This is a genomic window from Streptococcus sp. 2022WUSS083, from assembly GCF_044427155.1.
Taxonomy (GTDB): Bacteria; Bacillota; Bacilli; order Lactobacillales; family Streptococcaceae; genus Streptococcus; species Streptococcus hashimotonensis.
This window is the reverse complement of sequence record NZ_JAOTGK010000005.1, coordinates 1-57,671: the sequence shown is the minus strand read 5'-3', so window position 1 is coordinate 57,671 and position 57,671 is coordinate 1. Positions and strand designations below refer to the sequence as shown.

The following is a 57,671-nucleotide window of genomic DNA, read 5'->3' as shown; positions in this document are numbered from 1 at the left end:
TGCAGGTGTAGCTGGGGTTGCGATTGGAACGGTATTATCGCGATTGATTGGTTGTAGCCTGCTTTGGTCTCGCTTACCAATTTCTTTAAAACCATGGACCTGGTCCTTTGATAAAGAACTGCTTAGACTTGCCCTGCCAGCAACTGGTGAACGGTTGATGATGCGGGTGGGAGATGTGGTAGTCGTAGCTTTGATTACCAGCTTAGGAACAGCGACGGTAGCTGGAAATGCGATTGGAGAAACCCTGACGCAGTTTAATTATATGCCGGCTTTAGGGATTGCTACCGCGACAATCATCCTTACAGCGAAACACAGACAGGATAAGGCTATGGTCCGACATATTTTTCGAACAAGCTTTGGCCTTTCTTTGCTGTTTATGTTTTTGGTAGCTGGTGTGACTTATTTTGCGGGTCCTTTCCTAATCGATCTTTATACTAAGGATATTCAAGCAGCACAAGCTAGTCAAACAGTATTATTTTATGCCATGTTGGGAGTTCCCTTTACAGCTGGTACTCTTATTTTGACAGCTCTGTGGCAAGGTTTAGGAAATGCTAGATTACCCTTTTATGCCACAACTATCGGTATGTGGCTAGTGCGGATTGGAATAGCTTATTTACTTGTAACATTTTTTAAAATCGGTTTGTCAGCCATTTGGATTGCAACGATTTTAGATAATGCCTTCCGAGCAGGGGTGCTATTTTTTCAGTATAGGTATTCAAAACAAGAATCAATTTAAGATAAGGCTAAGAAAACTTTCAGTTTCTTTTAAGTTAGTAGCCATATACTATATTCAAGCTAGAAATAGCGAACAACTTTACTGAATTTCATTCAGTATCGTCATCCGTAAGAGCTAAAGCTCAAACGGCTGGCATATCTTTTTCATATAATCTCCTAGAGAACAGTCGGCCGTGGTCGGCTGTTTTCGTGTGTTTTATTCTTATGTAAAAGTGGTATAATAGTAGTGATTGTATAAGGAGAAAAGTATGTCGGTAGTAGGAAAAGCAAATGGGAAAATCATTTTGATGGGAGAGCATGCGGTGGTCTATGGGCAACCAGCAATTGCTATGCCTTTTTCTGCTGTTGAAATTATTGCTCAGGTAACTGCTCAAGGGGAAGCGCTGACTGTTGCTTGTGACTTCTATGAAGGGCTGGTTCACAAGATGCCAAAAATCTGGGAAAGTCTCAAGCATGCCATTCGTTTTTCGCTCTATCGTATTGGTGCGCCGACAGACCCAGCGATCCATATTGAGATTAGTTCCACCATTCCTGCCGAGCGAGGCATGGGTTCCAGTGCAGCTGTGGCAGTTGCAGTAGCACGCGCCCTCTTTGCCTACTATAAGAAAGAACTGACCGACAGCGAACTCTGGGACGTCGTCCAATCTTCGGAAAAAATTGCTCACGGCAATCCATCAGGCATAGATGCGGCGACCACCAGCGGCAAGTCCCCCGTCTTCTTTATCAAGCACCAGCCCATCGAACCCTTGGAGCTGAAACTCCGTTCCCACTTGGTAGTGGCTGATACAGGCGTGACGGGAAACACCTTAGAAGCCATTTCAGACGTGGCGGATTTGTTGGAGAAAAAGCCAGAGGCTATCAAGCTAGTAGAAGAACTGGGTAACTTGACCCGACAGGCCAAGGAAGATTTAGCCACAGACCAGGCAGAGCTTCTAGGCAGCAGAATGAACCAAGCTCATGCCCTTCTGCAAAAATTAGGCGTGTCTGATCCTAGCCTGGATAAGCTAGTCAGCCTTGCCCAAGAAAATGGAGCTCTCGGAGCCAAATTAACTGGTGGCGGCCGAGGTGGCTGCATGATTGCCCTGGCAAGAACAGCCCAGGATGCCCAAAATCTTGCACACATCCTTGACCAAGCAGGTGCCCGCCAAACCTGGATACAGTACTTAGGAGAAACCAATGACTAAACAAACAGGCATAGCTCGTGCCCATACCAATATTGCCTTGATTAAATACTGGGGAAAACGAGATAAGGAATTATTCCTACCCATGAATTCCAGTCTATCTCTGACCCTTGACGCATTTTATACTGATACCAAGGTCGTTTTTGACCCAGAATTAACTGCTGATGAGTTCTATCTCAACGGAATCTTACAAAAAGAAAAAGAAATTTTAAAAATTTCTCGATTTTTGGATTTGTTTTGCGAATATATAGGTGAAAGGGCATTTGCCCGAGTGGAAAGTCTAAATTTTGTTCCGACTGCGGCTGGTTTGGCCAGCTCAGCATCAGCCTTCGCAGCACTTGCACTTGCAACCGCAACTGCCTTGGATTTAGATTTGTCACCAGCCACCCTATCAACCCTTGCTCGCAGGGGTTCTGGCTCTAGCACACGTAGCCTATTCGGTGGATTTGTCGAGTGGGATATGGGAACGGGTTCGGAAGATTCTATGGCTCATCCCATTGACGATGCCGATTGGGATATTGCCATGGTCGTCTTAGCCGTCAACACTGGACCGAAAAAGATTGCCAGCCGAGAGGGAATGGACCACACGGTTGCTACCTCGCCATTTTATTCCGCCTGGGTAGAAACCGCCAAACAAGACTTGGTGGACATCAAGGCAGCTATTGCCGGCCGTGATTTTGAAAAACTTGGTCAAATCACAGAACACAACGGCATGAAAATGCATGCAACGACGCTTTCTGCCAATCCGCCATTTACCTACTGGTCAGCGGATAGTCTAGTGGCCCAAGAAGCAGTCCGTCAGGTTCGTGAGGAAAGTGGCTTATCAGCCTACATGACTATGGATGCAGGACCGAATGTCAAGGTCCTCTGCCGGGCAAGTCAAATGGATGAGCTAGTAGCTGAATTGGCCAAAGTCTTCCCAAGAGAGAAAATCATTACCAGCAAGCCTGGTCCTGCTGCCTACGTCCTCAGCGAAGACGAGTGGCAGGCTTCGCAAGCAACGTTTGAGAAGGGCTTGTAGCATGAAAGTACAAGTAAAGATACCTGGAAAACTCTTTCTAGCAGGGGAATACGCAGTTGTCGAGGCAGGCTATCCCGCAGTGATTGCGGCCCTTGACCAATACCTGACTGTCACCATTGAAACAAGTGACCACGGTCTTCTTCACTCCAGCCAGCAAGCAGACCTCTATCTGACCTGGGAGCGTCAGGAAGGTGTCGTTCATGTCCAAGGTGACCATCCTTATGCTCTGATTGAGACAGCCATGCAGGTGACAGAAGCCTATCTGACAGCCAAAGGTCAGTCCTGTCAAGCAACCTACAGCCTAGCGGTCCAATCTGATCTGGATGACCAGACTTCAGGTGCCAAGTATGGCTTGGGGTCGTCAGGGGCAGTGACGGTTGCGACGGTCAAGGCCCTGCTAACCTACTACGGTCACCGACCAGATGCCCTCCTGACCTACAAGCTGGCAGCTTTGGCCCAGACCAAGCTAGGTATGACGGGGTCCTTCGGTGACTTGGCGGCTTCCAGTTTTGGTGGTTTAATCGCCTATCATTCCCTGGACCGTTCTTGGCTTTTAGGGAAAATGGCAGAGCTGTCCCTGCTTGATCTGGTAGAAAGTGATTGGCAGGGTTTGTTCATCAGCTCCATCCAGCTACCTGAAGGCTTAGACCTCTTGGTTGGTTGGACAGGGTCGGCGGCTTCGACAGATCGATTGGTTTCCCAGATGGAAAGCCAAAAAAGTCAGGCAGAAAAAGAGCACATTCATAGCCAGTTTCTAGCCGACTCCAAGACCTGTGTAGAGCAGTTGATAGTAGCTTGTCAGACAAATGACTCAGCGTCAGTAAGACAGGCCATTGCTCAAAACCGCAAGCTCTTACAAGACTTTGCGAGAAGGATGGGCTTGGTCATTGAAACGCCTCGACTGAGCCAACTCTGTGACCTGGTCCAGACTTATGGAGCGGTGGCCAAATCATCTGGTGCAGGCGGTGGTGACTGCGGCATTTGCTTGGTAGACAGTAAGGAACAAAAAGTAGCGATTGAGAAGGCTTGGCAACAAGCCGGCATTCTTCCACTCCAACTAAAGATCACAAGTAGAGAATAAGGAGAACCCTATGTTTTATCTAGGAGAATTTGGTTTAGACCGCAAGGATCAACACGTTGGCTTGGCCAACCAGCAATATAGTGCCACACCGGCCAAGGACTTTACGGAGACCTTGTTTGTCCATCATTCCCTACCTCAAACCAAGGTGGATGAAGTGGATATTTCGACCAGTGTAGCTGGTTTGGACTTTGCCTTTCCTTTCTTCATCAATGCTATGACTGGTGGAAGCAAAAAGACGCGAGAAATCAATCGCCTCTTGGGAATTATGGGGCATTTTGGGAAGATTGCTCTGGCTTCAGGTTCGGTTAGTGCGGCGATCAAGGATCCGTCAGTTGCGGAAACCTTCTCCGTTATGCGTCGGGAAAATCCTTATGGCATTATTTTTGCCAATCTAGGTGCCCACCACAGTGTTGAGAATGCCAAGCGGGCGGTGGATTTGTTGGAGGCCAATGCCATCCAAATCCATGTCAATGCACCCCAGGAGATTGTCATGCCTGAGGGAGACCGTGATTTTACCATGTGGTTGAAGAATATTGAAACCCTAGTGCGGGAGATGGAAGTACCGGTCATCGTCAAGGAAGTTGGTTTTGGCATGAGCCGAGAAACGGTTGCCCAGCTGGCTTCTGTCGGTGTCACGACCATTGATGTGTCTGGGACTGGGGGGACGGATTTCGCCAAGATTGAAAATGCCCGTCGGACCTTCAATGATTATGCCTATTTAGAAGGTTGGGGGCAGTCAACTGTGACATCCTTGGTGGAAGCCATGTCTGTTCCTGAAGAAGTTCGCCCAAGTCTGATTGCATCTGGTGGTATTAAGACACCACTAGATATTGTCAAATCATTGGCCCTCGGTGCAGACCTTGTTGGTATGTCCAATCATTTCCTTCAGTATGTCAAGGATGGTAAGGGGCATCGTTTTGATGACGGCCTGCAGGCTATTAAGACTTATCAATGGCAGATGGCTGAAATCATGACCATGCTGGGTGCTAAGAATATTGCGGAACTCCGTCAGAAAGATTTGGTCTTGGCTCCAAATGTACAAAACTGGTGCGAAGCGCGTGGGATTGACTGGAAAGCCTATGCCCGTCGGTCACAATTAATAAAATAAATAGGTACGTTAGAGGTAGAAACTAGATGATTTCTACCTTTTTCTGCATATTTATGATAAAATAAATGAAAATTTAGAAGAGGTGTTCAGATGAAAGCTATTGTTACAGTTGTCGGTAAGGACAAGTCAGGAATTGTTGCTGGTGTTGCAACTAAGATTGCGGAGTTGGGACTCAATATTGATGATATTTCTCAGACTGTTTTGGATGAGTATTTTACCATGATGGCGGTGGTGTCATCAGATGAGAAGAAAGATTTCACCAAGCTTCGTGCAGAACTAGAAGCCTACGGTCAGGCTTTGAATGTAAAAATCAACATTCAAAGTGCGGCGATTTTTGATGCCATGCACAACTTGTAAGGAGAGATTCCATGGATATTAGACAGGTTAGAGAAACCATTGAAATGATTGAGGAGCAGAATTTCGATATTCGGACCATCACCATGGGAATTTCCCTCTTGGACTGTATTGATGCGGATATTGAAAAAGCTGCGGAGAAAGTGTATACCAAAATTGTCACCAAGGCCAAGAACTTGGTAGCAGTCGGCGATGAGATTGCGGCAGAATTGGGTATTCCCATTGTCAACAAACGGGTATCGGTGACGCCTATTGCTTTGATTGGGGCGGCGACAGATGCCACGGATTATCTTCCCCTGGCTCATGCCTTGGACAAGGCGGCTCATGAGATCGGCATCGATTTTATCGGAGGTTTTTCAGCTCTCGCTCAAAAGGGCTACCAAAAAGGTGATGAAATCCTCATCAACTCCATTCCGCAGGCATTGGCCCAAACCTCTAAGGTCTGCTCGTCAGTCAATATCGGCTCGACCAAGACGGGTATCAATATGACGGCTGTGCGGGACATGGGGCGGATCATCAAGGAGACGGCGGAGGCTTCTGATATGGGGGCGGCCAAGCTGGTGGTCTTTGCCAATGCGGTCGAGGACAATCCTTTCATGGCTGGTGCCTTCCATGGTGTCGGCGAGGCGGATGTGGTTATCAATGTCGGTGTGTCTGGGCCTGGTGTGGTCAAGCGTGCCCTTGAAAAAGTGCGTGGCGAGAGTTTTGATGTGGTGGCAGAAACCGTCAAAAAGACGGCCTTCAAGATTACCCGTATCGGTCAGTTGGTCGGCAATATGGCTAGCGAACGCCTGGGTGTCAAGTTCGGTATCGTGGACCTGTCCCTTGCCCCGACGCCAGCGGTTGGCGACTCAGTGGCACGGGTTTTGGAGGAAATGGGCTTAGAAACTGTAGGTACGCACGGAACGACCGCTGCCCTTGCTCTGCTCAATGACGCAGTGAAAAAGGGTGGAGTTATGGCCTGCAACCAAGTCGGTGGCTTGTCAGGTGCCTTTATCCCTGTGTCTGAGGACGAGGGCATGATTGCAGCGGTGCAAAATGGGTCGCTCAACCTTGAAAAATTGGAAGCTATGACGGCCATCTGTTCTGTAGGTTTGGATATGATTGCCATTCCAGAAACAACGCCTGCTGAAACTATCGCGGCTATGATTGCGGATGAGGCGGCCATTGGGGTTATCAACCAGAAAACCACTGCGGTCCGTATTATTCCACTTGGAAAAGAAGGGGACATGATTGAATTTGGTGGGCTTCTGGGAACAGCCCCTGTCATGAAGGTCAATCAGGCTTCGTCTGTGGATTTTATCAACCGTGGCGGACAAATTCCAGCACCGATTCATAGTTTTAAGAACTAAAAACGTAAACCGATTGCGACAAGCAGTCGGTTTTTTGCTATACTTAATAGTAAGAAAAGACAAGGAGAACACTATGGCAGATGTAAGATTATATATTTCTCGACATGGGAAAACCATGTTTAATACCATCGGGCGCGTGCAGGGCTGGTGTGATACACCGCTGACCAAGGCTGGTGAGGAAGGAATTCATGAATTGGGCTTGGGGCTCAAGGATGCAGGCATTGATTTTAAACTAGCCGTATCCAGTGACCTGGGGCGGACCGTTCAGACCATGACCATTGCCCAGCGTGAGTTGGGAATTTTAGGAAAAATCCCATATTACCAAGACAAGCGTATCCGTGAATGGTGCTTTGGTAGTTTCGAGGGCATGTATGATGCCGAGCTTTTCCAGGGTGTCCTGCCTCGTTTGAAAGGGACTCTTGATGCGACAGGCATGTCCTTTGCGGAAATCGCAGCAGGTATCCAAGAAGCAGATACCGCTGGTTGGGCAGAATCTTGGGAGGTCTTGAGCAATCGTATCCTGACAGGCTTTGAGGCCATCGCCCAAGACTTGGAAAAGCAGGGCGGTGGCAATGCCCTTGTAGTTAGTCACGGTATGACCATTGCAACCCTGGCCCATCTGTTGGAGCCAGAGCGTGGTGCCAATGTCTTCCTGGATAACGGCTCAATCACCGTCCTCAAATACGAAAATGGCAAGCTTTTAATTGAAGCAGTTGGCGACCTATCCTACCGCAAACGTGGAGCAGAATTGATTGCCCAAGGGAAATAAATGTGAAATGAAAACATGTATGTCATACGTTTTTTCTGATGTGTGACATACATGTTTTTTATATATGAAATCTAAGCTACATCATTTTAACTCTTTTCTACTAAAGATAAAGTAACTCAGATAAAGGTAGATGAGGGTAGCCATAAAGCTAACACCCATGGATAACCTTGAAATATGTTCCCCTTGTTGGAGGGAAAGGAATAGAAAATAATCTGTTGGTAATTTCATATGGAGTAGATTACTAGTAATGAGGTTGGAGATATTGTCAAAAAGAAGGCTAATTAAACTAAAGATAAGATAGGCTTGATTGACCTTGTTGGACTTGACAAATATCAGGACGGATAACAAAGAGACACAGATAAATAAAGGAGTTTGAGCAATAAAACTTTGTAGCATTTCTGCAACATCAATACGATCACCTAGAAGCAAGCCAACACTGCTACTCAATAAATAGGCTAGAAGGATATAAGCGAGATCTAGCACAAGGGTTGCTAAGACTTTATAGAAAAACACCCCTTTTCTTGTTTGTTGCTTGATAATAATATGATTGATGGTACGGTAAGTAAAATCTTCTCCAAAGAATAGGTTGGCTGGAACGATAAAAAATAGTGTGATAAATTGAGAAAGCAATTGAATAAGAGAGCTAGTGAAGTCTTCGTTGCCATGCAACAAAAAAGCGGATAAAAAGGACAGTAAAGCCAATATTCCCAATGAAATCGTTAATCTCTGTTCTTTTTGAATCTTAAATAAATCAGCTTTAAAGTAATGTATCATGCTCTTCTCCTTCTTGAATCAATGTCAGGTAATAATCTTCAAATGACATTTGTTGTTTAAAAATTTCTTTGACCTCAATCTCATGGTTTATCAAGAGATGAATGAGGCTCATAACATTCGTATCTGATGACAGACTGATATAATCCTTATCTATTTTGTAAGCGATGCCATGCTCTTCAAGGATAGTCAAGGTCTTAGGATGGTTGTTCGTTTGTAGATAGAGCTGTTCTTCTAGGGTTTGTTCAAGCTCTTGTTTTGAGAATTCTTTGACGATAAGGCCCTTATGCATAATAATGTATCGATCAACCACCATCTCAAGCTCTGATAGGATGTGACTGGAGATAAGGATGGTCATCCCATATTGATTTCGAAGATTTAAAATAATACTTCTCATCTCTTTGATTCCAACAGGGTCAAGACCATTAATCGGTTCGTCTAGGATTAAAAAATCAGGGTCATCTAGGATAGCTAATGCAATGGCTAAACGTTGACGCATTCCCAGTGAAAAATCTTTGGATTTTTTCTTAGGATCCACATCCTCTAAACCGACAATTGCTAATGTCTCTAAGATTTTTTCATCCGCTTGCTTGAGATTTAATTGCAGAGCCATGTAACGAAGATTATCGATCGCAGATAAATTAGGTTGTAGAGCAGGGGATTCAATTAAAGCTCCAATACGACAATCTTTTGAGCTAGTAATGGTACCTGAAGTTTGGGAAATGAGGCCCGATAACATTCTGAGAAGCGTTGTTTTCCCAGCACCATTTTCACCGACTAAGCCACAGATTTCACCTTTATTAATAGTTAAAGAAACCTGCTGAACGGCCTTTTGTTTCCCATATTGCTTTGATAATTCTTGGGTAGATAAGAGAGATGACATAACTACCTGCCTTTCTATAAAAAAATGATAAATCTATGATATACTAGATTCAAAAGTTAGCAAATTTCGTTACATAAATGTAACGCGTGGAGAATATAATGGGAACTTACGGAAAAATTTTTAAACTCATTCGTGAATCAAAAAATATGTCTCTAAAAGAAGTGGCAGGGGATTTCGTGACACCTGCTCAGTTATCACGCTTTGAAAACGGAAAGAGCAATCTTTCTGTAGATACATTTTTTTATTGCTTGAAACGGATGAATGTGGTAGAGGGCGAATTTTCTACCCTCTACCAGTCCTACTTTCAGATAGATAATTTGTTTTCATCAGAGGAATTTGTCCGTGCAGTTTATAGTCACAATGCTCAGTATATGGATAATAAAATTTTGTTCCATCAAGCAGAGTATGATAGAGATGGTCGTCCGTTTGATAGGGTAATGGTCGCGGCCTTTCATATCTTCAAGCAGCAATGGTGCGATCCTGATTATGATGTTTCTGAGGACGAAAAAGCTATTCTATCGGACTATTTAATGTCCATAGATGATTGGGGGAAATTCGAACTCTGGATTTTCGGAAATTGTAGCAGAGGTCTTCCTAGCAAGATGTTAGAAGTTCTGGGAATGGAAGTTCTCAATCGAACTAAGTTTTATATGGATATTACAGAAAACAGAGATAATGTCTATAAGGTGCTCATCAATATTTCGAGTAGCTTGTTAGATAGGGGAGAGGAGCTTGCTGCTATTCGCTTTCTCAAAATTCTTGACTCTGTCAATATCATGGAAAAGAATATGCGGGATCGCTTGCTGCTTAAACTCCTAAAAGCACGCTTGTCCTACATGAATGGAAATGATAATGGCCTAGAAATAATGAAGGAATGCCTACATATTGCCAAATTTTTAGATTGCTATGATTTAATCCACCAAATCAATAAGGAAATTGAGAAAGTTACAGATATGTAATGAATTTTAAGTGGCTCGCCATTTCCTGTAAGATAGTACTTGTAAGTTTTACAACTTTACAAAACGATGTTTATTTATCTTGGAGGAAATAATGATGAAGAAATTACTTGTTTTAGGTGCTCTTGCAATGCTAGGTTTTGTAACTTTTGGGCTTCTAACAACTAATAGCAGTTCAGCAAGTGCTGAAACGGAGGGCAAGGTAGTTCTGTTTGGGAAAGTCGATTTTTCAGATGATGAAGAACAGGACACGGATGAGGAAAGGGAAGAAGTAGCGACAGAGAGCGATGATGCTAGCTGGCTTGAAAACTTTATCACGACACATAAAACACCATTTTCTAAAACAATCAAGAAATGAAATCAGGGAGTTTTCTCTGATTTTTTTGATTGAAGGAAAAACGCTCTCGGTCCTCAGACTGATTTTTAGCACTCTAGGTGAAAGAGTGCTAATTTTTTGTCTTTTCCTCTTGACAATCCATTTTTTCGGCGTATAATGGGAGTATAAAGTTTAGCACTCATCGTTATAGAGTGCTAAAAATATAAAAATCAACAGTGTTCATGAAAGGAGCGGAGATGATTACCCAACGTCAAAATGATATTTTGAATCTGATTGTTGAATTGTTTACGCGTCATCATGAGCCAGTTGGTTCTAAAGCCTTACAGGAGATGATTGCTTCTAGTTCGGCTACCATTCGCAATGATATGGCTAAGCTAGAGCAACTGGGCTTGCTAGAAAAGGCCCACACGTCAAGTGGTCGGATGCCCAGTCGGGCTGGTTTTCAATACTTTGTCAACCACTCGCTCAACTTGGAACACATCAATGAAGAAGATGTTTATCAGGTAGTCAAGGCCTTCGATTTTGAAGCCTTCAAGTTGGAAGACATCTTGGAGCGGGCCAGTACAGTCCTAGCGGATTTGACAGGCTACACTTCGGTCATCTTAGATGTGGAGCCGACCAGTCAGCAGTTGACTTCCTTTGACATCGTGCAACTCAGTAGCCACGATGCTCTGGCAGTCTTGACCTTGGATCAGTCCAAACCTGTTACCGTCCAGTTTGCCATTCCCAAGAACTTTTTGACCAGGGACTTGGAAGTGCTCAAACGCCTGGTGGATGAACGCTTCGTTGACCAGACGGTCTTGGCAATCCACTACAAGCTGCGGACGGAGATTCCCCAAGTGGTGCAGCGTTACTTTACCACGACGGACAATGTCTTGGATCTGATGGACTACATCTTTTCCAACCTCTTCCAAGAATCAGTCTTTATCAGTGGAAAGGTCGCTTCGCTGACCTATGGCAATCTCGCCACCTATCAGCTCTTGGATAGCCCACAGTTCTTAGCGCCAGAGTTGCGGCAGGGTTTGGGACCAAACCAGCAGACCAGCATTTCTGTGGCGGAACATAGGGATCCTGCCCTAGCTGATGTGACAGTCATTCATCATCGCTTTCCAATCCCCTATCGGGGTATGGCCCAGATGAGTTTGCTTGGTCCTGTTGACATGGACTATCGTAGGCAGATGAGCTTAATCAACATCATCAGCCGCGTCCTATTTATGAAATTAACCGATTACTACAGATATTTAAGTAGTAATCATTATGAAGTCAATTAGAAGGAGAATGCTTTGTCAGAAGAAATCAAAAACGAAGAAATCGTAGAAGAGGTTGAAACAACAGAAGAAGTTGTCGAAGCTCCTGAAAAATCAGAATTGGACTTGGCAAATGAGCGTGCAGAGGAATTTGAAAACAAGTACCTCCGTGCCCATGCTGAAATGCAAAATATCCAACGCCGTGCCAACGAGGAACGCCAAACCATTCAGCGTTACCGTTCGCAAGACTTGGCTAAGAAAATCTTGCCGAGCTTGGATAACTTGGAGCGTGCCCTTCAAGTCGAAGGTTTGACAGAAGATGTCAAAAAAGGCTTGGAAATGGTACAGGAAAGCTTGATTCAAGCCCTCAAAGAAGAAGGGGTAGAAGAAGTCGCAACAGATGTCTTTGACCCAAATCTTCACATGGCTATTCAAACTGTTCCAGCCACAGACGACTGCCCAGCAGAACACATCGCTCAAGTCTTCCAAAAAGGCTACAAGTTGCATGAACGCTTACTGAGACCTGCTATGGTAGTCGTATCAGAATAGTCGCTCTGCTATTTCCCAAAAAAGAAACTTGACCGAAATGTCGTTAAACTACTTGAAAAGAAAGTAAATTAAAAAGAGGTAAAACATATGTCTAAAATTATCGGTATTGACTTAGGTACAACAAACTCAGCAGTTGCAGTTCTTGAAGGAACTGAATCAAAAATCATCGCAAACCCAGAAGGAAACCGCACAACACCGTCTGTTGTGTCTTTCAAAAATGGTGAAATCATCGTTGGTGACGCGGCAAAACGCCAAGCAGTGACTAACCCAGATACCATTATCTCTATCAAATCAAAAATGGGAACTTCTGAAAAAGTTTCAGCAAACGGCAAAGAATACACTCCACAAGAAATCTCAGCAATGATCCTTCAATACTTGAAAGGCTACGCTGAAGAATACCTTGGTGAAAAAGTAACCAAAGCGGTTATCACTGTTCCAGCTTACTTCAACGATGCCCAACGTCAAGCAACAAAAGACGCTGGTAAAATCGCGGGTCTTGAAGTAGAACGTATTGTCAACGAGCCAACTGCAGCAGCCCTTGCTTACGGTTTGGATAAGACTGACAAAGACGAGAAAATCTTGGTATTCGACCTTGGTGGTGGTACTTTCGACGTATCTATCCTTGAACTCGGTGACGGTGTCTTTGACGTACTTGCAACAGCAGGTGACAATAAGCTCGGTGGTGACGATTTTGACCAAAAGATTATCGACCACATGGTAGCAGAATTCAAGAAAGAAAATGGCATCGACTTGTCAGCTGACAAGATGGCCCTTCAACGTTTGAAAGATGCGGCTGAAAAAGCGAAGAAAGACTTGTCAGGTGTAACATCAACTCAAATCAGCTTGCCGTTCATCACTGCAGGTGCAGCAGGTCCGCTTCACTTGGAAATGACATTGACTCGTGCGAAATTTGACGAATTGACTTACGACCTTGTAGAACGTACAAAAATTCCTGTTCGTCAAGCTCTTTCAGATGCTGGACTCAGCTTGTCAGAAATCGACGAAGTTATCCTTGTCGGTGGTTCAACTCGTATCCCAGCCGTTGTAGAAGCTGTTAAGGCTGAGACTGGTAAAGAGCCAAACAAATCTGTGAACCCTGATGAAGTTGTTGCTATGGGTGCGGCAATCCAAGGTGGTGTCATCACTGGTGATGTCAAAGACGTTGTTCTTCTTGACGTAACACCATTGTCACTTGGTATCGAAACAATGGGTGGTGTATTTACAAAACTTATCGACCGCAACACAACTATCCCAACTTCTAAATCACAAGTCTTCTCAACTGCGGCAGACAACCAGCCAGCTGTTGATATCCACGTGCTTCAAGGTGAGCGTCCAATGGCAGCAGACAACAAGACTCTTGGTCGCTTCCAATTGACTGACATCCCTGCAGCACCTCGTGGTATTCCACAAATCGAAGTAACATTTGACATCGACAAGAACGGTATTGTTTCTGTAAAAGCCAAAGACCTTGGTACGCAAAAAGAGCAAACCATCGTTATCCAGTCTAACTCAGGTTTGACAGATGAAGAAATCGACCGCATGATGAAAGATGCAGAAGCAAACGCTGAAGCAGATAAGAAACGTAAGGAAGAAGTTGACCTTCGTAACGATGTTGACCAAGCAATCTTTGCGACTGAGAAAACTCTGAAAGAAACTGAAGGCAAAGGCTTCGACGCAGAACGTGACCAAGCTCAAGCAGCTCTTGACGAGTTGAAAGCAGCTCAAGAGGCTAACAACTTGGACGACATGAAAGCGAAACTTGAAAACCTCAATGAAAAAGCTCAAGCTCTTGCAGTGAAACTCTACGAGCAAGCCGCAGCAGCACAACAAGCAGCCGCAGGCCAAGAAGGCGCCCAAACAGCTAACAACGCAGGCGATGATGTCGTAGACGGCGAGTTTACTGAAAAGTAACACACCAAAACTGATGGCTACTAAAAGTAGCTCATCAGTTAACGGTTACCGCTATTGCGGCTAACCTAGGTGTCTTACTAGCTCGAAAACAAAGTATTATCGACTTTGTTTTCTCACGTCGTAAATGGTTCAGGAGACCTTTTTATCCCGAGCTTCGAAATTCTTCACTAGGCTTTGTTAACTCTCCTCGATGAACTCTAGTTCAATCTTCGTCCAGTTGCCTAGCCTAGTCTTGAATTTCTTTGAGTATCTAGGGTTTGGAAAATCATTTTTTCCGAAGTTCTTAGCTCGAACTCAATTCTCATCTTCTCGAGAATAGAAATCATTCGTCAATAAAATTTCCAATCACAGAGGTTGCAACCCAGCCTCTGTTTTTGGGTAAATACCCTTCTAACTTTTACAGAATTGAATACGCCTACGACTCTATGAAAAAGTCAAAAAGTCTGGGGATAGACTTTTTGAGGAATACCTGTCGCTTATTATTTTTGTGCGACAGGGCTGAAAGTGTTCCACCGGACACTTTCACTCCTTATTTTTCTTTGAGTCGCTTAACGGCTTAATATCTTCATAGAAAGGAAAGTGTTCGTAATCGAACACGGGCTACTTTCAACATTTCAAAGAAAGGAATACAAGTTCGGTAATTCGAACACGGGCTACGGACTGTACCAAAAAGATAGTTTTTCCTAGGACGGTGGCGTCCTGCGTCAAAACTCCTATTTTGGCTGTGTCCGCTTAACGCCTTTTGTATCATAAACTATGAACAATACAGAATATTACGATCGTCTGGGCGTTTCTAAGAGCGCTTCTCAGGACGAGATTAAGAAGGCTTATCGGAAGCTTTCAAAGAAATACCATCCAGATATTAACAAGGATCCGGGTGCGGAGGATAAATACAAGGAGGTCCAAGAGGCTTATGAAACCTTGAGCGATCCGCAAAAACGGTCTGCCTATGACCAGTATGGTCCTGCTGGAGCAAACGGTGGCTTCGGCGGAGGAGCAGGAGGCTTTGGTGGTTTCGACGGAGCAGGTTTCGGTGGCTTTGAAGACATTTTCTCTAGCTTCTTTGGTGGAGGTGGTGCGACGCGCAATCCTAATGCACCTCGTCAAGGGGATGACTTGCAGTATGCGGTCAACTTGAAGTTTGAAGAAGCGATTTTTGGTGTGGAACGTGAAGTTTCCTATAACCGTGAGGCAACTTGTCGAACCTGTACAGGTTCAGGTGCCAAACCTGGAACAAGTCCAGTAACCTGTGGGCGTTGTCATGGTTCTGGAGTGATCAATGTGGACACCCAAACTCCACTTGGAACCATGCGCCGTCAAATGACCTGTGATGTCTGTCATGGTCGCGGAAAACAAATCAAAGACCCATGTACAACCTGTCATGGAACTGGTCATGAAAAACAAGCCCATACTGTGACGGTTAAGGTGCCAGCTGGTGTGGAAACTGGTCAACGTATTCGCTTGGCAGGTCAAGGTGAAGCTGGTTTCAATGGAGGTCCTTACGGAGATCTCTACGTTGTCATTCAGGTCCAACCTTCAGACAAGTTTGAACGTGAAGGGACCACTATTCACTATAAACTGAACCTCAACTTTGTCCAAGCAGCACTTGGAGATACAGTTCATGTGCCAACGGTTCACGGTGATGTGGATATGGTCATTCCTGAAGGTACCCAGACTGGTAAGACCTTCCGACTCAAAGGAAAAGGTGCCCCAAGTGTTCGTGGTGGAGCTATTGGTGATCAATATGTCACAGTAAATATCGTCACTCCGACAGGTTTGAATGACCGCCAAAAAGCAGCTCTTAAAGAATTCGCGGCAGCAGGAAATATTGATGTCAAGCCCCATAAAAAAGGATTTTTTGACAAGGTAAAAGATGCCTTTGAGGAATTGTAATTTGTTTTGAACAAACATTCAAAATCAGTAAGCCCAGCTTGCTGATTTTTTAGGCTCTATAATAGAAGTGCTAGTAGTGGGGTTGAAATTTACAGGGAAATATGTCAGAATAGCTATAATAAGGAGTTTATATGAAAAGGAGATATTATGGCTGGTTCAAAAATATTAAAGGCAATCGAGCTATTTAGGGAAGAACAAGGGATTAAGCTAGCTACAAAGAATTTTCTAGAGCAAGTTTATAAGGGGACAAATGTTACCATGGATCAGATATCTGGCTTGGTTGATGATGAAGACTTGGAGAACTTTGTTGAGCTAAAAATAGTGAATGAGGCTAGCTCCAGTTATGAGCAGATGAAGCAGAATTTATCAGAAGTATTTCAATTGTCGGAACTGGATGTTGAACATTATTTCCAATCGTATATGAAAGCTTATTATCTGAAGATAGCTAAGTTTTTTAACGAGTTAATTTTGGTGATTTTGAGTTTGATCATTCCAACGGTTGTTCAACTGTATTTTATTGATAAGTTTTCTGTACTTAGTGCAGTCTGGTTAACGATTCCTATTACTATTTTTAGCTTGATTCGTGAAAGTAATATCATGGATTTTTTAGCTTTGAAAAACAATCATAAAGGGATTGTAATCAAAGATTATTTCCGACACATTTTTAAAGGGAATTCCAAAAATAAAGCGTTAAACATTCTTCTAACACCTTTTTACTTGATACGATGGTTGCTGACAATTCTGCACTCTTTTATCTTTCAATACAAATTCCAACTCTTGTTTTATAGTGCTTTGCTCATCTTGCTGACCATAGGCTATAGACAGGTTTCTGGTATATTTACCCAACAAAAAGAAGTTCCTTCTCAAGCTGTACAATCTTCATCTACGATTGAAGAGGTTGAGTCCAAGAAAGAAGCTAAAAGTTTAGTTGTTGCTCCCGTTGCTGCGGGAGAAACGATTGAGATTGAGACAGCACAGGAAGTTTCTTTCCCAGCAGAAGGTCGGGATACAGTAACTGAGTCTGAAAATCTAAAAGAATATTCTTATACAGCACCTATTACAGGAAATTACTATCTTGAATTGGTTGGTTTAAAAGAAGGAAGTTACGTCAGTGTAGAAGTGCTGGATGAAGCGAATCAACAACTAGAAAGTTTTAGTTCAGGAGGCACAGTTGTAGAGTTGGATGCTGGAAAAGTGTACACCATCAAAACCAAACGTCAGTATTCAGATGTGACTTACAGTTTAAAATTAACTCTGGCTAAGGAAACAAGGGATATTTCTAAGGCAACCCTTGTAAAAGACTCGGTGACCTTTGCTGGTCAAACGAATGTCTATTCTTATATTGCTCCAAGAGAGGGTCTGTACCATCTGGGTCTAACAGAAGTTTTAGCTGATGCTGGTTTTTCTATCTATGTGTTGGATTCATATGGAAAAAAATTAGAGGCAAGTGGAAATTCCTATTCGGCATTTTATTTAAAGGAATCAGAGAACTATACAATTGGGGTTCGGCACCAAACCTATTCCTCCTTAAGTAGCTACACATTAAATATTGGGGTGCAGAAACCCTTGGAGAATATTACAAATTACACGCTGGTGAAGGATAGTATAGAATTTACAGATCAGGTCAATCACTATACTTTTACAGCACCGCGTAGCGGAGTATATGGCTTTGAATTGACTGATAAAATGGCGGATGCAGTCATGTCAGTAGTGATTAAAAATAGACTGAAGGAAAAAATAGGAGAAATCTCTTCTTATGAGTCAGCGATGGCAGTTACCTTAGAAAAAGATGAGGAATACTCAATCTTTGTTTACCAGGAGAAGGAAGTCAGTGATTATAGCCTTAAAATTGGCTATGCTAGTGATATGCGTAAGATTTCGCTAGACACTCTTTTATCAGCTGAAATGACCTTTACTAATGAGGTACATACCTATCAATTTATCCCAGATGCTACTGGTAGCTACTCTGTATCGGTGACAAATGACGTAGCTAGCCTACTTATTTTGGATGAATACCATAATCAGATTAGTGGTGACTATCAGGGCACGTTTGAGTTGGAAAAAGGAAAAAAATACACTATTCAACTGACGCAAGATGGGGATTTTGGAGAGTATGATATTGAGATTGTTGAAAAAGTGAATACGGATAACTAGGTTATAGTGAGGGTTGAAGGTATGAAAATCAGCAGGAAAAATGAACTTCTTGCTGATTTTTTACTTTCATGATAAGCTAATAAAAAATACAAGGAGATGCCTATGTGGAAAGATGCGACAGCCATGGCTCAGGCTGTCAATCAAAAACAAGTTTCTGCCAAGGAATTGGTGCAAGAAACCATTGACAGGATTGAAAAGCTCAATCCCGCCCTCAATGCGGTTGTCAGCAAGCAATATGAGGAAGCCCTGAAAGAAGCGGAGAAAGAAGACTACCTGGGCAAGCCATTTGCAGGAGTTCCTTTCTTGCTGAAGGATTTGGGGCAAAATGAAAAGGGGCAGCCATCTTCTGCAGGCTCTCGCCTGCTTGCTGGTCGGCCAGCAGGCCATACCGATACCTATGTTCAACGATTGAAGGACTTGGGCTTCATCATTGTCGGTCGGACCAACACGCCAGAATTCGGCTTCAAAAATATCTCAGATGCCAGCCTGCATGGTCCTGTCAATCTTCCCTTGGACCCCAGTCGCAATGCTGGTGGATCAAGTGGTGGTGCAGCCGCAGCACTGGCTTCAGGCATGGTTTCTATTGCTGCTGCATCGGATGGTGGTGGCTCAATTCGCATCCCAGCCTCCTTCAATGGCTTGATCGGACTCAAAACCAGTCGTGGTCGGATTCCAGTTGGTCCCAAGTCTTATCGTGGCTGGCAGGGGGCATCTGTCAATTTTGCCCTGACCAAGTCTGTCCGCGATACCCAGCGCCTACTTTACCATTTCCAGGACTATCAGCTGGAAGCCCCCTTTCCCCTTGCCAAGCTGAGCGAGGCGGAGGTGTTTGGAAAATTGTCTCGTCCCCTTAAAATAGCCTACTATAGCAAGTCTCCAGTAGGGAGCAAGGTCAGTCCTGAAGCGGTAGAAGCGGTTCAAAAAGCCTGTCATCACTTGGCTGACTTAGGGCATGAGCTGGTGGAGTTGTCAGAATATCCTCTGGATGGAGTGGCCCTGATGAAATCCTTCTACCTGATGAACAGCGTGGACACAGCCCAGATGTTTGACGATATCGAGGCAGCTTTTGGGCGCCAGATGACCTTGGATGACATGGAAGTCATGTCCTGGGCTATTTACCAAAGCGGGCAAACCATTCCAGCCAAATTGCACTCCAAGGCCCTCTTGGACTGGGACCAGTTTGGAGCCAGCATGGCGCGTTTCCATGAGGAATACGACTTGCTTCTGACACCGACGGTGGCTGATGTAGCGCCCAAGCATGGGCAATTTGGCCTGCCAGCAGATTTGCTGGACCGCCTCAAGCACACTCAGAATTATTCCATGGAAGAGCAGCAGGCCCTGATCTGGCAAATGTTCGAGGACAGCCTAGCCCTAACTCCCTTTACGCAGCAGGCCAATATTTGTGGTCAGCCAGCCATTTCTCTGCCAACTTATGTGCGGGCTGACGGCTTGCCAATCGGCATCCAATTGACAGCAGCCAAGGGACGAGAGGATTTACTCTTGCAGTTGGCAGACCAAATGGAGGCAGCAGGTTTACTCAACTTGTAAGGGAATTCATTTTTTCAGTTCAATTATTTGCCAAAACGTTTTCAAAATGTTAACCTGTAAAAGTTGGTGGGTTAACACCGAAAAAGTAAAAGGGAAGCTATGGCTTCCAAAGGAGATTGTTTTATGTTGAAAAAAGTTTTGGCCTCAGCTCTCTTGGTTTCTACTTTGACCTTGGCAGCATGTTCTAGCTCAAGTTCTAATACTAGCAGTTCTTCTGCTGAACAGACTCAATGGGAAAAAGTACAAGAAGCAGGTGTCTTGAAAGTTGCAACACCAGGTACCCTTTTCCCAACTTCTTACTACAACGATGCTAAAGAATTGGTCGGTTATGAAATTGACATGATCAATGAAATTGGTAAACGTTTGAAATTGGAAATCGAATACCAAGAAATCGGTGTGGCAGAAGCCTTTACAGCTGTTGACAGTGGCAAGGTTGATATTTCTGTTAACAACTTTGACATGACGGAAGCGCGTAAGGAAAAGTACAACTTCTCTATCCCTTACAAGTATTCAGTTGGTGGCTACATTGTCCGTGAAGATGGTTCATCAGGAATCGAAGCAGCTGACTTGAGCGACTGGACTGGTAAAAAAGCTGGTGGTGGTGCAGGTACTCAGTACATGAAAATTGCTGAAAAGCAAGGTGCAGAGCCAGTTATCTATGACAACGTAACCAACGATGTTTATTTGCGTGATGTATCAACAGGTCGTACAGACTTCATTCCAAACGACTACTACACACAAGTCATGGCCATCAAATGGGCAAATGCCAACTTCCCAGACATCAAAGTGAAGATGGGTGATGCAAAATACAATCCAACTGAACAAGGGATTGTCATGAGCAAGGCTGACACAAGCTTGAAAGAAAAAATTGACGAAGCTCTTGAAGCAATGAAAGCTGACGGAACTTTGAAGGCAATTTCTGAGAAATACTATGCAGGACAAGATTTGACAATCCCTGTTGAAAATGCTGATAAATTGCCAGTTATCGAAGTTGAATAAGAATTAGTATCAAATTATAGTCTTTTAGTTTACTTTTAGTACTCGCTCCAAAGGTTCGGGGAACCTTTGAAGGCTGGGGATAGGGCGAAGCAATTTCGCCTCAATAGCCGCAGGCATATCTCAATGCTTTCTTGTTTCTTGGCATTGACTTGAAACAGTCCCCCAGACTGTTTCAATCAGGCAAGGTGAGTTAACGAAGTAATAAAAGAAAAACTAAATGACGATAAATGCATCTTGTATAGACTTTGTCAGTCCCAGACTGGCAAGGTCTATCTGGTTTTTAGGAAAGAGGAGAAGATATGGATATTAACTGGCAGGCAGTTTTTAATGCAGCTATTGCAAGAGAGGCTATTCCACAGATTTTGGAGGGACTTCCCTACACTCTATCCCTATCCCTAATTGGTTTTGCCTTGGGGACTTTCTGTGGATTTTTTGTAGCCCTCATGCGGATGTCTAAGTTTGGACCCTTGCGTTGGTTGGCTATGGCCCATATTTCTCTCATGCGTGGCATTCCCCTCATGGTTCTTCTTTTCTTCATCTATTTTGGTCTGCCCTTTATGGGCTTGCAGTTAGATGCCATAACAGCCTCTATCATCGCCTTTACCTCCATGTCCAGTGCCTACATTTCTGAAATTATTCGTGCATCTCTTTCAGCCATTGATAAGGGGCAATGGGAAGCGGCGCGTTCCCTGGGTTTGCGGACCAATGTGATTTACCGAAAAATCATCATTCCCCAAGCCTTTCGCATTGCCCTTCCACCCCTTAGCAACGTCCTCTTAGACATGGTCAAAAGTACCTCTCTGACAGCCATGATTACTGTACCAGAGATTTTCAATAAGGCAAAAATAGTCGGCGGAGCCAAGTCGGACTACATGACCGTTTACATCTGTGTAGCCCTTATTTATTGGGCTATCTGTACCCTTTATGCATTTGGTCAATTACAACTAGAAAAACGCTTGGCGACTTATTAAAAACAGGATGGGTAAGACTAAAACTTTAGCCTTTCGATTAAAATTTGAACAATCAAAAATAGCTTAGAATTAACGTCTCGAATGGCGCGGTTCTAAGCTATTTTTTTATATTAAAGCCTTTTTGCTTCATCTCTTTTTATGTATCTACCCCTCACTCACATATTCCAAAATATCTCCTGGTTGGCAGTCTAGGATTCGGCAGATGCTCATCAGGGTGTTGAAACGAATGCCTTTTGCCTTGCCTGTCTTGAGAATGGATAGGTTGGCTTCGGTGATGCCGACTTGCTCCGCCAAGTCCTTGGAAGTCATTTGTCGGTCTTTGAGGACCTTGTCTAAGTTTACGCGAATCATTTCCATATCAGATAAACTCGCTGTTCTCGGTTTCAAGTTGTTGCCCCTTTTGTACTAAGGTCCAGACAAAATAAGTCAGGAAGATAAAGAGAGCATTGAGGGTAAAATCTGACCAACGCAGATTGAGGAAGTTGTTTGGGCCAGCAGCATTTGTCAGGGCAATCAAGCTGGTTAGTCCGAATTGACCAGCTGTCAAGACCAGCAAACTGATGAAGAGTTTCTGATACAGTTTCAGACTCGCTGAAGCGAAATAATCTTCTTCCAAAAGCAATTTACATAACTTTTGAATCAAGTAGGCAATATGACTGAGTGCCGCCAAGACGAGTAAGATTAATCCACTTGATAAAAGGATGAGCCAGATACCAATCTGGTCAATGGGTTTGTTAAAGGTATACTCCCAAGAGCCTAGCACAAAGGAGTCGCCTCCAAGACCAGCCAATGTGAAAAAGATATAGCAAGCAATCAAAAAATAGAAGAAAAAGCGAACACATGCAGCAACCAATCCTGCTGTTTTGAGTAGATTGTTTTTCATAGTAAACCTCCGATTATTATTGTTTTATGATAATATTATCTTCGTGATTATTATAAAACAATAATTGTTAAAATGCAAGCGTTTTTTTAGAATAACAAGAAAACCGCCAAGCAACTGGCGGTTTGAAGCTATTTAAAATACAGTAATCTCAACCCATTCAAAATCACCAAAATCGTTGATCCTTCGTGGCCGACCACACCGAGCGGTAGGTTGATAGACTGGAAGAGGTTAGAAATGATAAGAAGGGCAATAACAGAAAGGGCAAAGATGATGTTCTGCTTGATGATGCCCCGCATTTTCTTAGAGAGGTGAATGGAGTAAGGAATCCGTGTCAGGTCTTCCATGAGCACGATGTCGGCTGACTCCATAGCGATGTCCGTTCCGCTTCCCATAGCGTAGCTGACATTGGCTTGAGCAAGGGCAGGAGCATCGTTGATACCGTCGCCTACCATACCGACAGACGAAAACTCGGTTTGCAGTTCTTGGATAACAGCAGCCTTGTCCGTCGGCAGACAGTTGGCAATCACACGGTCAATACCGACCTGACTCGCCACATAACGAGCCGTCTTTTCTTGGTCGCCCGTCAGGAGAATTGGCGTCACGCCCATCTCTTTCAACTGGGCAATCAGCTGTTTGCTCTCTGGCTTCAAACTATCTTCCACCATGAAAATCGCCGTCAGCAGATCATTTTGACTGACATAGACCAGGGTTTTCCCAGTGCTTTCTGCCTCATCGATCTGTGCCAGCAAGTCAGCAGACAAGGGACTCACCAAACTATCCACCACAAAGCCCGCCTTACCGATTTTCCAGCTGTCGCCCTCATAGCCCGCCACCAAGCCTTTTCCGGTCACGTCTTCTAGGCTTTGGAGGGCAATAGCGGAGCTGTCAGCCGTATAGGTCATGAGAGCTTGAGCGATCGGGTGACTCGATTGTTTTTCAACTGCCTGAACAACCTGCTTGATAAGTTTTTCATCGCCAAGGTAGGTTGCTCCCACAACTTCAGGTTTGCCAATGGTTAAGGTACCAGTCTTGTCAAAGACGATGGCCTCTAGATTGGCGATCTTATCCGCAATGTCGCCTCCTTTGATAATCATGCCCTTGCGAGCCGCACGGCTGATGGCAGAAAGTGTCGCCGGTGAAGAAGATGCCACAAGAGCACATGGAGAAGCAATGGTCAAGAGAATCATGCCACGGTAGAAGGCAGTCAACCAGTCCCAACCCAGAGCAAAATGAGCAAAGAGGATAAAGAGCGGTACCACCACCAAGACAACTTTCACATAGGTATCTTCCATATTTTCAATGAAAGTCGCCGTTTTTGATTTGGATTCTTGGGCATTTTCGACCATTTGAACGATTTTATCGAAGAGGGCATCGCCTTTTTCAGCTGTAACTTGAACGGTCACCGTTGGACCTTGGTTGATAGTGCCGCCGATAACAGCAGCACCAGCTACTTTTTCCGCAGGGAGTGGCTCGCCTGTAATCATGGATTCGTCAAAGATGGATTGTGGGCTGATGAGGGTTGCATCCAGTGGGACCGTGTCGCCCTTGCGAACTTGTAGGAGGTCACCGATGCGGATGGCTGCGGTGTCTAAGACAGTGATGTCACCATTTTCCTCGATTTTGCGAGCCGTTGGAGGGGTCATGTTCATCAGAGCTGCGATGGCATTTTTGCTTTTTTCCATGGCTAATTCTTCCAGAGTAGAAGAAAGGGAGAAGATAAAGATGAGTAGAGCCCCCTCCATCCAGTAGCCGATTAGACCAGAGCCGATAGCAGCCAAAATCATAAGGAGGTCAACAGACAGGTGCTTATCGAAAATGAGCTCAGAAATGCCTTCCTTGGCAGACTGGTAGCCACCGATGACAAAGGCTGAAATGAAGAAGATAGGAGTCCATCCCTGTCCAGTCTGAAGCAGAAGGATACCCATTAGAATGAGCACCAAGCAGAGAGCGGTTGTGATGATGTGGCTGTGTTGTTTGAGGTTGGATACGAGTGTCATAGTTTTCTGTTTCCTTATTTATAATTATTATCATTTAACTAAGTTAATTATAACGATTATAAAAAAGAAAGTCAAGTTATTTATAACAATTCTAAATAAGAATATTCTGATAATTCAAAGGGAAATAAAAAAAGCGACAAAAAGCCGCTTTGATATTCATCTTTTAGCCTTGGCAATCAGGACAAATGCCGTAGATGGATAGCACCTCTTTTGTAATTTTGTAACCAGTTTGGGTATGAGCTTCCTTCTTCAAGCTCGGGATTTCTACATCCATGAAATCAGTGATTTTTCCACAGACTTCACAAATAACATTGAGGTGCTCATGCCCCATAAAGTCATAATAAGTTGTATTATCATTGGTCCGTTTCAATTCAGTCACGAACCCTTCTTCCAATAGAAGTTTGAGGTTGTTGTAAACAGTCGCCAGGCTCATGTTGGGGTAGTTAGGGAGTAAATCTTGATAAATCATTTCAGCACTAGGGTGGTCATCGCTTTCGATAATGTAGGCAACGACTGCTTTTCTAGTTTCGGTAATGCGTACACCCTTTTCTTTTAGATGTTGGATGACGTGTTCAAAAGCAGTTTGGTTTTCTGCATTGAGGTGAGAATGGAGTTCCATAGTTTCCTCCTTTCGTTACTATTTTATAAAAATTCTAAGATACAATATTCAGTTTCATTATAGTGTATTTGGGAGGTTGTGTCAATTTTGAGACAGGAAATCTGTCATAGGACAGTTTGATGTCTCATGACTTGTTTACATACTTTTCCTGTGCTACAATCAAAACATGACAAGATATAAGGCAATTATTTCCTACGACGGACATGATTTTTCTGGTTTTCAGCGCCAGCCCCATGCTCGTACAGTTCAGGAAGAAATCGAAAAAACGTTAGTAAGATTGAATAGTGGCCAGCCAGTAACTGTTCATGGTGCAGGTCGGACAGATGCAGGTGTACACGCTTATGGTCAGGTGATACACTTTGACTTGGCTGGCAGTCGAGATACTGAGAAGCTCCGCTTTGCCCTAGATACCCAAACCCCTGAGGACATTGATGTGGTCCAGGTGGAGCAGGTGGCGGATGATTTTCATTGCCGCTATGCCAAGCACAGCAAGACCTATGAGTTTTTGGTGGACATTGGCCGGCCCAAGAATCCTATGATGCGCCACTATGCGACTTTCTATCCCTATGATTTGGATTTGGGCTTGATAGAAGAAGCTATTCAGGACCTAGTGGGGACTCATGATTTCACAGGCTTTACAGCATCGGGGACTTCAGTCGAGGACAAGGTGCGGACCATCACGGCGGCGACCATGGAGTACGACCAGCGGCGCCAGTTCTTGATTTTTACCTTTTCAGGCAATGGCTTTTTGTACAAGCAGGTGCGAAATATGGTGGGGACCCTGCTGAAAATTGGCAATGGTCGGATGCCTGTGGGGCAGATTAAGCGGATTTTGGCGGAAAAGGATCGTGGTTTGGCAGGTCCAACTGCGGTAGGCAACGGCCTCTATCTAAAGGAGATTATCTATGAAGACTAAGTATATTTTGGCGCTTTCGGGCAATGATATTTTCAGCGGTGGCGGTCTCCATGCAGACCTGACCACTTACACAGTCCATGGCCTGCATGGTTTTGTGGCGGTTACCTGCTTGACAGCTATGACGGAAAAAGGGTTCGAGGTCATTCCGACAGACGGTGCGGTGTTTGCCCAGCAGTTGGCTAGTTTGAAGGATGTGCCCTTTTCAGCTATTAAGATCGGCTTGCTTCCGACGGTGGAAATAGCAGAGCAGGCCTTGGAATTTATCAAGGCCCATCAGGATATTCCAGTGGTTTTGGATTCGGTCTTGGTCTGCAAGGAAACGCATGATACCGAGGTCAGCCAGCTGAGGGATGAACTCTTGAAATTCCTTCCCTATGTCAGCATCATCACGCCAAATCTGGCAGAAGCTCAGCTATTGCTCCAAAAAGACATCCAAACGGTGGAAGAGATGGAGCAGGCGGCGGTGGCACTTTATGACTTGGGTGCCAAGTCGGTGGTTATCAAGGGGGGGAACCGCTTGGGAGGTTCACAGGCTGTCGATGTTTACTATGACGGACAGGAAGTGGTGGTGCTTAAGTCGCCCCTGCTTTCAGAAAACAATGTGGGGGCGGGCTGTACCTTTGCGTCCAGCATTGCCAGTCAGCTTTTGCTGGGTCAGGACTCTTTGGAGGCAGTCAAATTATCCAAGGACTTTGTCCATGCAGCCATCTTAAAATCAGATCAATATGGGGTGATTCAGTATGAGAAATAAAAAGACGCAAGAACTTGTATTGCTGGCCATTCTAACGGCTTTGACCTTGACTCTGGCTTTTGTCCACGTACCGACACCAACGGGCTTTGTCACGTTGTTAGATGTTGGTGTTTTCTTTACAGCCTTTTACCTGGGCAAGAAAGAAGGATCCATTGTCGGCGGACTGTCAGGGCTTCTGATTGACTTCTTGCTGGGCTATCCCCAGTGGGCTTTCTTTAGTTTGCTTTTCCACGGTGCTCAGGGCTATTTTGCGGGTTGGACAGGTAAGAAACGGATTCTCGGTTTAGTCTTGGCGACCCTCTCTATGGTTGGAGGTTATTATCTAGCTTCTCGACTTTATTTTAATGACCTGAAAGCCATTGAAAGTGTTCTAAGCAATATCTTGCAAAACACAGTTGGTTTGGTAGTTGGTTACATCTTGGCTCAGGCAATAGAAAGAATTGGTGCAGTAAATCATGTCATTAAAGGAAATTAAAGACCAAACTAAGCAAGTTGTCGAAGAGATTTTAGAACTCAGCAATCTTCAAAAGGGTCAGATTTTTGTACTAGGTTTGTCTTCTAGTGAGGTCATTGGTGGGCATATTGGCAAAAATTCCAGTCTGGAAGTTGGAGAAGCCGTTGTCGAAACCATTCTGGATATTTTGACTCCAAAAGGCATTTACCTAGCTGTCCAAGGCTGTGAGCACCTCAATCGTGCCTTGGTAGTGGAGCGGGAATTGGCTATCCAGAAAGATTTGGAAATGGTCAATGTCCTGCCCACCCTTCATGCAGGTGGCTCTGGACAGTTGGCAGCCTTCAAGTATATGAAGGATCCAGTCGAAGTGGAATTTATCACTGCTCAGGCGGGTGTGGACATCGGCGATACAGCTATCGGTATGCATATCAAGCACGTCCAAGTGCCGATTAGACCGAGCTTGCGTGAGATCGGCCAGGCCCATGTCACTGCTCTTGCCAGCCGTCCCAAACTGATCGGCGGAGCCCGTGCGGCTTATCTGGAAGATCAGATACGGAAAAATTAATCACAGCCAAGCGGTTGTGATTTTTTTGAAAACAAAATCCTTGCCAAGTGGATTTCTTTTTGCTAAACTTGTTCTTGTGGTTGATACAAGTTCAAAAGGAGGATTTCCATGGATACCAAATTTTCAGTAGCTTTGCATATCTTGACCATGATTAGCGAGAGTAGTGACGTCATGACGTCGCAGGCCTTGGCAACCAGCGTCGGTACCAATGCCAGTTATATCCGCAAGGTCATCGCTCTCTTGAAGAATGCAGGCATCATCCAGTCCCAGCAGGGCAAGGCTGGCTATGAGTTGAGCAAGAGTCCGGCGGACATCAGCCTTCTGGACATCTACTATGCTACCCAGGAAGTCACGCATATCCAGCTCTTTCAACAGCACCAACATGCTAATCAAGCCTGCCCAGTTGGTCGGCACATTGCAGGAGCTGTCCAGCCAATCTTTGCGACCATTGAGCAGGATTTGCAGGATAGATTATCCCAAGAAAGCTTGGCCCAGGTCATTGCTAACTTGTATCAAGAGGCAAAAAAATCCAACTGACTTCCACAAGTCAGTTTCTATTTAGTACAACTTAGACTTGTATTAGATACAAGTCTACGAATAAAAGGAGTAAACCATGAAAGCAGCACAACATACATCTTATAACAAAAACAATATCGTACTTAACATAACTGACATTGCTAAACCTCAAATCAAACCCAATCAAGTCCTTGTCAAAGTGACAGCGGCAGGTGTCAATCCTCTAGATAACATGATTTCTCGTGGAGAGGTTAAAATGATTGTACCTTATAAATTGCCACAAACAGCGGGCAATGAGGTCGTTGGTTTGGTCGAGGAAGTCGGATCCAGCGTGACAAATTTTGCAGTTGGTGACCGTGTCTTTGGTCGTCTTCCTCTCGACAATATCGGTGCCTTTGCCGAGTATGTAGCGGTTGAGGCTACAGCCCTTGCCAAAGTTCCTGCCTATCTGACGGATGTGGAAGCGGCGGCTGTTCCCCTGACTGCCTTGACCATTATGCAGGCACTGGACCTCATGGGTGCAGAGGCTGGCAAGACCATTTTCATCTCAGGCGGGACAGGTGGTGTCGGCGGGATGGCCATTCCCATTGCCAAAGCCAAGGGCTTGACCGTCATTACCAACGGTGATGGTGCAAATGCAGAGCGGGTATTGGCGTTGGGTGCTGACCAGTTTATCGACTACAAGACAGAAGATTACACTAAAACAGTTAAAAATGTTGACTATGTCTTGGACACACTTGGCGGTGCAGAAACTGAGAAACAGATGTCAATCATGAAAAAAGGTGGTCAGCTGGTTTCCCTCCGTGCCATGCCAAACGGTGAATTTGCCAAACGCATGAACCTACCAAAATGGAAGCAAGTCCTGCTTGGCTTGGTTGGTCGCAAGTTTGATAAAATGGCTGAAAGCTATGGCGTACACTACCATTTCATCTTCGTAGAAAGCAATGGGCAACAGCTACAAGAAGTGGCAGATATTTTCAGCAAGTCAGAAATTAAACCGTCTATCGACGCTGTTTACCCATTTGAAGAAGTCAACGCAGCCTTGGACAAGGTCGCAAACGGTCGCTCACGTGGAAAAACTGTCCTCAGTTTTAAATAGTAGGAGTACTTATGTCTTATATCACAACTAAAAATCAATACATTACTGTCGCTGGCAGTCAGATTGCCTACCGTGAACTAGGTAAGGGCAAGTCTAAACTGCCCTTGGTCATGTTGGTCCATTTGGCCGCAACCTTGGACAACTGGGATCCAAAATTGCTGGATTTACTGGCTGAAAAAGAGCACATCATCGTCCTTGATTTGCCTGGCGTCGGTGCCAGTCAAGGCAAGGTAGCTCCTACTATTCCAGGAATGGCAGAGCAGGCTCATGCTATTATCAAGGCCTTGGGGCATACGAAAATTAACCTGCTCGGTCTTTCTATGGGTGGTTTTATTGCCCAAGAAATCGTCCGTCTCGATAGCCAAATGGTTAACCGCTTGATTCTAGCAGGAACAGGACCTCGTGGCGGTTTTGAAGTGGATAAGGTGACAGGAAAAACCTTCCGCTATATGCTGAAGGCAGGTCTGGAGCGCGTGGATCCCAAACGCTATATTTTCTACAACCACGATGAAGCAGGCCGACTGGAAGCTGAAAAAGTTTTGGCTCGTATGGGAGAAAGAAAAGCTGAGTATGCAGACAAGGACATGAATGTCCCAGGATTTTTAACACAGTTGAAGGCCATCAAACGCTGGGGTAGAGATCCTCAAGACGATATGACCTTTATCACGCAACCAACGCTGATCGTCAACGGTGACAAGGATATGCAAGTACCGACTGAGAACTCTTATATCATGCATGAGAAAATCAAAAACAGCCAACTGATCATCTATCCAAATGCGGGTCACGGATCTATCTTCCAAAATGCAGAGGCCTTTTCAACAGCCTTGATAGCCTTTTTGGAGGAATAGCACCCGCTAATCTTGACGATACAAGGCCTGCAAAGTCCCCAAAATCACCCCAGCTTGTTCTTGAAAGAGTTGATTGAGTTGGGTGGGATTTTCTGGCATACCACGTGAGATCCACTCATTGATCCAGCCGAAAATGGCATAGGCGAAAAAGGATTTACCGTATGCGACATCATTAGGCAGGTCAGCTGTTAATTCAATCTTTTCCTTTATAGTATCCACGATGACCTGAGTTAGCTGGTAGCGGTAGAGGATGCTGTAAAATTCCTTGTACTCTTGAAAATGCTGGAAGAGGCTTTGAAAGACCCTATCAGGTGTTGACTGCGGGTTGGCTTCAAACTCTCGTCCCCACTCCTGCATGAGTCGGCGGGATTGCTGGGAGAGAACATCTTCTAGCGAAGAATAGTAACGATAAAAGGATGCTCGTCCGATTTGGGCTTTCAAGCAAACCTCCTTGACCGTCAGGTTGTGGAGGTCTTTTTCTTGTAAAAGTTGAATCAGGGTCTGGCTCAGCTGGTTTTCTACATAGTATTCTTTCATGAGACATTTTTCGCTTTCTGTCTTATTTTGCATGAGACACTTGTCTCACTCTTCTATTCATTGTATAATACTCCTAGTTTTTTCACAAGTCTGATGTAAAAAGAAAGGAATTGTGTATGAAAAAGATAAAAAAATACCTCTTGTGGTTACTTGGAATTGTAGCAGGTTTGGGCCTGGTTGCTTATGTGACAGTTACCAACCACCCGCAGCTAGTAGTTGGAATGATTCAATCTCTCATTTATCAGGAGAGTTCACCCAACTCCTACAGTCCTCTTTATGAAGCTATTGACGGTCCGAAAGAAAATGGTCACTATCTGAAAAGTGAGATTGCCTATAGCAAGGAATATCCCAATAGCTTTTTAGATATTATCTATCCAGACTCAAATCTAGACGCTGATCGTCCAACGCTTTTTTATTTTCATGGTGGTGGCTTCTTTGCAGGTAGTAAAAATATGGGTGACCCGCTGGCAGCCAGTGAAGCGACTTATTTGATTGATGATATAGTGGCAAAAGGGTATAATGTAGTAAATGTGGACTACGCTTTGGTGCCAGATTACCACTTTCCAACGCCCCTCATTCAGATGAATCAGGCGATTGCCTATATAAAGGAACACGCTGCAGAATACCATTTGAACATGGACAATGTCGTTCTAATGGGCTCATCAGCAGGTGCAATTATGGTTGCCCAATATGGCAGTGTCTTAGCCAATTCAGACTATGCTCAGCTATTGGACTTCAAGCCAAGCATCGCAAAAGAACAGGTCAAGGCTTTGGTCATTGATGATGCCCCTTTGGATTATCCCAAGCTTTCTCTGGGTGCCAAGATGCTGGTGGGCAACTATGTGGCGGGGACCATTTATCTCAGTCAGGAAGAAATCAATGCTTACAACCCGATTTTCCATGTGACCAAGGATTATCCAGTAAGTTTCCTTTTGGGTAGTGAATATCGTACCGACCTAATCACGCTTCAACAGGCTTTGAAACGGGTGGATGTGGTTCATGAGTTGGTCGATCCCTTAGCAGAGAAGGGACTGGAAAAACCGCATGGCTTTGTGTCGAATTTGCGGACGGACCCTGTCTCTGCAGAAGCCTTTGACCGTATGATGATCTTTTTAGAAGAACGAACGAAAGAATGAAAAAAAGAAACTTACACGACCTGCCACCCAAGTGGCGTAATGTTATTATTGGCTTACGAATAGCAGCGGTAATCTTACCCTTGTTATTCTTACTCTATTTTTGGCTGACCCTGGGGTCCTTGATACAGGTAATGGTGGGATAAGATGAAGTTTAAAGAATTACCTAAAAAAAGGAAAATCCAATTGATCCTCTTGTCCCTCTGGACTACGTTCTGTCTGCTCTTGCTGGTCGGTTTTACCGTCTTTTTGCAGTCCTATCGTGCAAGCAATCAAGCCCACCGAGCAGTCTTGGTGAAGGAAGACAGTCAGCTGATAGGGGAACGGTTGGTGATTGACCGACCTGGAAAAGAGCCTGTCCGTGTCAACCTTTACCGTCCAAGTGAGGCTGGCCAAACTCCGCTTCCCTTGGTGGTCAATGTCCACGGTGGTGGTTTTGTCAGTGGAGATGCAGATGTACTAGACACGCAAAGTCAGCGGCTGGCGGATCAATGGCAGGCTGTCATTGTAACGGTTAATTATACCAAGGCGGATGTTCAACCCATTTCCTACGGAGCAGAGGAAATCAAAGATACGATCTTGTATTTCACCATGGAAAAGGCTGCTTACGGAGTGGATCCGACTCAGTTTTCCATAATTGGCTACTCAGCAGGTGCTAACCATGCCGCCCTTGCCAGCGAATTATTGGTCAAGGAACAGTTTGACTTGGCAGGCTTGATCATGGCTTATCCCTGGACGACGGGACTTTCTGTGGCCAATCAATGGGAAGATTTCCCGCCAACGCTTTTTGTCTTGGCAGGTCAGGACCCCATTTCCCAAAAGGCCAAGCCCTTTATGGAAGACATGATAGAAGCAGGTCGCACAGTGGATGTCATCGACTATCCAGAAGCAGTGCATAGTTTCATCGAGTCCAACAACCCCGAAGGTTTGACAGGGGCGACGACGGATATGTCTCAGGTGGTCAATGCAGAGCAGGAAAACTTGGCAAGACAGGCAGAAGCAGCAATCGGTGACTGGCTAGACAGTCAAAAGTGAAAGGAAATCAAATGAACACAAAAGATTTTTACTGGGTACGAGAACCAGAAAATTATCAGATTTCGGATAATGAAATCAGAATCACAACCCAAGCTCATACAGACTTGTGGCAGAAGACCTACTACCATTTTGTCAATGATAATGCTCCCCTGCTCTTGATGGACACGGAGGAAGAGTATTTTTCCTTTACGGTTAAGACGGATTTTTCCAATAGCCATACTCGTTTCGATCAGTGCGGTGTAGTAGTCTATCAGGATTCGGAAAACTGGATTAAGGGCTCGATTGAGTATGAAAATGAAGATTTTCAGCATTTGGGCAGCGTTGTGACCAATCAGGGCTTTTCAGACTGGGCAACCCAGGAAATTCCTGCTTCTGTCAAGTCAATTTATTACCGTTTGAGCCGACGGGGTAGTGATTTTTGCATTGAAAACTCCAAAGACGGTATTCATTTTGAGCAAATGCGGATTTGCCACCTGCATGAAGGCAATGGTAAAATCCATTTCGGTATCTACGCCTGTTCACCGGAAAACTCAACTTTTGAAGCTGTTTTTACAGAAATGAGTTTGACAGACTGCAAGTGGCTGGCCCACGACGGTCAACAACCAGACTAGAAGATTGGGCAGAAGCTCTGCCATTTCCCAAAAGTACGTTATAAAATCGTTGAAATCCCTGTCAATTGTGTTATAATGAAGAGTATGCAATAAAATTTTAAGGAGAATGACAGAATGTCTGTATCATTTGAAGCAAAAGAAACAAACCGCGGCGTTTTGACTTTCACAATCGGTCAAGATGCTATCAAACCAGAATTGGACCGCGTTTTCAACAAAGTTAAGAAAGATATCAATCTTCCAGGTTTCCGTAAAGGTCACTTGCCACGTGCCGTTTTCAACCAAAAATTTGGTGAAGAAGCACTTTATCAAGATGTTGTAAATGCATTGTTACCAACAGCTTATGAAGCAGCAGTTGCAGAAGCTGGTCTTGAAGTAGTTGCACAACCAAAAATCGACGTTGTGTCTATGGAAAAAGGTCAAGACTGGACAATCACTGCGGAAGTTGTGACAAAACCTGAAGTAAAATTGGGTGACTACAAAAACTTGGCAGTTTCAGTAGAAGCTACTAAAGAAGTAACAGATGAAGAAGTTGATGCAAAAATCGAAGCTGCACGCAACAACTTGGCTGAATTGGTTATCAAAGAAGGTCCAGCAGCTGAAGGCGACACAGTTGTTATCGACTTTGTAGGTTCAATCGACGGCGTTGAATTTGACGGCGGTAAAGGTGAGAACTTCTCACTTGGACTTGGTTCAGGTCAATTCATCCCAGGTTTCGAAGCGCAATTGGTAGGTCACGCAGCTGGTGAAGAAGTAAACGTTGAAGTAACTTTCCCAGAAGACTACCAAGCAGCTGACCTTGCTGGTAAACCAGCCCTCTTCGTGACAAAAATCCACGAAGTAAAAGCAAAAGAAGTTCCAGCTTTGGATGACGAATTAGCAAAAGACATCGACGAAGAAGTGGAAACACTTGATGAGTTGAAAGCTAAATACCGCAAAGAATTGGAAGCAGCAAAAGAAGTTGCCTTTGACGATGCAGTTGAATCAGCAGCTCTTGAATTGGCTGTAGAAAACGCTGAAATCGTTGAATTGCCAGAAGAAATGATTCACGAAGAAGTTCACCGTGCAATCAATGAATTCTTGGGTGGTATGCAACAACAAGGTATCTCACCAGATATGTACTTCCAAATCACTGGTACAACTCGTGAAGACCTTCATAAACAATACGAAGCAGATGCTGAAAAACGTACTAAGACAAACTTGGTTGTTGAAGCAGTAGCGAAAGCAGAAGGTTTCGAAGCAACTGAAGAAGAAATCAACAAAGAAATCGAAGACTTGGCAGCAACTTACAAGATGGAAGTGGCACAAGTTCGTAGCTTGCTTTCACCAGAAATGCTTAAACACGACATCGCTGTGAAGAAAGCTGTAGAAGTGATCACAAGCACTGCAACTGTAAAATAATGCAAATTGGAAACTCGACTTAGTCGGGTTTTTTTGTTTAATCATCTTTTAATGCGATACGATACTTTTTTTATAAAAAAATATATTTTTTTATAAAAAAGTGTTGTAATCGTTTTCTTTTTGTATTATAATTCAATTATAAGAAAATATAATATTTTATAAAACAAGGAGGATGGCTATGGAATCAAAGTGTTCTAAGCCGATTATTGGGATTTCAGCGAGTATTATCGTCGATTCAGGAGGGATGTTTCCTGGTTATCATAGAGCTTATGTAAATGAAGATTATGTAAACTCTGTGATATGCAACGGAGGGATTCCGCTCATTATTCCGATTAGTCAAGATGAGACGGTTATTGATGGCTATATTGGTAGTGTTGATGGATTAATTCTTTCAGGGGGGCACGATGTCAATCCTTTGAATTATGATGAAGAACCAGATCAGAAATTAGGGGATATTTTCCCATTGCGCGATTGGTTCGACAGTCAACTTTTACAAAAAGCTAAAGAAAAGCGAATTCCAATCTTAGGGATTTGTCGTGGATGTCAGATCATCAATGTGTCACACGGCGGTAGCCTTTGGCAAGATTTATCCTATGCAGAAGGTGTGACAATCAAGCATTGGCAAGCCCATCATCCAGACTTGGCAACTCACTCCATCGAGATCGAAGAAGATTCTGTACTTTATCACGTGCTGGGAGAGAAAAAAGTGATGGTGAACTCTTTCCATCATCAAGTGATTCGTAAGGTGGGAGATGGTTTCAGAGTTGTAGCGAGAGCAAGAGATGGTGTGATTGAAGCGATTGAAAGCACTGACTATCCTTTTATGATTGGTGTGCAGTGGCATCCTGAAATGTTACACCATTGCGATGCGGGTATGTGTCGTCTCTTTAAAGCCTTGGTGGAAGCAGCGCAAGGTATGTCAAGTGAAAAGATTTTATATGAAATGGCCGTTTGAGAGTAGGAGGAAAAGGTCATGAAAAAGAAATTAGGTTTTTATTCCATCGTATTGCTGACTATTAATTCCGTTATCGGGACGGGAATTTTCCTATCACCAGGTACGGTAGTTGCTTCTACGGGGCAACAAGCCTTGCTGGTCTATTTACTGGCAGCAGTATTTGCTTCAGTGCTTGCGATTACTTTTGCAGCAGCGGCCAAGTACGTTTCTAAAGGTGGCGCAGCCTATGCCTATGCCAAGGCAGCATTCGGAGATAATGTTGGTTTTTATGTAGGAATTACTCGCTATATTGCAGCAAGTATTGCCTGGGGTGTTATGGGGACTGCGGTAGTAAAAACTGTCCTTGGTATATTTGGGTTGGATAATACAAATATGACCTATATCACTCTCGGATTTATCTGTTTGATGGCGGTACTCTTACTTGTAAATATATTCGGTACAAGGATTTTTGAAGTCATCAATAACCTTTCTACTATCGGAAAAGTTGGTGCTTTGGTGACTACAATCGTTGTTGGCTTGGCTATTGTCTTATTTGGCAATGTTAACCAATTCGGTACGATTAGTTCCATTATGAACAGTGCAGGCGAACCTCTGGGTTCCAATCTAGACATGGGTGCTTACTGTATGGCGATTATTGCAGCTTTCTATGCCTTTACTGGTTTTGAAAGTGTAGCGAGTGGTTCTGAGGATATGGAAGCGCCAGAGAAAAACTTACCACGAGCTATCCCATTGGCAATTGCTATTGTGGCAGCTATTTATATTGGTATTGTTGGGGTTGCTATGATGATTAACCCAGAAGCGATTGTTTCTACTACTGAAGTTGTAGCCTTGGCAGAAGTATTTGACAATAATATTATTCGTAGTATGATTGTAATAGGTGCTTTAGTTTCTATGTTTGGTATCAATGTGGCAGCTTCCTTCCACACGCCTCGTATTTTGGAAGCGATGGCCTTGCAGGGACAAATTCCAAGTGCCTTTACAAAACGTACTGAAAATGGCTTCCCACTGACTTCATTCCTTATCACGATTGGGATTGCTATTTTATTACCGATGGCTTTTGGTTTCAATATGAGCAGCATCATTGTTCTTAGCTCAATCTCACGTTTTATTCAATTTATCATTGTACCATTGGCAGTTATCGTTTTCTATTTGGGCAAAGAACGGGGAGAAGCATTGCAAGATGTTAAGAAAAATCCAGTTGTTGATGTCTTCATTCCAAGTCTTGCACTAGCCTTTACATTATTATTGCTTTATAAATTTAGCTGGGCTCAACAATTTACTATCACCCTGGAAAATGGTGAGGTCGTAGCCAATGTATTTGCAATCACAGCCATGGTTATCGGCTATGTTATCTTGCCGATTGTGCTGATGATTTGGAAAAACAGTCAAACAAAAGTTGCTACAGCGACTAATTAAAAGGGGAATTAAAGAGGGGAATCGAATATGGTAGAACGTATTTCAAGTGAAAAAATTCCAGCTGCGGTAGGAAGTTATTCTGCGGCTAGTAAGGTAGGAAATTTGATTTTTACATCAGGACAACTACCAATTAATGTTGAAACAGGCAAAATTGATCAGCCAGAATCAATCGAATGGCAAGTTGCGCAGTCATTGCGGAATGTGCAAGCTATTTTAGAAGATAATGGCTCTTCCATGAAAAATATTATCAAGACAACAGTCTATTTAGACAATATAGAGGATTTTGCAAGTTTCAATGCTGTCTATCAAACTTTCTTTGATGGGGACTACCCTGCTAGAACGGCTTTTGAAGTAGGCTGCTTGCCTTTTGGAGCACTTGTAGAGATTGAAGCAATTGCGGAGGTATAGGGAATGAAAGATAATACAAGGTTGTTACATGGTTATCCAGTGTTAGATGAATATACAGGGGCGGCCTCGATTCCTATCTATCAAACCTCAACTTTTCATAATTCGGAATTGTATTGCGACCATCAAAAGTATTTATACACACGCTTTTCGAACCCCACAACAGATGCGTTAGAAAGTGGTTTGGCTTGCTTAGAACAAGCCACCTTTGCGATAGCATTTGCATCGGGTATGGCTGCAATATCAAATGTTTTGATGTTATTGGAAGCTGGGGACCATGTCATCTTTCCTATTGAGGTGTATGGTGGAACATGTCAATTTGCTACGAAGATCTTGCCACAATATGGCATTTCAACAAGTTTCGTAGATATGGCTGATTTGGATCAGGTTCGTAAGGTGATAACGGACCAGACGAAGATGCTCTATATAGAAACTCCTTCAAATCCTTTATTAAAGGTAGTAGATATTCGTGCCTTGGTTGAAGTGGCTACAGAAAATGGCTTGATTTCCGTTATTGACAATACCTTCATGACAGCCTTGTATCAGAGGCCGTTGGAACTAGGTGTGGACATTGTTGTTGAAAGTGTAACGAAATTTATCAATGGCCATAGCGATGTTGTTGCTGGACTGATTGCAACGAACAACGAAGAATATTATCATAAGCTGAAACTATTTCAAAAAAATTTCGGAGGAATTGTTGGTGTTGAGGATGCTTGGCTGATTTTGCGTGGTATGAAAACAATGGGGCTTCGGATGAAGCAATCTGTACACAATGCGCAGACAATTGCAGACTATTTAGTTTCTCATCCAAAAGTAAAAAAAGTTCATTATCCAGGTCTGGTCAATCATCCAAATCATTCTGTACAGATGCGACAGGCTGCAAATGGTGGTGCGGTACTTTCCTTTGAATTTTACTCAAAAGAGGATATGTTAGCCTTTACTAAGATGATTAAGATACCGATTTTAGCAGTTAGTCTAGGTGGTGTAGAGTCCATTTTATCGCATCCGGCAACCATGTCCCATGCTTGTCTGAGTGAAGAAGAAAGAGCTGAACAAGGGATTAGTGATAGTCTTCTACGCCTATCTTGCGGTATTGAAGATGTCGAAGATTTACTGGCAGATTTTGAACAAGCACTTGCTTAAGGTATAAAGGACCAGTATAGGGAGTTTCCCATCTGGTTCTTTTATTTTTAGATAAGAGGTTAGTATGAATTGGTTAAATGAAATAAAGAAGTATGAAGAGGAGTTGTTACAAGATATTTGTGACTTGGTGAGTATTAACTCTGTTCGAGACGATAGTCTAGCGAGCGAGGAGTGTCCGGTCGGACCAGGTCCTAAACGTGCCCTTTATGCGGTCGAAACGTTATTGAATGAGACAGGGCTGAAAACAGAGATAATTGATAATCTGGTTGTTCAAGCAGACTGGGGCGGTTCTGATGAAGTTATTGGGATTATGGGACATGTTGATGTTGTTGCCGTTGGGGAAGGGTGGTTGTCAGATCCCTTTGTACCGACTTTACGAGAAGGAAGATTGTACGGTCGAGGAGTATTGGACGACAAGGGGCCGTTGGTCTGTGCCATCTTTGCAATAAAAATACTGCAACGGTTAGGAATAAATCCAAAGAAGACCGTTCGTTTTATCATTGGAAGTGATGAAGAAAGCGAATGGAAATGTATGGAGGCTTATCAAAAATACCGTAGTTTTCCCAAGGTTGGTTGGGTTCCTGATGCCTATTTCCCTGTTATACATGGTGAAAAGGGGACTAGTATTTTGCAAATCACGACTGGTAGTGTGAATCGTCCTGATTTTTATCTGAAAGAATTTCATGCCGGTGTGCAGGTGAATATGGTTCCTGACAAGGCGGTTGCAGTACTTGAAGCAGAGGAGCCTGGAAAAATATCCCAAGCATTTTATCGTTTTATAAATGACTATTCTGGAATTGCTGGTGAAGTATGCAGACAGGAGAAGAATGTTACCCTGACATTATTTGGGCAATCCGCTCATGGTAGCAAACCATTTTTAGGGGAAAATGCAGCAACCCACCTGGCTCGTTTTTTGGATACTTATTCACGAGTTTCTACAAATCAACAAGATTTTCTATCATTATTGGCTGACTGCCACGAAGATTCATTTGGGGAAAGTTTCGGAATTGCTTATCAGGATCCAGAGATGGGTAAATTGACAGTCAATGTTGGTCTGGTATCTTACACCGAAGAAGCTGGAGGGCTGATTTCGTGTGATTGCCGTTATCCAAAAGGGATTGAATTCTCTAGGATTCAGACTTTGGTGGCATCAAAACTGGGAGAATGTTTCCAAGTGGCTGGATATGAGAAGTTGAGCCCACATTTTGTTTCTCCGTCATCTGAGCTGGTTCAATGTCTGCAAGAAGTTTATCGAGACCAAACAGGTGGACAAGAAGCTCCGCTGGTTATTGGAGGAGCTACCTATGCTCGTCTGATGGAAGAAGGAGTTGCATTCGGTGCGCTATTTCCAGATAGGGAAGATACCATGCATCAGGCGAATGAATACATGGAAGTGGAAGATTTACTGCGAATTGTGGTCATTTATTCGGAAACAATCTATAATTTGGCGTGTTCGTGTTAAAAATTTGCGATTTTCAGTCTGGTGTGATACAAGTAATGTATAAGGAGTCTGGATATGAGTATGAATTCAAAATTAAATCACTATATTCCCTTGGTTGATTTTTTGGCTCAAATTTTGGGGAAGAAGACCGAGGTTGTGCTACAAGACTTTTCGCAGGGGCTAGATCACTCGTTGATTTATATAAAAAATAATTTATCCGGCCGTGATATTGGTGCTCCGGCAACGGATTTTGTGTTGGATGTACTCCAGTCGAAGGTGTATAAGGAAAAGGATTATCTGGTAAATTATCGTACAAAAACTTTGGGTGGGAAGGAATTGTACTCCTCTAGTTTTTTTATAAAAGATGATACTGGTGAGTTGCTCGGCATGATTTGTGTCAATGCTGATAAATCGAAGATGCTAACCTTGAAGCGCTTGTTCGAGTCGGCCTTGGAAGATGTCAATGAAGAACTGGCTAATGAGCAAGTAGAACATGAAGAACCAAATATCGTTGAAAATTTCTATACAACTGCTGGTAGTATGATTGAGGCTGCGATTGAACAAGAAACACATGGGAAAGATGTTGAGCGATTCAAACTATCAAGAACAGAAAAAATAGCAGTTGTACGCTCCTTGTATCAAAAAGGTTTCTTTGATTTCAAAGATGCTATTCCACAGGTGGCTACAGCTTTCAAAATGTCAGAAGTAAGTATTTATAAATACATTCAAATTATAAAAAATGAAGCAAATGGCTTCGTTGATAATTAAAACGATGGTCATCTAGGATGATAGGCTATATTGAAACAACTTGTTTGTAAAACTCGATTTTGATCGGGTTTTTTTGTTTTGAGGAAGTGAGTGCTAGGAGAGGGAGGGATGTTGAAGCAGAGGTAACGTAACATAGACAAAATACACATCCCTGTAGTTTATATGTTTTTTTGAGTAGAAGGGTTGTCAAGAAATTAGCAAAAAACTATACTATAATCATAAGACAACTATACAATTGTATTTTTTATTATAGAAAATGGCAAAAGGAATGGAGTGACATGGCTTGATTAATGAAGTGTTGCGGAAGGAGAAGAAGTATCTACTTCCGTTAGAAATGTATTATTATTTGAGCGGAAAGTTAGAAAAAATACTAAAAGTGGATAGCTATGGAAAAGAAGATGGCTACTGCGTACGTTCCCTCTATTTTGATTCTTTAGAGGATGTTGATTGGCAGGAAAAAGAAGATGGTCTTGAAAATCGTCGGAAGATTCGTTTAAGGAATTATGGAAATGGTTCGAAAAATGCCAAATTAGAGCTGAAGCAGAAGCAGGGAGATAATCAGCGGAAACGTTCCCTTTTGATGACAAAAAGTGATGCGATGTCATTGGTTGAAGGGAACACATCAGTGTTATTGGCCTATCCAGATAAATTGGCGACGGAACTTTATTGCCGTATGAACCAGTACTGTTACAAACCTAAGACGATTATTGAATACCGTCGGAAAGCTTTTATTTCTCCTGAAAACGATATTCGAATCACGTTTGATTTTCAAGTACGCGGGACAGAAGCATCCTACGACATCTTTAATAACCATCTGCTGCAATACAGTTTGTTGGATCCTCATCTGGTTATTTTAGAAGTAAAGTACAATGGATTTCTATTGTCGCATATCAAAGATTTGTTGGCAGAGGTGGATGGCAGTGAATTGAGTGCTAGTAAATATTGTATGGGAAGAATGATCAGTAAACATTATAGATTTTAAGAGGGAAGATAGATGAAAGATTTATTACGAAATATTTTAGAACAACATGGAACATTGACAATCCAAGATATGATTATGCATATTGTGGTGGCAGCTATTTTAGGAGGAGTTATCTACGTTTCTTATGCCTATACGCATGCTGGAACGACCTATAGTAAAAAGTTTAACATATCGCTCATGACACTGACGGTACTGACTGCGACTGTTATGACCGTTATTGGGAATAACGTGGCACTGTCCTTGGGTATGGTTGGTGCGCTTTCGGTGGTTCGTTTTAGGACAGCAGTGAAGGATTCTCGTGATACAACCTATATTTTTTGGACGATTGTAGTTGGAATCTGTTGTGGTGTCGGAGATTATATAGTGGCAATGATTGGAAGTAGTGTGATTTTCTTGCTGCTTCTCATCTGGGGAAGGGTTAAAAATGAAAATCGGATGTTATTAATTGTACGAGCTAATCGAGAGTTAGAAGTTCCTTTGGAAGGACTCTTCTTCCAGTATTTTAACGGACATGTTGTTCAACGTGTAAAAAATACAAAAGCAGATATGTTGGAACTGATTTTTGAGGTCAATCGGCGTGTTTATGACAAATACTATTCAGCAGATAATAGCTTAGTTGAACAAGTCTATCAGTTGGGTGAGGTAGACTATTTTAATGTCGTGACGCAAAGTGATGATATCAATGGATAATTATCTATGAAACAAAAAATACTGTATTACTTAGTTTTTATCGGGTTGCTGCTTGGTGTTTTTAGTCTACAGATGCTTGACCTAAAACAGCATAAAGAACGATTTTACCATCATAAAGTTTCTATATCTGCCCAACCAGTGAGTCCGGTTGAGCACTTGGCCAGCCACCTACCGATTATTGAAATTGACACTCTGGACGGGAAGGTAATTCCTCTAGAAAGAGGAGAAAATGAAGGAGGCACAAGACAACAATCTGTACGAGGAACTGTTCGGCTGTACGATAGATTAGATGAAGTAAACCGTGTCGGGGATGGGGCGCGTGTTGAAACGTTGGCGGAAATAGCTTATCGTGGCAATTCCTCTCGGCATTTTGATAAGAAATCAATTAAACTACGTTTTGTCGATAAAAAAGGAGAGGATGTAGAACACACGGTTGCGGGAATGCCAAAGGAATCCGAGTGGGTCTTGCATGGTCCATTTCTGGATAGGAGTCTGCTGAGAAATTATATATCCTATAACCTAGCTGGCGAATTGATGGAGTATGCTCCCAATGTCCGTTATAGTGAAGTGATGATTAACGGAGAGTACCAAGGTTTGTATTTAATTGTTGAGAGTATAGAGCAGGGAGTACATAGAATTCCTGTTGAAAAAAGCGACAAACGCTCCTTGAAAACATCATATATTGCTGTTTGGGACCGACCGCATAAGGCAAAAAATCCAGTCGATAACTATGTTGGCTATACCTATCAAGCAGATCAGTCATCGCTAGATATTCGCTACCCAAATGTCCGAAAAATAACAGAAGCTCAAAAAGACTTTATCCAGCAGGATATTAGTAAGATTGAGAGAATCCTATACTCCTACGATTTAAAACAGTACGGGCACTACGTAGACAAGAATGCTTTTGCGACTTATTTTGTTATCAATGAATTTTTCCGCAATACGGATGCAGGAATATTCTCCACCTATCTCTACAAGGATTTGCGAGACAAGATGAAGATTGCTGTATGGGATTTTAACAACGCATTTGATAACCACAGCGATGTAGAGTACGATCGAGCAGGTTTCTCGATGTTGGAGGTTCCGTGGTTTAGCATGATGATCAAGGATAAGGAGTTTATCGATTTAGTGGTTCATAAGTACCATCAACTACGCAAAAATCTGCTCAGTACCAAACGTCTTCACGATCATATTGACAAGACAGTTCAATTTTTAGGTCCAGCCATTCAAAGAAATAATGATAAATGGGGCTATGTCTTTCAGTTGCAAAAAATGGATGAACATAACTATCTACAGCCCTATGAACGCAATCAAGCAAGTTATGAAGAAGCTGTGCATGTTGTAAAATCCTTTATTGAAGATCGTGGGAAATGGTTGGATGAGCATATTGAAACCTTGTATCAATATTGTGCTCCATCCAAAAATACAAATACGCTAGTCGATTATTAGGAGGGACTATGAAAAAGTATTTGATAGTTGTCAGTATACTGGTTTGCATATTGACGGTCGGTTATTATTTGTATTATTTTGATGGAAGTTTGTATATCCCTAAGGTGTACTCGGAAGAGACTATTAATTATACTTTCCAGGTTCGCAATCAGGAATTGGTACGGAAAACAAGGGGTGGAGAGCATCCCTTTATTGTCAAAGGGGTAACAATAGATAGTGGCATAGCTGGCTACCATCAAAATGATTTTGCTATTGGAGAGAAACGTTACCTGTCATGGATGAAGAGTATCTCAGACATGGGAGCCAATACCATTCGTGTAAAAACGATTATGGATGTTGATTTTTATGTTGCCTTGGATAAGCACAATCGTCAGTCAGATAAGCCGCTTTATCTTTTACAAGGGGTTCGAGTGGATGATGTTCGAGATAATACAGCTATTGATGCCTACCATCCCCAATATCGAGGACGACTATTGGAGGATGTAAAAGATGCCGTTGATGTCATCCATGGTCGAAGAAAAGTCTGGAATACCGACTTGGGGAGTCATTACTACCGGAAAGATGTTTCCAAATGGGTGCTTGGTTTTATCGTTGGTGACCAATGGAATGGTTCGACAGTAGCTTATACCAATCATCAAGTGAAGCAGACTTCTTATAAGGGAGAGTATATCAGTACAGGTCAGACTGCCACGACTTTTGAGGCGATGTTAGCTGAAGTGCTGGATGAAATGATTGTTTATGAGACTAAAAAATATGGCTGGCAACACCTGGTCAGTTTTGCCAGTTCGACCTTAACAGACCCGTTTATCTATCGAAAACCCTTCGCAGCGCAAGCTTCAAAATATGCTCAATTAAACGTTGAAAATCTATTGGTAAGCAATCGCCTAAGAACAGGCGTATTTGCTTCCTATCAATTATTGGACTATCACCCTAAAGCACTTGATTACCTTGGGGAAAATCCAAGTCTTTCGATAGAAGATGTTACAAAAATAAAAAAAGAAAACTACCCAGAAAATTATGTCGGTCTCCTAACGCATTATCATCAAGTTCCTGTCTTGATTTCTGGCTATGGTTATTCGACTTCTAGAGCCATTACAGCTCTGAATCAGGGAGGTATAGAAGGTCCCCTAACAGAAACACAGCAGGGAGAAATGTTGATTAGGGATTTTCGTGCATTTTTAAAGACGGGCGCTGTAGGCGGAATCATTGAGTCCTGGCAAGATGATTGGGGTGCTCGTACTTGGAATACAGCATTTACAACAGACCGGCATAGCCGTTTCCAATGGGGAGATGCTCAATCAAATAATCAAGGCTTCGGCTTGATGGCGTTTGAAAATCGAGTAAAGAATCACAGTCTTGATGGCTCGCTTGAGGAGTGGAAAAAGCAAGCTATTACTGAAAATAACGGGAATAAATTACTTGTTGATGGGGATGAAAGTTATTTATATTTAGCTATTCAAAAGACTGCCGTAAAGACCGATGGTGCAAATCGGTGGCTGATTCCTATTGATATTACACCGAAGACCGGCAGTATGGAATGGAAGGCTGAAGGAGTGAACTTTTTAGGGGGTGCAGATTTTCTCCTAGCTATAGATGGGGAAAGCAACAGCCGTTTGTTGGTCCAGGAGAGATATGATGCAGTTCGAGCTAACTATCTCAAACAAACAAGCGGAAGTGACCCATTTGTTGACATTCCTAAAAAAGATTCACCGCACTTTACAACGGCATCGCTTGTATTGAAACACAATCGGATTTTTGAAGACTTGGAAAAAGCCGAACGAGAAGATAAATGGAATCCGCTTTATGAAACGGGACGGCTACGTTCTGGAAACAGTCAGAGGGGAGCAAAAGAGTTTGATTCGCAGGCGGATATTTACTTTGGAGAGAAAGTTATAGAAATTCGGATTCCGTGGCAATTGTTGAATTTTTCAAACCCCTCACAAGGAAGGATACACGATGACTATTATCAACATTATGGTGTTTCGGAGATAGCGATTGATTCTATCCGGCTTGGTTTAGGTGAGTGGAAAAAAGGGGAGTATATTCGGATGGAAAACTATCGCTTGGAAAAATGGAATAGACCTACCGTAGAAGGAGTTCTAAAAACTTCATACACCATGCTAAAAGACTATTGGAAAGAGGAAGAGAAATGATACATAATGTGTTGTACTTTTATATTATTATTTGCATTGCTATTTTAATCTTTAATATGGCTTATATTATCAAACGTAGACTTTTTTATAAGAAACCACGAATGGTCGAGCGCAAGCGCTGATTAGAAGGGGGCAGGGATGACTTGGTTAAGCATTTTTTTAACGATTTCACGCTTCTTGTTTTTGACTTACTTAGTGTTGTACGCAAGCTTCTTGTTGCTTTCTGTAGTGACAGGAGGTATTCATCTCCATGAGCGCTATAGAAAGCGACGGAGGAAGCTAGAGGAGCGCGAGGGCAATTATCCACCAATATCTATATTGGTCCCAGCTTACAACGAGGAAGTTACCATTATTTCCACCATAGAATCCTTATTGAAATTGGACTATCCTGTCTATGAAATCATTGTATTAGATGACGGTTCTAAAGATCAAACAGCACAGCTGGTTCGCGAGTATTTTCAGATGAAGGACAGTCAACGAAAAATTGACTACAAGCTTTCTTGTCGTCCTTATCACAGAATCTCAGAACAAGAGTTTGGTTCTGTTTGTCTGACATTGATTGAAAAAGAAAATGGAGGCAAGGGGGATGTTCTTAACCTCGGTATCAACGCAGCCAAGCACGAATATTTTTTGTGTATCGACGCAGATTCGATGTTACAAAGAAACTCTCTGAAAAACCTCGTCCGTCCCATGCAGAAATGGGAGAATGTCATATCTGTTGGTGGAGTCGTCCAAGTTTCACAAGGGGTACGAATAACTGACGGAGAGGTCAGCCATTACCAGTTGCCGTGGTCGGTGCTCCCGTGTTTACAAGCTATCGAATATGACTGTTCTTTTTTAGGGAGTAGAATTTTATTGGACTATTTGCAATCCAATCTCATCATATCAGGTGCCTTTGGGTTATTTTACAAGGAGTATGTCATAGCAGTTGGGGGTTATGATAGGCAGACACTGGGAGAAGATATGGAGCTAGTCATGAAATTGCACTATTTCTGTAGAAATAACAATATTCCTTATCGAATCTGCTATGAAACCAGCGCCATTTGTTGGAGTCAAGCACCGAGCTCTATCGGTGATTTATGCAAACAACGCCGTCGCTGGTTCTTGGGGCTCTATCAATGTCTAAAAAAATACCGAAAAATGTTATCACGAGTTCGTTTTGGGGCGGTGGGGTATTTTTCCTATGCTTACTATATGCTATTTGAATTTTTAGCTCCGTTTATAGAGACTTTCGGTTGTTTCGTGATTCTACTTTCATTGATCTATCATCAACTAAACATCTCATTTTTCATATCGCTCTTTTTCCTCTATAGTGCTTTTTGCTCACTAATCACCTTTGCATCATTTTTGCAACGCGTCTACTCGCAAGATTTATTTATTGGGCCTATGGATTTGTGCAAAGCCTTCCTAGCAACCTTGTTCAGATACTTTTTCTTGCATTGGGTATTGAATATTGTCCGTCTGACAAGTTTTATTGGATATAAAAAGAGAAAGCGTGAATGGGGAGAGATCAAACGAGTGAAACAATTTGTTTAAGTAAAGGTAAGACTGGCTTATAAAAAGAAAGTCTTATTTTTTTAAAAAAATGCTTGACTGGTTAACATTCTTGTGATATAGTTAACTGGTTAACAAAGGAGGTAGTTATGTTAAAGAAAGTGATAAGGGGCTGTTTTGTTGCCTTATTCGGTTTTGTTTTAGCAGCTTGCTCGGCTCAGAAGGAAGCGAGTCAAGTGCAGCCAGGAATGAAAATAGTCACCTCATTTTACCCAATTTATTCACTGGTTAAGGAAGTGTCTGGGAGCAAAAATGATGTTCGAATGATTGGCTCAAGACAGGGCATACACTCTTATGAACCATCAGCTGCGGACATAAAGGCCATATACGATGCAGATGTTTTTATCTATCATTCGCGAATTTTGGAATCCTGGGCAGGACGTTTGGAACCTAATTTGCAAGGTTCATCTGTCAAGGTTTTGGAGGCTTCGACTAATTTACCGCTGACAAAGGTTCCAGGCTTAGAAGACATGGAAGCTGGTCAAGGGATTGATGAAGCTAGTTTATATGACCCCCACACATGGCTGGATCCAGTTTTGGTTGGTCAGGAAGCTGTTGCGATCGGTGAACTTTTAGCAGAAAGTGATCCTAAGAATGCGGATTATTATCGTCAAAATGCCGCAACCTTGGAGGAAAAGGCGCAAAAGTTGGCAGACAAGTATAGCCCAATCTTTTCAAAAGCCACATCAAAAACATTTGTCACTCAACACACAGCCTTCTCTTACACTGCGCAACGCTTCGGGTTGAAGCAGTTGGGAATCGCAGGAGTTTCAGAGGAGGAACCAAGCCCTAGACAGTTGGCAGAAATTAAAGAATTTGTTGACACCTACAATGTGCAAACAATTTTTACAGAAAAAGGTGCCTCGGATAAGCTTGCCAAGGCATTGGCGAGTTCGACAGGTGTGGACTTAAAAGTGTTGGATCCTCTTGAAGCAGATCCAGAAAATAATTTAACCTATCTAGAAAATCTAGAGCAAGTCTTAGAAACATTAGCTCAAGAGTTAAAATAAAAGGCCGAATTCTATCGACCGAAAGGAGAAAAAATGAAGAAAAAAGCAGTTGTTGGCTCCGTAGCCGCCCTTGTTTTAGGGATGAGTCTCTGTAGCTATCAGCTTGGACGTTTCCAAGCGATGGAAGAACAAAAAAATCGTGTGTCCTATATTGAAGATAGTCAAAGTGTACAAACTACCGTTGCTGAACAATTAACGCCTGATCAAGTTTCTGCCAAGGAAAATATTGACGCTGAGCAGATAGTCGTTAAAATTACTGATCAAGGCTATGTGACATCACACGGCGACCATTTCCACTACTATAATGGTAAAGTCCCTTTTGATGCGATTTTTAGTGAAGAGTTGGTCATGAAGGACCCAAACTATGTTTTACAAGACAGTCACATCATCAATGAAGTCCAGGATGGCTACGTCATAAAAGTCGACGGGAAATACTATCTCTATCTAAAAGACCCTAGCAAACGTAAAAATGTTCGTAGCAAAGAAGAAGTGGAGCGGCAAAAAGGAATCTCTTCTGCTGACAGTAAAAATCAGGCAGCAGGAAATAGTAAAGACGGCCGCTACAGAACAGACGATGGCTATGTCTTTAATCCGACAGATGTTATTGAAGATACGGGAGATGGTTTTATCGTTCCGCACGGCGACCATTTCCACTTTATTCCTAAAAAAGATTTATCAGCTGCCGAATTGAAGGCTGCACAAGATTACTGGAATCAAAAAGGAAGTGCGAGCTCGGCTAGTGGTAGTCAATATGGCGATAGAAACAATAGAGCACAACAGACAACAATTAGTGCGGGACAAGGTCAGGATTTGGCTAGTTTATTGGCTCAATTGGATGCAACGCCGCTATCTCAACGCCATGTAGAAGCAGATGGATTGGTATTTGACCCAAGAACGATTACGAAGAAAACCGCAGCAGGTGTCATCGTTCCACACGGCGACCATTACCACTTTATCCCATACAGCCAGATGTCTCCTCTAGAAGAGAAGATTTCTCGAATGATTGGTGTAAATGGAGCAGGTGTTTCTTCTGGTGCACAAGCAAGTCACTCCCAACACACACCGACACAACCAAATCGTCCAGTAACACCAATCGGCACGGTTACAACGCAACCGGTATCTCCTACACAACCAGTATTACCAACACAACCGAAGCAGTCAACAGGGAAAGTGGTTTCCTATATGGGACGTCAAATTCCTGCTTATGGAAAAGGGTTAGATGGTAAGGCATATTTTACAAGTGATGGATACATCTTTAGCAAATCCTCTATTACCTCAGTTGATGATCAAGGGTTGATAGCTAGTCATGGAGATCATTTCCATTATGTTGGTTTTGGCGAACTCGAAGATTTTGAAATCAAGCAAGTAGAGGAATGGGTTAATGAGAAGGCAGGCAAACAAGTGCCACCGAAAACATCTGAACAAGTAGGAAACGATGCTAAACCCACAACACCAAGTCAAGGGAACGATTCAAAACCTGTAAAACCAATTCAAGAAGAAAACCGCCCTGCATTTGAATACAAACAAGTAACGGCTAAACGTAAGTTGGCTGGAAAAGTTGTTTATGAAATGGAAGTAGGTGGAAAAACGTATACGTATGGTCGTGACGAACTAGATTTGATGAAAATCTCTTTTGCTGAGTTGACCTTGGCAGAAAAAGATAAGCAGTATATCTTTGATATTGCACCGCTTGCAGAAGGAGATCTTACGCCAGCCATGTTGGTCGGTATGGATCAGATTCCGATGAAGGGAGCGAATGCGACCTATGATACTGGACAATCCTTTATTATTCCACACATTGATCACATCCACGTCCTACCTTACACATGGTTGAGTAAGGAACAAATTGCAACGATCCGCTATATCATGCAACATCCTGAAATTCGTCCATCTGCTTGGACTACAAGTGGACATGGTGATGGAGAAGCAACGGATCTTGTTCCCCCAATTCTAAATGCAACACCTAAAGCAAACCGCTTAGGCTTGAAAAATTGGCAAATCATTCACACCGCAGAAGAAGTCATGGATGCACGTGCAAAAGGGAAATTTGCAACAAATGATGGCTATATCTTCTCGGCGGAAGACGTACTAGATCCAGCAAGTTTTGTCTTTAGTCAAGCGTTCAGTCTACCAAGAGCGACAGGTGGTTCTCTGCGTTCAATTTCCAAGAAAGATTTATCTAAAGAAGAATTGGAAGCTGTACAAACTCTTCTTGATAAACGAGACGCTGAAGAATTGGCGAAAAATGTCACACCGATTGAGAAACGTGCAGGTTTGAAAAATTGGCAAATTGTTCACTCGGCAGAAGAATTGGCAGAAGCTAAGGCAGCAGGAAAATATACAACGAAAGATGGCTATATTTTTGACCCAGCAGACCTATTAGATTCAAAAGTGAAAATAGGTACGGATAACTATCGCATCCCACGTGTGATTACAGATGGTTACCGTCGGATTAACAAGAGTGATTTGAATTACTTAAGCGAGCTGATCCCAGCAGAGGCTATGGTGGCTCAACGTGAGAAATCTAATTCAACACCTGCACCAACTGAAACAGGAACAAGTGCAGGCGAGACAACAACGCCAGAACAGCCACAAGTTGCCAAAGAAACAGCAGAGGAAATTTACAACCGAGTTGAAGCGAAGAAAGTCGTTCCTTTCGAAGTACTGACCTACAATGCTGGCTATGCGACCGAAGTACGCAACGGGACTCTAGTGATTCCGCATCAAGATCACTATCACTATGTATCCTTTAAATGGTTTGACCAAGGCAGTGCAAGAAGTCCTGAAGGGTATAGTCTAGAAGATTTCCTAGCAACGGTTAAATACTACATGACTAATCCACAAGAACGCCCTGTATCAGACGATGGCTGGGGAGTATTTACACCAAGTACACCATCTGAATCAACAGAAGAAACAGAGACGGAAGAAAGTGATGAAGAAATTATTTCTGAAGAAACTGAGGAAATTGACGAGTTTACAGAAGAATTAAAACGAAGAGCAGAAGAGTTTGGCATGGATTTCAAAACCTTTGAACAAAGTCTGGTCACGCTCTCAGACCGTTACAAAGTTTCTTTTGAAGCTTTCGAATATGATGCAACAAGCAAAGTTGTTCGACTTGTAGATAAGGATGGGGTCAAACGGACCATTTCCCTTCCAAGTTTAGAAGAACAAGTATAGTAAACAAAATACCTGTAGCGCTGAGCTCTGCAGGTATTTTTTTACAGAAAAACGATAAAGATTATCTTTGACTATTTGCCTTTTTTAGCGTAAAATAGAAAGGAAAGACAAAAAAGGAGAACAGCCTTGGAACTTAACGTATTTGCAGGACAAGAAAAAAGCGAACTTTCCATGATTGAAGTAGCCCGTGCTATTTTGGAAGAACGTGGACGTGACAACGAAATGTATTTCAACGACTTGGTCAATGAAATTCAAAACTACCTTGAAAAATCAAACAGCGAGATTCGCGCAGCCCTCCCAACCTTCTATTCTGATTTGAATGTGGATGGAAGCTTCATTCCACTTGGCGAAAACAAATGGGGCTTACGTTCTTGGTACGCAATCGATGAGATTGACGAAGAAGTGATCACTCTTGAAGAAGATGACGAAGATGCACCAAAACGCAAGAAGAAACGTGTCAATGCCTTCATGGACGGTGATGAGGATGCAATTGACTACGGACATGACGATCCAGAAGATGAGGACAACTATCCGGGTAGTGCATCATCAGAATACGATGATGAAAATCCAGATGACGAAAAAGATGAAGTTGAGTCCTATGATTCAGAAATCAACGAAATTATCCCAGATGACGAATTGGATGAAGAGGATGTTGATTTAGGTGAAGATGACGACGAGTATTCAGATGAAGAGGTCGTCGACGAATAAGAATTATATCCCCATTGATTCTTAAAAATAATTTGACAAGACTACCAAATTACGATAAGATATTATCGGGCACCTCTTTTGAGGTCGGAGCTCCCTAGCGATAGGGAGCTATTTTTGTTTTTTCTTCAAGTTAACAGGAAGTATCCCCACAAATCGCTTCCTATTAGCCTGAATCGTAGAAAAGGAGTTTGCATGACAAAGTATATTTTTGTAACAGGTGGTGTTGTTTCCTCTATCGGCAAAGGGATTGTAGCAGCCAGTCTAGGTCGTTTATTGAAGAACCGAGGTCTCAAGGTAACAATCCAAAAATTTGATCCATACATCAACATTGACCCGGGAACAATGAGTCCGTATCAACACGGTGAAGTTTTTGTGACGGATGACGGTGCAGAAACCGACTTGGACCTTGGGCACTATGAGCGTTTCATCGATATTAACCTGAACAAATATTCAAATGTTACAACAGGTAAAATTTATAGCGAAGTCCTCCGTAAAGAGCGTAAAGGGGAATATTTAGGGGCGACAGTTCAAGTTATTCCGCACATTACAGATGCTTTGAAAGACAAAATCAAGCGTGCAGCTCGTACTACAGATGCAGATGTCATCATCACGGAAGTGGGTGGTACAGTAGGTGATATTGAAAGCTTGCCATTCCTTGAAGCGCTTCGTCAGATGAAGGCAGATGTCGGTTCAGACAATGTTATGTATATCCATACAACACTCTTGCCTTATCTCAAAGCAGCAGGCGAAATGAAAACCAAGCCAACACAACATTCTGTAAAAGAGTTGCGTGGTCTAGGTATTCAGCCAAACATGTTGGTAATTCGGACAGAGCAGCCTGCTGGACAAGGAATTAAAAATAAACTGGCACAATTCTGTGATGTCGCTCCAGAAGCAGTTATTGAGTCCTTGGATGTCGAACATCTTTACCAAATCCCATTAAATATGCAAGCGCAGAACATGGATCAAATTGTTTGCGATCACTTGAAACTCGACGTACCTCCAGCAGATATGACAGAGTGGACAGCAATGGTAGATAAGGTTCTTAATCTCCAGAAAAAAGTAAAAATCGCTTTAGTTGGTAAGTATGTAGAATTACAAGATGCCTATATTTCTGTAGTTGAAGCTCTAAAACACTCAGGATATGCAAATGATGCTGCTATCGAATTGGATTGGGTCAATGCAAATGATTTGACAGCAGAAAACGTAGCTGAACGTCTAGGACAAGCACAAGGAATTATCGTTCCTGGTGGCTTTGGACAACGTGGTACCGAAGGGAAAATACAAGCCATTCGTTATGCTCGTGAGAATGACGTGCCAATGCTAGGGGTCTGCTTGGGAATGCAGCTGACCTGTGTAGAATTTGCTCGTCACGTTCTCGGTTTAGATGGTGCTAACAGCTTTGAATTAGACCCAGAAACCAAATATCCAATTATTGACATCATGCGTGATCAAATTGGAGTAGAAGATTTAGGAGGAACTCTCCGTTTAGGTCTTTATCCAAGCAAGCTCAAACGTGGCTCCAAGGCTGCAGCTGCTTATGATAATCAAGAAGTTGTACAACGTCGCCATCGTCATCGTTATGAGTTTAACAATGAATTCCGTGAACAATTTGAAAAAGCAGGTTTTGTTTTCTCAGGCGTGTCACCAGACAACCGTTTGGTAGAAATTGTTGAAATTCCAGAAAATAAATTCTTCGTTGCCTGCCAATATCATCCAGAACTACAATCTCGTCCTAATCGCCCTGAAGGTTTGTATACAGCCTTTGTTTCAGCAGCTATAGAGAATGAAAAATAAGTATAACCACTATAGAAGAAGATTGGATTATTCAATCTTCTTTTATATTTTTTTATATAACGAAACGAAAAAGATGTCAGTATTTATAGAAGAAAATGCGAAATATCACCCCCATATGGCATCATTGTCTAGGCGGTTTTAAGCAATATCATTATATAGTAGAGTGTTGCAAAAGAATCAGCTAAATCAATACGTTTTGGCAGACGTTTTGGCAAAAAAAGTAAAAATAAAAAAATAAAATTCAAAAAAAGTGTTGACAAGGATAGTTCCTAATGATATACTAGTTCCTGTGTTAAGCGGGGATGGCGGAATTGGCAGACGCGCAGGACTAAGGATCCTGTGACCGCTTTAGGTCGTGTGGGTTCAAGTCCCACTCTCCGCATAGTGGACTAGCTAAGGCTAGTCCTTTTGCTTTGTCCAGATAAGTGCAGAGCACGATATATGCTAGTTCATAAATTACAAGAATGATACGAAACAGGCATTATTATGGCTTTCATGAAAAGATATGTGAAAGTTTTCTCAAAACTAGACGGTTTCAACTAGCATTTTCAAAATAAAAATGATAGAATAGAAGAGTATGAGGTGCAACCTCAAAAAATATTAGGAGGCTATCGAAATGCCATTAGTTTCAGCAGAAAAATTTGTCCAAGCAGCGCGTGACAACGGTTATGCAGTTGGTGGATTTAACACAAACAACCTTGAGTGGACTCAAGCTATCTTGCGTGCAGCAGAAGCAAAACAAGCTCCAGTTCTTATCCAAACTTCTATGGGTGCGGCTAAGTACATGGGTGGTTACAAAGTAGCTCGTAACTTGATTGCAAACTTGATTGAATCAATGAACATTACAGTTCCAGTTGCTATTCACCTTGACCACGGTCACTACGAAGATGCACTTGAGTGTATCGAAGTTGGTTACACTTCTATCATGTTTGACGGTTCACACCTTCCAGTAGAAGAAAACCTTGCAAAAGCAAAAGAAGTTGTAGAATTGGCGCACGCTAAAGGTATCTCAGTTGAAGCTGAAGTTGGTACTATCGGTGGTGAAGAAGATGGTATCGTAGGTACTGGTGAATTGGCTCCAATTGAAGACGCAGTAGCAATGGTTGCAACTGGTATTGACTTCTTGGCAGCAGGTATCGGTAACATCCACGGTCCATACCCAGCAAACTGGGAAGGTCTTGACCTTGACCACTTGCGTAAATTGACTGAAGCTGTACCAGGTTTCCCAATCGTATTGCACGGTGGTTCAGGTATTCCAGATGCACAAATCCAAGAAGCAATCAAATTGGGTGTTGCTAAAGTTAACGTAAACACTGAGTGCCAAATCGCATTTGCAAACGCAACTCGTAAGTTTGCAGCAGCTTATGAAGCAAATGAAGCAGAATACGATAAGAAAAAACTCTTTGACCCACGTAAATTCTTGGCAGACGGCGTGAAAGCTATCCAAGCATCTGTTGAAGAGCGTATCGACGTATTCGGTTCAGCGAACAAAGCTTAATGTAACTGCGAAGAAATCTCAGATTTCAAGCAAACAAAGCATAAGTTTCTTAGATTAAGCAAAAAAGGATTTTCTTTCGAGAATCCTTTTTATTATGTAGTTGATTGAGTTTGATCTAGTTCTTCGCTATGAAGAAATCTACGATAGAAGTGAGCAGAGAACAATTAAAATATAAACCGCTCCAAAGTTTTCATGACTGTAATAGCTTAGAGAACGAAGAATTATGGATGGTGCGCAAACTGTAGTATTAAAATATTTACCTATGAGTATAGATATTTTAAAAAAAGAAAGTGAAAATAATTCTTGCCAAGTCCAATCTTTTCTGTTAGAATAGTATAGTATGTGGTGCTAGCACATCCGATATATTTGATCAAATGAGGAGGAAGATACAATGGCTAAAGTATGTTATTTCACTGGTCGTAAGACTGTATCAGGTAACAACCGTTCACACGCTATGAACCAAACTAAACGCGCAGTTAAACCAAACCTTCAAAAAGTAACTGTTTTGATTGATGGTAAACCTAAAAAAGTTTGGGCTTCAGCACGTGCACTAAAATCAGGCAAAGTTGAACGCGTATAATAACAAAGTCGTTAGAAAAATCTAGCGACTTTTGTTTTTTGAAAAAATAGTCTAGATATAAAGTCGATGAGGAGCAAATTCGGTCACTACATAATAAACAGGAAAGAATATCAACTATATAGCTCTTCACATTGTTGTTGAAAGGTTAACAAAGAAGGAACGTGTCAAAAATGAACTGTGTATTGATGTGGGAGATTTTTCCAAGATCGAACATTTAAACTTGGATTGACATTAGGAGTTGTACGAGAGAGCATATCCGTACGGGCTCTACAAGAAGAGAATCACGAACTGGAAGAATAGAGAGTGTTTAAAAAATCCAAAAAAAATCTCCAAAAACCGGTTGACAATGTGTATAAGTCGTGATAGAATAATTGAGTTGTCTCTTGAGGGACTAGTCAGTAGCGGAATGAAAAAAAGTTTCGAAAAAGTGTTGACAAGTTCAGTAGAAGATGATAGAATAATTGAGTTGTCTCTTGAAGAACTAGTCAACAGCGGAACGAAAAAAAGTTTCAAAAAAGTGTTGACAAAGTTTCTAAGAAATGATAAACTTAGATAGTTGTCGCGAGAGCGCGACAACGAACAAGACCTTTGAAAATTAAAGAAGACGAACCAAACGTGCAGGGTGATTTATCTAAGGATAAATCGTCAATGACAAAACAAAACAATAAAACGGAAAGCTAGTGATAGCTTGAGTTTGAATCAAAACTTTTTATGAGAGTTTGATCCTGGCTCAGGACGAACGCTGGCGGCGTGCCTAATACAT

General features: G+C 42.7%; 53 protein-coding genes and 1 tRNA gene (1 of these 54 running past the window's edge). 47 read left to right on the top strand and 7 right to left on the bottom strand.

Going from position 1 to position 57,671, the window contains the following annotated elements; genetic code table 11:
* The 8 genes from ODU41_RS07570 to ODU41_RS07535 form a co-directional block, all read left to right on the top strand.
* Window positions 1-736, top strand: partial view of an MATE family efflux transporter gene (locus ODU41_RS07570; protein ID WP_398578848.1) — the 3' portion only. It extends 542 nt beyond the left edge of the window; only the last 736 of its 1,278 coding nucleotides appear in the window; its start codon lies off the left edge, out of view; its stop codon occupies window positions 734-736.
* Between the two features lie 247 nt (window positions 737-983).
* Entirely contained in the window at window positions 984-1,919 is a 936-nt protein-coding gene (gene mvk / locus ODU41_RS07565; protein ID WP_074391403.1) for a mevalonate kinase, read from the top strand.
* The gene (gene mvaD, locus ODU41_RS07560; RefSeq protein WP_074391404.1) at window positions 1,912-2,937 is read left to right on the top strand and encodes a diphosphomevalonate decarboxylase; all 1,026 of its coding nucleotides are present in this window, start codon (window positions 1,912-1,914) and stop codon (window positions 2,935-2,937) included. The genes mvk and mvaD overlap by 8 nt, the downstream gene beginning before the upstream one ends.
* A gap of 1 nt (window position 2,938) precedes the next feature.
* Window positions 2,939-4,018 carry a phosphomevalonate kinase gene (locus ODU41_RS07555; RefSeq protein WP_074391405.1) on the top strand — a complete coding sequence of 360 codons (1,080 nt, stop codon included), beginning with the start codon at window positions 2,939-2,941 and terminating at the stop codon, window positions 4,016-4,018.
* A 10-nt stretch (window positions 4,019-4,028) separates the two neighbouring features.
* Window positions 4,029-5,126, top strand: a complete 1,098-nt coding sequence (gene fni, locus ODU41_RS07550) for a type 2 isopentenyl-diphosphate Delta-isomerase (protein ID WP_105115268.1) — start codon at window positions 4,029-4,031, stop codon at window positions 5,124-5,126.
* A gap of 90 nt (window positions 5,127-5,216) precedes the next feature.
* Window positions 5,217-5,483, top strand: a complete 267-nt coding sequence (locus tag ODU41_RS07545) for an ACT domain-containing protein (RefSeq protein WP_011921874.1) — start codon at window positions 5,217-5,219, stop codon at window positions 5,481-5,483.
* A gap of 11 nt (window positions 5,484-5,494) precedes the next feature.
* Window positions 5,495-6,832: a PFL family protein gene (locus tag ODU41_RS07540; protein ID WP_024389751.1), complete on the top strand. Its 1,338-nt coding sequence runs from the start codon at window positions 5,495-5,497 to the stop codon at window positions 6,830-6,832.
* A gap of 73 nt (window positions 6,833-6,905) precedes the next feature.
* Entirely contained in the window at window positions 6,906-7,601 is a 696-nt protein-coding gene (locus ODU41_RS07535; protein ID WP_398578847.1) for a histidine phosphatase family protein, read from the top strand.
* Window positions 7,602-7,682: 81 nt separating this feature from the next.
* Here the strand turns inward: ODU41_RS07535 and ODU41_RS07530 are convergent, their stop codons facing one another.
* Both ODU41_RS07530 and ODU41_RS07525 read right to left on the bottom strand, forming a co-directional pair.
* Window positions 7,683-8,375, bottom strand: coding sequence for an ABC transporter permease (locus tag ODU41_RS07530; RefSeq protein ID WP_238710727.1), 693 nt, complete (start codon window positions 8,373-8,375; stop codon window positions 7,683-7,685).
* Complete coding sequence (locus ODU41_RS07525) at window positions 8,359-9,255, bottom strand: ATP-binding cassette domain-containing protein (RefSeq protein ID WP_100664731.1); 897 nt, start codon at window positions 9,253-9,255, stop codon at window positions 8,359-8,361. Before ODU41_RS07525 ends, ODU41_RS07530 begins: the two co-directional genes overlap by 17 nt.
* A 98-nt stretch (window positions 9,256-9,353) precedes the next feature.
* Between ODU41_RS07525 and ODU41_RS07520 the strand changes: the two genes are divergently transcribed.
* From ODU41_RS07520 to ODU41_RS07475, 10 genes are all read left to right on the top strand, one after another.
* Window positions 9,354-10,214 (top strand): Rgg/GadR/MutR family transcriptional regulator, encoded by an 861-nt coding sequence (locus tag ODU41_RS07520; protein WP_105095394.1) that lies wholly within the window; start codon window positions 9,354-9,356, stop codon window positions 10,212-10,214.
* A gap of 91 nt (window positions 10,215-10,305) precedes the next feature.
* The gene (locus ODU41_RS07515; RefSeq protein ID WP_024380110.1) at window positions 10,306-10,569 is read left to right on the top strand and encodes a hypothetical protein; all 264 of its coding nucleotides are present in this window, start codon (window positions 10,306-10,308) and stop codon (window positions 10,567-10,569) included.
* A gap of 215 nt (window positions 10,570-10,784) precedes the next feature.
* On the top strand, window positions 10,785-11,819 hold the full coding sequence (gene hrcA, locus ODU41_RS07510; RefSeq protein ID WP_024410330.1) for a heat-inducible transcriptional repressor HrcA: 1,035 nt from the start codon (window positions 10,785-10,787) through the stop codon (window positions 11,817-11,819).
* 12 nt (window positions 11,820-11,831) lie between these two features.
* Window positions 11,832-12,344, top strand: coding sequence for a nucleotide exchange factor GrpE (gene grpE, locus ODU41_RS07505; protein ID WP_024395523.1), 513 nt, complete (start codon window positions 11,832-11,834; stop codon window positions 12,342-12,344).
* An 87-nt stretch (window positions 12,345-12,431) separates the two neighbouring features.
* Window positions 12,432-14,255 (top strand): molecular chaperone DnaK, encoded by a 1,824-nt coding sequence (gene dnaK, locus ODU41_RS07500; RefSeq protein WP_024417547.1) that lies wholly within the window; start codon window positions 12,432-12,434, stop codon window positions 14,253-14,255.
* Between the two features lie 756 nt (window positions 14,256-15,011).
* Complete coding sequence (gene dnaJ / locus ODU41_RS07495) at window positions 15,012-16,148, top strand: molecular chaperone DnaJ (protein ID WP_074391412.1); 1,137 nt, start codon at window positions 15,012-15,014, stop codon at window positions 16,146-16,148.
* Between the two features lie 147 nt (window positions 16,149-16,295).
* Entirely contained in the window at window positions 16,296-18,302 is a 2,007-nt protein-coding gene (locus tag ODU41_RS07490; protein WP_074391413.1) for a hypothetical protein, read from the top strand.
* A gap of 102 nt (window positions 18,303-18,404) precedes the next feature.
* Window positions 18,405-19,850 (top strand): amidase, encoded by a 1,446-nt coding sequence (locus ODU41_RS07485; RefSeq protein WP_398578846.1) that lies wholly within the window; start codon window positions 18,405-18,407, stop codon window positions 19,848-19,850.
* A 123-nt stretch (window positions 19,851-19,973) separates the two neighbouring features.
* A complete protein-coding gene (locus ODU41_RS07480) occupies window positions 19,974-20,849 on the top strand; it encodes a transporter substrate-binding domain-containing protein (RefSeq protein ID WP_024414389.1) in 876 nt (291 codons plus the stop codon).
* A gap of 299 nt (window positions 20,850-21,148) precedes the next feature.
* The gene (locus ODU41_RS07475) at window positions 21,149-21,820 is read left to right on the top strand and encodes an amino acid ABC transporter permease (protein WP_024414390.1); all 672 of its coding nucleotides are present in this window, start codon (window positions 21,149-21,151) and stop codon (window positions 21,818-21,820) included.
* A 144-nt stretch (window positions 21,821-21,964) separates the two neighbouring features.
* Here ODU41_RS07475 and ODU41_RS07470 read toward each other — a convergent pair whose 3' ends face one another.
* From ODU41_RS07470 to ODU41_RS07455, 4 genes are all read right to left on the bottom strand, one after another.
* Window positions 21,965-22,177 (bottom strand): helix-turn-helix transcriptional regulator, encoded by a 213-nt coding sequence (locus tag ODU41_RS07470; RefSeq protein ID WP_024414391.1) that lies wholly within the window; start codon window positions 22,175-22,177, stop codon window positions 21,965-21,967.
* Between the two features lies 1 nt (window position 22,178).
* Complete coding sequence (locus ODU41_RS07465; protein ID WP_024414392.1) at window positions 22,179-22,703, bottom strand: hypothetical protein; 525 nt, start codon at window positions 22,701-22,703, stop codon at window positions 22,179-22,181.
* Window positions 22,704-22,831: 128 nt separating this feature from the next.
* Window positions 22,832-24,700, bottom strand: a complete 1,869-nt coding sequence (locus tag ODU41_RS07460) for a heavy metal translocating P-type ATPase (RefSeq protein WP_024414393.1) — start codon at window positions 24,698-24,700, stop codon at window positions 22,832-22,834.
* A 163-nt stretch (window positions 24,701-24,863) separates the two neighbouring features.
* The gene (locus ODU41_RS07455; protein WP_014636557.1) at window positions 24,864-25,319 is read right to left on the bottom strand and encodes a Fur family transcriptional regulator; all 456 of its coding nucleotides are present in this window, start codon (window positions 25,317-25,319) and stop codon (window positions 24,864-24,866) included.
* Between the two features lie 166 nt (window positions 25,320-25,485).
* Here ODU41_RS07455 and truA point away from each other — a divergent pair, with 166 nt between their 5' ends.
* The 7 genes from truA to ODU41_RS07420 all read left to right on the top strand — a co-directional run bounded on the left by truA (window position 25,486) and on the right by ODU41_RS07420 (window position 30,468).
* Entirely contained in the window at window positions 25,486-26,235 is a 750-nt protein-coding gene (gene truA / locus ODU41_RS07450; protein WP_024414394.1) for a tRNA pseudouridine(38-40) synthase TruA, read from the top strand.
* Entirely contained in the window at window positions 26,225-26,986 is a 762-nt protein-coding gene (locus tag ODU41_RS07445; protein WP_398578845.1) for a bifunctional hydroxymethylpyrimidine kinase/phosphomethylpyrimidine kinase, read from the top strand. The genes truA and ODU41_RS07445 overlap by 11 nt, the downstream gene beginning before the upstream one ends.
* Window positions 26,976-27,461, top strand: a complete 486-nt coding sequence (locus ODU41_RS07440; RefSeq protein WP_024414396.1) for an ECF transporter S component — start codon at window positions 26,976-26,978, stop codon at window positions 27,459-27,461. The genes ODU41_RS07445 and ODU41_RS07440 overlap by 11 nt, the downstream gene beginning before the upstream one ends.
* Window positions 27,442-28,005, top strand: a complete 564-nt coding sequence (locus tag ODU41_RS07435) for a TIGR01440 family protein (protein WP_024406459.1) — start codon at window positions 27,442-27,444, stop codon at window positions 28,003-28,005. Before ODU41_RS07440 ends, ODU41_RS07435 begins: the two co-directional genes overlap by 20 nt.
* A gap of 108 nt (window positions 28,006-28,113) precedes the next feature.
* Window positions 28,114-28,542 (top strand): Rrf2 family transcriptional regulator, encoded by a 429-nt coding sequence (locus tag ODU41_RS07430; protein WP_024406460.1) that lies wholly within the window; start codon window positions 28,114-28,116, stop codon window positions 28,540-28,542.
* 76 nt (window positions 28,543-28,618) lie between these two features.
* Window positions 28,619-29,620: an NADP-dependent oxidoreductase gene (locus tag ODU41_RS07425; protein ID WP_024406461.1), complete on the top strand. Its 1,002-nt coding sequence runs from the start codon at window positions 28,619-28,621 to the stop codon at window positions 29,618-29,620.
* An 11-nt stretch (window positions 29,621-29,631) separates the two neighbouring features.
* Window positions 29,632-30,468 carry an alpha/beta fold hydrolase gene (locus tag ODU41_RS07420; protein ID WP_024414397.1) on the top strand — a complete coding sequence of 279 codons (837 nt, stop codon included), beginning with the start codon at window positions 29,632-29,634 and terminating at the stop codon, window positions 30,466-30,468.
* Window positions 30,469-30,474: 6 nt separating this feature from the next.
* On the opposite strand, the gene ODU41_RS07415 is transcribed toward ODU41_RS07420, so the two are convergent.
* Window positions 30,475-31,038, bottom strand: coding sequence for a TetR/AcrR family transcriptional regulator (locus ODU41_RS07415; protein WP_024414398.1), 564 nt, complete (start codon window positions 31,036-31,038; stop codon window positions 30,475-30,477).
* Window positions 31,039-31,121: 83 nt separating this feature from the next.
* Here ODU41_RS07415 and ODU41_RS07410 point away from each other — a divergent pair, with 83 nt between their 5' ends.
* From ODU41_RS07410 to rpmB, 22 genes are all read left to right on the top strand, one after another.
* On the top strand, window positions 31,122-32,141 hold the full coding sequence (locus tag ODU41_RS07410) for an alpha/beta hydrolase (RefSeq protein WP_024406464.1): 1,020 nt from the start codon (window positions 31,122-31,124) through the stop codon (window positions 32,139-32,141).
* Between the two features lie 144 nt (window positions 32,142-32,285).
* Window positions 32,286-33,173, top strand: coding sequence for an alpha/beta hydrolase (locus tag ODU41_RS07405; protein WP_024414399.1), 888 nt, complete (start codon window positions 32,286-32,288; stop codon window positions 33,171-33,173).
* A gap of 11 nt (window positions 33,174-33,184) precedes the next feature.
* On the top strand, window positions 33,185-33,784 hold the full coding sequence (locus ODU41_RS07400; protein WP_024414400.1) for a DUF1349 domain-containing protein: 600 nt from the start codon (window positions 33,185-33,187) through the stop codon (window positions 33,782-33,784).
* A gap of 114 nt (window positions 33,785-33,898) precedes the next feature.
* Window positions 33,899-35,182 (top strand): trigger factor, encoded by a 1,284-nt coding sequence (gene tig / locus ODU41_RS07395; RefSeq protein ID WP_024414401.1) that lies wholly within the window; start codon window positions 33,899-33,901, stop codon window positions 35,180-35,182.
* 178 nt (window positions 35,183-35,360) lie between these two features.
* The gene (locus ODU41_RS07390) at window positions 35,361-36,137 is read left to right on the top strand and encodes a gamma-glutamyl-gamma-aminobutyrate hydrolase family protein (RefSeq protein ID WP_398578844.1); all 777 of its coding nucleotides are present in this window, start codon (window positions 35,361-35,363) and stop codon (window positions 36,135-36,137) included.
* Between the two features lie 18 nt (window positions 36,138-36,155).
* Window positions 36,156-37,553 (top strand): APC family permease, encoded by a 1,398-nt coding sequence (locus tag ODU41_RS07385; RefSeq protein ID WP_044680001.1) that lies wholly within the window; start codon window positions 36,156-36,158, stop codon window positions 37,551-37,553.
* Between the two features lie 27 nt (window positions 37,554-37,580).
* Complete coding sequence (locus ODU41_RS07380; protein WP_398578843.1) at window positions 37,581-37,961, top strand: Rid family detoxifying hydrolase; 381 nt, start codon at window positions 37,581-37,583, stop codon at window positions 37,959-37,961.
* Between the two features lie 3 nt (window positions 37,962-37,964).
* Window positions 37,965-39,101 carry a PLP-dependent aspartate aminotransferase family protein gene (locus tag ODU41_RS07375; protein WP_141599742.1) on the top strand — a complete coding sequence of 379 codons (1,137 nt, stop codon included), beginning with the start codon at window positions 37,965-37,967 and terminating at the stop codon, window positions 39,099-39,101.
* 64 nt (window positions 39,102-39,165) lie between these two features.
* Window positions 39,166-40,563 carry a dipeptidase PepV gene (gene pepV, locus ODU41_RS07370; protein ID WP_398578842.1) on the top strand — a complete coding sequence of 466 codons (1,398 nt, stop codon included), beginning with the start codon at window positions 39,166-39,168 and terminating at the stop codon, window positions 40,561-40,563.
* A 60-nt stretch (window positions 40,564-40,623) separates the two neighbouring features.
* Window positions 40,624-41,310: a transcriptional regulator gene (locus ODU41_RS07365; protein ID WP_024406471.1), complete on the top strand. Its 687-nt coding sequence runs from the start codon at window positions 40,624-40,626 to the stop codon at window positions 41,308-41,310.
* A gap of 286 nt (window positions 41,311-41,596) precedes the next feature.
* The gene (locus ODU41_RS07360; RefSeq protein WP_172078615.1) at window positions 41,597-42,292 is read left to right on the top strand and encodes a VTC domain-containing protein; all 696 of its coding nucleotides are present in this window, start codon (window positions 41,597-41,599) and stop codon (window positions 42,290-42,292) included.
* Window positions 42,293-42,304: 12 nt separating this feature from the next.
* Complete coding sequence (locus ODU41_RS07355; protein ID WP_024384678.1) at window positions 42,305-42,982, top strand: DUF4956 domain-containing protein; 678 nt, start codon at window positions 42,305-42,307, stop codon at window positions 42,980-42,982.
* A 6-nt stretch (window positions 42,983-42,988) separates the two neighbouring features.
* Entirely contained in the window at window positions 42,989-44,431 is a 1,443-nt protein-coding gene (locus ODU41_RS07350) for a CotH kinase family protein (RefSeq protein ID WP_044760998.1), read from the top strand.
* An 8-nt stretch (window positions 44,432-44,439) separates the two neighbouring features.
* A complete protein-coding gene (locus tag ODU41_RS07345; protein ID WP_398578841.1) occupies window positions 44,440-46,584 on the top strand; it encodes a hypothetical protein in 2,145 nt (714 codons plus the stop codon).
* A gap of 138 nt (window positions 46,585-46,722) precedes the next feature.
* Window positions 46,723-48,120, top strand: coding sequence for a glycosyltransferase family 2 protein (locus ODU41_RS07340; protein ID WP_232051778.1), 1,398 nt, complete (start codon window positions 46,723-46,725; stop codon window positions 48,118-48,120).
* Window positions 48,121-48,227: 107 nt separating this feature from the next.
* Entirely contained in the window at window positions 48,228-49,148 is a 921-nt protein-coding gene (locus ODU41_RS07335; RefSeq protein ID WP_014637473.1) for a metal ABC transporter solute-binding protein, Zn/Mn family, read from the top strand.
* A gap of 33 nt (window positions 49,149-49,181) precedes the next feature.
* Window positions 49,182-52,325, top strand: coding sequence for a pneumococcal-type histidine triad protein (locus tag ODU41_RS07330; RefSeq protein ID WP_222759785.1), 3,144 nt, complete (start codon window positions 49,182-49,184; stop codon window positions 52,323-52,325).
* A gap of 126 nt (window positions 52,326-52,451) precedes the next feature.
* Window positions 52,452-53,033, top strand: coding sequence for a DNA-directed RNA polymerase subunit delta (gene rpoE / locus ODU41_RS07325; protein WP_014637475.1), 582 nt, complete (start codon window positions 52,452-52,454; stop codon window positions 53,031-53,033).
* Between the two features lie 192 nt (window positions 53,034-53,225).
* Window positions 53,226-54,830, top strand: coding sequence for a CTP synthase (locus tag ODU41_RS07320; RefSeq protein WP_074391426.1), 1,605 nt, complete (start codon window positions 53,226-53,228; stop codon window positions 54,828-54,830).
* A 296-nt stretch (window positions 54,831-55,126) separates the two neighbouring features.
* A tRNA-Leu gene (locus ODU41_RS07315) sits at window positions 55,127-55,212 on the top strand.
* Between the two features lie 234 nt (window positions 55,213-55,446).
* Window positions 55,447-56,328, top strand: coding sequence for a class II fructose-bisphosphate aldolase (locus ODU41_RS07310; RefSeq protein ID WP_004195761.1), 882 nt, complete (start codon window positions 55,447-55,449; stop codon window positions 56,326-56,328).
* A gap of 391 nt (window positions 56,329-56,719) precedes the next feature.
* Window positions 56,720-56,908 carry a 50S ribosomal protein L28 gene (gene rpmB, locus ODU41_RS07305; RefSeq protein WP_001140948.1) on the top strand — a complete coding sequence of 63 codons (189 nt, stop codon included), beginning with the start codon at window positions 56,720-56,722 and terminating at the stop codon, window positions 56,906-56,908.
* The last annotated feature ends 763 nt before the right edge of the window (window positions 56,909-57,671 follow it).

What these genes read in the sequence shown, in the direction of transcription:
- mvk (WP_074391403.1), top strand. Translation starts at nt 984, where the DNA reads ATGTCGGTAGTAGGAAAAGCAAATGGGAAAATCATTTTGATGGGAGAG.
- mvaD (WP_074391404.1), top strand. Translation starts at nt 1,912, where the DNA reads ATGACTAAACAAACAGGCATAGCTCGTGCCCATACCAATATTGCCTTG.
- ODU41_RS07555 (WP_074391405.1), top strand. Translation starts at nt 2,939, where the DNA reads ATGAAAGTACAAGTAAAGATACCTGGAAAACTCTTTCTAGCAGGGGAA.
- fni (WP_105115268.1), top strand. Translation starts at nt 4,029, where the DNA reads ATGTTTTATCTAGGAGAATTTGGTTTAGACCGCAAGGATCAACACGTT.
- ODU41_RS07545 (WP_011921874.1), top strand. Translation starts at nt 5,217, where the DNA reads ATGAAAGCTATTGTTACAGTTGTCGGTAAGGACAAGTCAGGAATTGTT.
- ODU41_RS07540 (WP_024389751.1), top strand. Translation starts at nt 5,495, where the DNA reads ATGGATATTAGACAGGTTAGAGAAACCATTGAAATGATTGAGGAGCAG.
- ODU41_RS07535 (WP_398578847.1), top strand. Translation starts at nt 6,906, where the DNA reads ATGGCAGATGTAAGATTATATATTTCTCGACATGGGAAAACCATGTTT.
- ODU41_RS07530 (WP_238710727.1), bottom strand. Translation starts at nt 8,375, where the DNA reads ATGATACATTACTTTAAAGCTGATTTATTTAAGATTCAAAAAGAACAG.
- ODU41_RS07525 (WP_100664731.1), bottom strand. Translation starts at nt 9,255, where the DNA reads ATGTCATCTCTCTTATCTACCCAAGAATTATCAAAGCAATATGGGAAA.
- ODU41_RS07520 (WP_105095394.1), top strand. Translation starts at nt 9,354, where the DNA reads ATGGGAACTTACGGAAAAATTTTTAAACTCATTCGTGAATCAAAAAAT.
- ODU41_RS07515 (WP_024380110.1), top strand. Translation starts at nt 10,306, where the DNA reads ATGATGAAGAAATTACTTGTTTTAGGTGCTCTTGCAATGCTAGGTTTT.
- hrcA (WP_024410330.1), top strand. Translation starts at nt 10,785, where the DNA reads ATGATTACCCAACGTCAAAATGATATTTTGAATCTGATTGTTGAATTG.
- dnaK (WP_024417547.1), top strand. Translation starts at nt 12,432, where the DNA reads ATGTCTAAAATTATCGGTATTGACTTAGGTACAACAAACTCAGCAGTT.
- dnaJ (WP_074391412.1), top strand. Translation starts at nt 15,012, where the DNA reads ATGAACAATACAGAATATTACGATCGTCTGGGCGTTTCTAAGAGCGCT.
- ODU41_RS07490 (WP_074391413.1), top strand. Translation starts at nt 16,296, where the DNA reads ATGGCTGGTTCAAAAATATTAAAGGCAATCGAGCTATTTAGGGAAGAA.
- ODU41_RS07485 (WP_398578846.1), top strand. Translation starts at nt 18,405, where the DNA reads ATGTGGAAAGATGCGACAGCCATGGCTCAGGCTGTCAATCAAAAACAA.
- ODU41_RS07480 (WP_024414389.1), top strand. Translation starts at nt 19,974, where the DNA reads ATGTTGAAAAAAGTTTTGGCCTCAGCTCTCTTGGTTTCTACTTTGACC.
- ODU41_RS07475 (WP_024414390.1), top strand. Translation starts at nt 21,149, where the DNA reads ATGGATATTAACTGGCAGGCAGTTTTTAATGCAGCTATTGCAAGAGAG.
- ODU41_RS07470 (WP_024414391.1), bottom strand. Translation starts at nt 22,177, where the DNA reads ATGGAAATGATTCGCGTAAACTTAGACAAGGTCCTCAAAGACCGACAA.
- ODU41_RS07465 (WP_024414392.1), bottom strand. Translation starts at nt 22,703, where the DNA reads ATGAAAAACAATCTACTCAAAACAGCAGGATTGGTTGCTGCATGTGTT.
- ODU41_RS07460 (WP_024414393.1), bottom strand. Translation starts at nt 24,700, where the DNA reads ATGACACTCGTATCCAACCTCAAACAACACAGCCACATCATCACAACC.
- ODU41_RS07455 (WP_014636557.1), bottom strand. Translation starts at nt 25,319, where the DNA reads ATGGAACTCCATTCTCACCTCAATGCAGAAAACCAAACTGCTTTTGAA.
- truA (WP_024414394.1), top strand. Translation starts at nt 25,486, where the DNA reads ATGACAAGATATAAGGCAATTATTTCCTACGACGGACATGATTTTTCT.
- ODU41_RS07445 (WP_398578845.1), top strand. Translation starts at nt 26,225, where the DNA reads ATGAAGACTAAGTATATTTTGGCGCTTTCGGGCAATGATATTTTCAGC.
- ODU41_RS07440 (WP_024414396.1), top strand. Translation starts at nt 26,976, where the DNA reads ATGAGAAATAAAAAGACGCAAGAACTTGTATTGCTGGCCATTCTAACG.
- ODU41_RS07435 (WP_024406459.1), top strand. Translation starts at nt 27,442, where the DNA reads ATGTCATTAAAGGAAATTAAAGACCAAACTAAGCAAGTTGTCGAAGAG.
- ODU41_RS07430 (WP_024406460.1), top strand. Translation starts at nt 28,114, where the DNA reads ATGGATACCAAATTTTCAGTAGCTTTGCATATCTTGACCATGATTAGC.
- ODU41_RS07425 (WP_024406461.1), top strand. Translation starts at nt 28,619, where the DNA reads ATGAAAGCAGCACAACATACATCTTATAACAAAAACAATATCGTACTT.
- ODU41_RS07420 (WP_024414397.1), top strand. Translation starts at nt 29,632, where the DNA reads ATGTCTTATATCACAACTAAAAATCAATACATTACTGTCGCTGGCAGT.
- ODU41_RS07415 (WP_024414398.1), bottom strand. Translation starts at nt 31,038, where the DNA reads ATGCAAAATAAGACAGAAAGCGAAAAATGTCTCATGAAAGAATACTAT.
- ODU41_RS07410 (WP_024406464.1), top strand. Translation starts at nt 31,122, where the DNA reads ATGAAAAAGATAAAAAAATACCTCTTGTGGTTACTTGGAATTGTAGCA.
- ODU41_RS07405 (WP_024414399.1), top strand. Translation starts at nt 32,286, where the DNA reads ATGAAGTTTAAAGAATTACCTAAAAAAAGGAAAATCCAATTGATCCTC.
- ODU41_RS07400 (WP_024414400.1), top strand. Translation starts at nt 33,185, where the DNA reads ATGAACACAAAAGATTTTTACTGGGTACGAGAACCAGAAAATTATCAG.
- tig (WP_024414401.1), top strand. Translation starts at nt 33,899, where the DNA reads ATGTCTGTATCATTTGAAGCAAAAGAAACAAACCGCGGCGTTTTGACT.
- ODU41_RS07390 (WP_398578844.1), top strand. Translation starts at nt 35,361, where the DNA reads ATGGAATCAAAGTGTTCTAAGCCGATTATTGGGATTTCAGCGAGTATT.
- ODU41_RS07385 (WP_044680001.1), top strand. Translation starts at nt 36,156, where the DNA reads ATGAAAAAGAAATTAGGTTTTTATTCCATCGTATTGCTGACTATTAAT.
- ODU41_RS07380 (WP_398578843.1), top strand. Translation starts at nt 37,581, where the DNA reads ATGGTAGAACGTATTTCAAGTGAAAAAATTCCAGCTGCGGTAGGAAGT.
- ODU41_RS07375 (WP_141599742.1), top strand. Translation starts at nt 37,965, where the DNA reads ATGAAAGATAATACAAGGTTGTTACATGGTTATCCAGTGTTAGATGAA.
- pepV (WP_398578842.1), top strand. Translation starts at nt 39,166, where the DNA reads ATGAATTGGTTAAATGAAATAAAGAAGTATGAAGAGGAGTTGTTACAA.
- ODU41_RS07365 (WP_024406471.1), top strand. Translation starts at nt 40,624, where the DNA reads ATGAATTCAAAATTAAATCACTATATTCCCTTGGTTGATTTTTTGGCT.
- ODU41_RS07355 (WP_024384678.1), top strand. Translation starts at nt 42,305, where the DNA reads ATGAAAGATTTATTACGAAATATTTTAGAACAACATGGAACATTGACA.
- ODU41_RS07350 (WP_044760998.1), top strand. Translation starts at nt 42,989, where the DNA reads ATGAAACAAAAAATACTGTATTACTTAGTTTTTATCGGGTTGCTGCTT.
- ODU41_RS07345 (WP_398578841.1), top strand. Translation starts at nt 44,440, where the DNA reads ATGAAAAAGTATTTGATAGTTGTCAGTATACTGGTTTGCATATTGACG.
- ODU41_RS07340 (WP_232051778.1), top strand. Translation starts at nt 46,723, where the DNA reads ATGACTTGGTTAAGCATTTTTTTAACGATTTCACGCTTCTTGTTTTTG.
- ODU41_RS07335 (WP_014637473.1), top strand. Translation starts at nt 48,228, where the DNA reads ATGTTAAAGAAAGTGATAAGGGGCTGTTTTGTTGCCTTATTCGGTTTT.
- ODU41_RS07330 (WP_222759785.1), top strand. Translation starts at nt 49,182, where the DNA reads ATGAAGAAAAAAGCAGTTGTTGGCTCCGTAGCCGCCCTTGTTTTAGGG.
- ODU41_RS07320 (WP_074391426.1), top strand. Translation starts at nt 53,226, where the DNA reads ATGACAAAGTATATTTTTGTAACAGGTGGTGTTGTTTCCTCTATCGGC.
- ODU41_RS07310 (WP_004195761.1), top strand. Translation starts at nt 55,447, where the DNA reads ATGCCATTAGTTTCAGCAGAAAAATTTGTCCAAGCAGCGCGTGACAAC.
- rpmB (WP_001140948.1), top strand. Translation starts at nt 56,720, where the DNA reads ATGGCTAAAGTATGTTATTTCACTGGTCGTAAGACTGTATCAGGTAAC.